This is a genomic window from Streptomyces sp. NPDC041129, from assembly GCF_055592265.1.
Genome location: NZ_JBVIYV010000005.1, coordinates 380,580 through 436,169, shown reverse-complemented (window position 1 = coordinate 436,169; position 55,590 = coordinate 380,580). Strand labels below are relative to the sequence as shown.

Here is a 55,590-nt window from a genome sequence, read left to right as displayed (position 1 = left end):
CTGGTCGGGGGCGGCGTCGAGGACGTAGGCGGCGCCGTCGGCCTGCACCACCATCACCGACACGTTGTGCGCGACGACGTCGTGCAGCTCGCGCGCGATCCGGGCGCGCTCGGCGGCGACCGCGACCTTGGACTGGGCCTCCCGCTCCCGCTCCAGGCGGGCGGCGCGCTCCTCGAGCTGGGCGAAGTAGGCGCGGCGGGTGCGCATGGAGTCGCCGAGCACCCAGGCCAGGGCGAACGGCACCGTCTGGAACACCGCTATCGCGAGCTGGCCCAGCACGCCGGTGTGCTCGGCGGGCCAGCGGACCTGGGCCAGGGCGGCGGCGAACAGGCTGACGGAGAGCGCGAGCCGGGAGGCCCAGCGCGCGCCCATCGTCGCGACCGTGTAGGTGATCACCAGCATGGCGAAGTCGGCGGCGGTCGACTCGATGTCCAGGATCAGCTGGGCCAGCCCGGTCGCGAGGGCCAGCAGGAGCATCGGCTCGGGGAAACGGCGGCGCAGCGCCACGACGACGCACAGCACGGCGGACACCGCCAGCCCCCCGGCGACCGGCATGTGGTGTCCGGGCGCCCTGCTGAGACTCACCACGCTCACACCGGAGAGCCCGAACAGGACGACGGCCCAGAAGCTGTCGACCCATGCCGGGTGCCTGCGGAGGAAGTCATAGAGGCGCTGCACGTAACCCAGAGTAGGGAAATGAAATGAGTGCACGGGTCAACCGGAGGGCCGATCCCCACGGGGCACGCGTACTCCGCAAGGTGGAGGAAGTGATCACCTGTGCGCCTAGTCTGTTTCGGTGACGGACGAGGCGACGGCCCGCAGCGGGCCTGCGGGACGCGGGTGGCGGCAGGCGGCCCAGGAGGCGCTGTACGGGCCGGGCGGCTTCTACCGGCGGCCCGAGGGCCCCGCCGGGCACTTCCGTACCTCGGTGCACGCCTCCCCGCTGTTCGCACGCGCCGTGGCCCGGCTGCTGTGCCGGGTCGACGAGGCGCTCGGCCGGCCGGGCACCCTGGACTTCGTCGACATGGGGGCCGGACGGGGTGAGCTGGTCACCGGCGTGCTCGCGGCGCTGCCGGCCGGGGTGGCCGCCCGCGCGCGCGGGTACGCCGTCGAGCTCGCCGAGCGTCCGGCGGGGCTGGACGAGCGGATCACCTGGCTGAGCGAGCCCCCGGACACGGTCACCGGGCTGCTGTTCGCCAACGAGTGGCTGGACAACGTGCCGGTGGACGTAGCCGAGGTGGACCGGGCGGGAGTGCCCCGGCTGGTCCTCGTCACGGCGGACGGCACGGAGCGGCTCGGGGAACCGGTGTCGGGGGCGGACGCGGACTGGCTGGCCCGGTGGTGGCCGCTGCCCGCCGAGCAGGGGCTGCGCGCGGAGATCGGACGGCCCAGGGACCTCGCCTGGGCTGCCGCGTTGGAGCGGGTCGAGCGGGGGCTCGCGGTGGCCGTGGACTACGCGCACGGCGCCGGCGCGCGCCCGCCGTTCGGGACCCTCACCGGGTTCCGGGAAGGCCGCGAGACGGCGCCCGTGCCGGACGGCTCCTGCGACATCACGGCGCATGTCGCGCTGGACGCGTGCGCGGCGGTACGCGCGGAGGCGTCCCCGCCCGCGCGTCTGCTCACGCAACGCGACGCCCTGCACGCCCTGGGCCTCACCGGCGCACGCCCCCCGCTCACGCTCGCCGCGACGGACCCGGCAGCCTATGTGCGCGCCCTCGCGAGCGCCGGGGAGGCCGCAGAACTCACCGCCGCTGACGGACTCGGCGGCTTCGGCTGGCTGCTCCAGCCGGTCGGCGCCCCGGACCCGCTCGACTGAGCCCCGCCGGCTTCCCGGGCCCTACTTGTCGATGTCCCCCACCACGAAGAACATCGACCCCAGGATCGCCACCATGTCGGCCACCAGCGTCCCCGGCAGCAGTTCGGTCAGCGCCTGGATGTTGTTGTACGACGCCGAGCGCAGCTTCAGCCGGTACGGGGTCTTCTCACCCTTGCTGACCAGGTAGTAGCCGTTGATGCCGAGCGGGTTCTCGGTCCACGCGTACGTGTGCCCCTCGGGCGCCTTCAGCACCTTCGGCAGCCGCTGGTTGACCGGCCCCGGCGGCAGCTCGGCCAGCCGGTCCAGGCAGGCGTCGGCGAGGTCCAGCGCGTTGTGGGTCTGCTCCAGCAGGCACTCGAAGCGGGCCAGGCAGTCGCCCTCGTCCCGGGTGACGACCTTCAGGGTGTCCTGGAGGTCGCCGTACGCCAGATAGGGCTCGTCACGGCGCAGGTCGAAGTCGACGCCGGAGCCGCGCGCGATGGGCCCGCTGACGCCGTAGGCGTGCACCGCCTCCGGCGAGAGTGCGCCCACGCCCCTCGTGCGCCCCCGGAAGATCTCGTTGCCGAGCACCAGGTCGTCGAAGACGTCCATACGGGAGCGCACGGCGGCGACGGCGGCACGCGCGCGTGCCGTCCACCCGGCCGGCAGGTCCTCCTTGAGGCCGCCGACGCGGTTGAACATGTAGTGCATGCGCCCGCCGGAGACCTCCTCCATGACGTTCTGGAGCACCTCGCGCTCCCGGAACGCGTAGAACACCGGCGTGATCCCGCCCAGCTCCAGCGGGTACGACCCGAGGAACATCAGGTGGTTCAGCACCCGGTTCAGCTCGGCGAGCAGCGTGCGCGTCCACACCGCGCGCTCGGGGACCTCCATCCCGAGCATCCGCTCCACGGCGAGGACCACGCCCAGCTCGTTGGAGAACGCCGACAGCCAGTCGTGGCGGTTGGCGAGCATGATGATCTGCCGGTAGTCGCGCGCCTCGAAGAGCTTCTCCGCCCCCCGGTGCATGTAGCCGATCACCGGCTCCGCGCGCTGGATGCGCTCGCCGTCCAGCACCAGCTTGAGCCGCAGCACGCCGTGCGTGGACGGATGCTGGGGGCCGATGTTGAGCACCATGTCGGTGCTCTCGGCGGCGCCGCCGACGCCGACCGTGGTCTCCGTCGCAGTCATGGACCCAGTCTCCCCTACGTACGCTGGCCCCATGGAGACGGGGAGCCCGGCGGAGACCGGGGTGGCGGGGGACGAGCCGGTGTGGCGGGGGCTGCCGCCCGGGCTGCTGCGCATGCGCCGGCTGCTGCTGGCGGTGTGGGCGGGCGTGCTGGCCCTGGCGGCGGGGCTGCTGCCCGGCCTGCTCGCGGGTCCGGCCTGGGGAGCCTTCGCGCTGCTCCCGCTGGCCCTGGCCGCGTGGCTCTGGCGGCTGCTGGGCCGCAACTGGCGCTCATGGCGGTACGCCGAGCGCGCCGACGACCTGCTGATCCGCCGCGGCGTGCTGTGGCGCGAGGAGACCGTGGTGCCGTACGGGCGGATGCAGCTCGTGGAGGTCACCTCCGGTCCCCTGGAGCGGTACTTCGGGCTGGCCAGCGTCCAGCTGCACACCGCGGCCGCGGCGACCGACGCGGTCGTCCCGGGCCTGGACCCGGCCGAGGCGGAACGGCTGCGCGACCGGCTCACCGAGCTGGGCGAGGCCCGGTCGGCGGGGCTGTGACGGCCCAGGCCCCCGGCGGCGAGCCGGACCGCCCGCCGGTCGCCGAGCGGCGGCTGCACCCCGTCACGCCGTTCCGGCGGGCCTGGGCGCCGGTCGCCGTGCTCGCCGGCTGGGCCGTGCACGATCCGAACGCGGCGCAGGAGCAGTTGGCGAGATTGACCGGCACCATGCTGCTCATAGGGCTCAGCGTGCTGGTCCCCGCGGCCGGCCTGTACGGCTTCCTGTCCTGGTGGTTCACGCACTTCGCGGTCACCGGAGGCGAACTGCGCATCCGCACCGGCCTGCTGTTCCGGCGCACCGCGCACATCCGGCTGGAGCGCATCCAGGCGGTCGACGTCACGCGGCCGCTGCTCGCGCGCGTGGCGGGGGTGGCCAAGCTCCGCATCGACGTCGTCGGCGCCGCCAAGAAGGACGAACTCGCCTTCCTGGGCGAGCGGGAGGCGCGTGCCCTGCGCGCGGAACTGCTCGCGCGCGCGGCGGGCTTCGCGCCCGAGACGGCACGCGAGGTCGGCGAGGCACCGGCGCGGGAACTGCTGCGGGTGCCGCCGCGCGCGCTGGTGCTCTCCCTCCTGCTGACGGGCGCCACCTGGGGCTCGCTGGCCGCCGCCCTGGTCGTACCGCCCCTGCTGTGGTTCGCCACGCACAGCGTGTGGACGGTCCTCGCCACCGCCCTGCCGCTGCTGGGCGCCGCCGGCGCGAGCAGCGCGGGCCGGTTCGTCGCCGAGTACGACTGGTCGGTGGGCGAGTCCCCGGACGGGCTGCGCATCGACCACGGGCTGCTCGACCGCGCGCACGAGACGGTCCCGCCGGGCCGGGTCCAGACGGTGCGCATCGTGGAGCCGCTGCTGTGGCGGCGGCCGGGCTGGGTGCGGGTGGAACTGGACGTGGCCGGATCCGACAACTCGGTCCTGGTACCGGTCGCCCCGCGCGCGGTCGCCGAGTCGGTCATAGCGCGCGTGCTGCCCGGCGTGACCGTACCGGCGTCGCCGGCCCGGCCCCCGCGACGGGCCCGCTGGTGCGTACCGGTGTGGTGGCGCGGGCACGGCCTCGCGGTCACGGACGCGGTGTTCGCCGCCCGGCACGGCCTGCTGCGCCGCCGGCTGTCCCTGGTCCCGCACGCCAAGGTGCAGAGCGTACGGCTCACCCAGGGGCCCTGGGGGCGGCTGTGGCGGCTCGCCGACGTGCACGTGGACACCGGGGCCGGCAGGACCGTCACGGCCCGGCTGCGCGACGCGGACGAGGCCGCCCGGCTGCTGCGCGCCCAGGCGGAGCGCTCCCGCACCGGCCGCCGGGACGCCCGCCCGGACCGCTGGATGGCCTGAGCGGGGCGGCCGCCGGGTACGACGGAGCCCGGCTCCCCTCGTGGGACGCCGGGCTTCCGTTCCCGCGGGTTCGCCGTGACGGCTTCAGGAGGCCGCGCTGCGCAGCCCCTGGACGTCGATCTGCTCCGTCTCGTCGTGCGCGGTCAGGTCGATGACCTGGCCGACGCCGCGCGCCCGGTCGTCGGCGGTCTTGAACTCCGCCTCGGCCTCGGCCTTGTGCAGCGCGAGCGCCTCCTGACCGACGACGTCCGCCAGGTCCTCGTTCTGCACGGACTCCAGCGCCTCGGACGAGGTGTGCTTGTGGGTGCCGAAGAAGTCGAACCCGCCCTCGATCGCGGCGCGCCGGGCGGGCGCGGCCGGTACGACGGCCACCGCGGTCGGCACCGTGAAGTGCCCCGCGGGCTGCTGCGCCGCGGACTTGGCGGGCTCGGCCGGTGCCGTCGTGGTGGCGGCCGGGCGCGTGTGCTCCCCGGCCGCCCCGGGCTTCCCCTGCGCCTCGTCCTCCTGGACGGCGCCCTCGCTCCGGGGAGCGCCGGCCGCTTCCGTCACGCCGGCCGCGGCGCCCTCTCCTTCGGCGGCCGCCCCGGGCGGCACGGCTGCGGCGGACCGGGACCCGGCCGCCGGCTCGGCGGCGGGCCTCACGGTCCCGGCGTCGGCGGCAGGCCTGCCGGGAGCGTCGGTGCCGGGCTCGGCGAAGGCGTCGGCGTCGGACTCGGCGGGACCCTTGGCGTCGGGCTCGACGGGGGCCTCGGCGTCGAACCGGGACAGGGCCGTCGCGGCCCGCAGGTAGAGCCGCGAACCCTCGGGCGAGAACACGGCACCGGGCTCCGGCTTCTCCTCGTCGGCCGTCTCCGACGACTCGGCGGTCCCCAGGGCCTCGGGGTCGTCGGGCTCGGCGAGTGTCTCCGGCTCGGCGCTGCGCGCGGGCGGCAGCGCGAGCGCTCCGGACGGCTCGCCCGCCTCGATCTCCAGCAGCCGGCGCCCCTCCAGGGCGCTCGCCCGCTCGGTCTCGGCGGTCGCGTAGCGGCGCAGCAGGGCGGCGTGCTCGTTGCGCAGCCCGGCCAGCTCCGCGCGCTTGGCGCGCAGCCGCCGCTCGAGCTTGGTGCGCAGCTCCCGCGACTCGTCGAGGTCGGTCTCCAGTTCGGCGACCCGTTCCTCGAAGCGCCACTCGTCGCTGGCACGCGCGCGCGTGAGGTCGGCGACCTGCTTGCCCGCATGGGTGTCCCAGCGGCGCATCACGACGGCGCCCGCGACGGCGGTCGCCGCGGCGGCCGCGGCCAGCACGCGCAACACGGTGGCCTCGGAGAACACCCAGGGACCCAGCGCGCAGACGACGGAGACTCCGGCGATCGCCGACGGTGGCAACAGCCGGTGCAGAGGTGGGGAATGGCGGTGGCGTCCACGTGGCATGGCCAGAAACTTACCGCGCGTAGGCGAATCATGGGTCCCCGCTCCGTAAAAACACGGCCACACCGGCAGCTTCGCCGGCCCCGGCGGCACCAGGGTCAGCGGTCGCTGAGCCTTCCGCTGATCCACTGCAGCGTCGGCGGGATCTCCCGCCTCCAGGTGTTGAAGTTGTGCCCGCCGCTGTCCAGGATGATCGACGAGATCCGGGTCCGGTTCGTGGCCTTCACCCGCTCTATGAACCTGAGCGTGTCGCGGTAGTTGTGCTCGCCGACCCGGCTGCTGGTGACGAGCAGTGAGGTGTCGGGCGCGGGGGCGTGCTTGAGGAGCCACCACAGGTCGGCGCGGTCGCGCAGGTTCCGGTCGCCGTGGAAGAGGTCGCCGGTCGTCGGGTCGATCGGCGCCTTGTAGTACGGCGACAGGCCCGCTCCGGCCGCGTACACGTCCGGGTGGTGCATGGCCAGCTTCAGCGCGCAGTAGCCGCCGGTGGAGTCACCGATGACGCCCCAGCTCCCGGGCCGCTTGCCCACCCGGTAGTGGGCCAGCACGGCCTCCGGGAGGTCTTTGGCGAAAAACGTCTCCGTCCGCGGCCCGCCCGGGACGTCCACGCACTCCGTGTCCCGCGGCGGCGCCACGGTCGGCCGCAGCATCACCAGGATCATCGGCTGCATCCGCCCGTCCTTGGCCAGCTCCTGCGCCGTACGCGGATAGTTCAGCTTGTCGACCAGGGCCTGCGCCGTGCCGGGGTAGCCGGTCAGCACGACCGCCGCCGGGAACGTACGCGTGCGGTACCGCGGCTGGAAGTACTCGGGGGGCAGGTAGACGTACGCCGGTGAGGCGATGCGGGACCCGCGGCCCCTGATGTCGACCTTCTGTATCTGCCCGGCCGTCCGCGGCCCGGAACCCGTCACGCCCGGCACCGGGGAGGTGGAGAGCACCTGCAGCGGGCCGCCCGGGCCACCGTCCGGGGAGTGGTCGACGACGACCCCCTGTTCGGTCTCCCGGCCGAACAGGTCCGCCCAGCCCGCGTAGAAGCCGAAGGCCTGGTTGGCGCCGATCCCCAGGGAGGCGAAGAGGGCGAGCTGAGTGGCGAGGAGCAGTCCTACGCGTCCACTGACGGACCGCCAGCTCGGCCGGGCCAGCCGCGGCCACAGCCACACCGTGGCGACGAACAGAGCCACGGCGAGCACGATCGCCAGCACCAGCACCTTGTTGCTCGTGAGACCCATGGGCTGTTTCCGCCTGCGCTTTCCGCCCGTGCGCCGCCCACACATCGTCGCGAAGGCTTGCCCGGGGCTTTCCTCGGCCTTTGACCCGGCTTTCCGGAGGGGAGTGAACCTCTCTCCCCGAGACACCGTCCTAGAGGGCGCAATGTCGCCGGATGCCCGATCGGCACCGGATTCAAGGTCTCTCGCAGAACTACGGGATGCGATGTCTGTCAGGATAGATGGGGAAATGTCGGGCGGGGTTCCGAGCCGATCAAGCCGGGCGCGGCGCATCCTGCGCGGCCCGCGCCCCGAGGCCGTTCCCACGCTGGTCGCCAGGGCGTGTGCCGTCGTGGGCGTTCTGGACATCGCCGCGGGCGTCTTCCCGCGCTTCCGCCACAGCCGTATGCACGCGATGGCCGAGGTGCTGCCCGGCTCCTTCGGGCCCTTCGCCGCGGCCCTCTCACTGAGCGCCGGCGTGCTGTTGCTGCTGCTCGCGCACGGGCTCAGGAGGCGCAAGCGCCGGGCGTGGCGCGCCGCCGTCGCACTCCTCCCGGCAGGCGCGGTGGCCCAGTTCGCCTACCGGCACTCCCTCATCGGCATGCTCATATCGGTGGCGCTGCTGGTGCCGCTGCTGCGCCACCGCGACGAGTTCGCCGCCCTGCCCGACCCCCGCAGCCGCTGGCGCGCGCTCGCCAACTTCGTCCTCATGAGCGCCGGTTCGCTCGCCCTGGGCCTGGTCATCGTCAGCGTCCACCCGGGCCGGACGATCGGCGACCCGAGTCTCGCCGACCGCCTGACCCACGTCCTGTACGGCCTGTTCGGCTTCGAGGGCCCGGTGGACTACGCCGGCAACACCTCGTGGACCGTCGCCTTCTCCCTCGGCGCGCTCGGCTGGCTCACCACGGCCACCACCGTCTACCTGGCCTTCCGTCCCGAGCACCCGGCCGCCCGCCTCACCGAGGAGGACGAGGCCAGGCTCCGCGCGCTGCTGCACCGGCACGGCCGGCGCGACTCCCTCGGCCACTTCGCGCTGCGCCGCGACAAGGCGGTCGTCTTCTCCCCCAGCGGCAAGGCGGCCGTCACCTACCGCGTCGTCTCCGGCGTGATGCTCGCCAGCGGGGACCCGATCGGCGACGTCGAGGCCTGGCCCGGCGCCATCGAGCGCTTCATGGACGAGGCGAGGGCCCACTCCTGGACGCCCGCCGTCATGGGCTGCTCCGAGACCGGCGGCGAGGTCTGGACCCGCGAGACCGGCCTCGACGCCCTGGAGCTGGGCGACGAGGCGGTGGTCGACGTGGCGGATTTCTCGCTGGCCGGACGCGCGATGCGCAATGTGCGCCAGATGGTCAAGCGCATCGAGCGGGCCGGCTACGAGACCCGGGTACGGCGCATCCGTGACCTCGGCGACGCCGAACTGGAGCGCATCCGCCGGGCGGCGGAGGACTGGCGCGGCACCGACACCGAACGCGGCTTCTCCATGGCGCTCGGCCGCATCGGGGACGCCGCCGACGGCGACTGCCTTATCGCCACCGCCCACAAGGCCGAGGAGGAACCCGGGGAGTACGGCGACCTGAAGGCGATCCTGCACTTCGTGCCCTGGGGCGAGGACGGCGTCTCGCTGGACCTCATGCGCCGCGACCGGAGCGCCGATCCCGGCATGAACGAACTGCTGATCGTCGCCGCCCTGCAGGCCGCCCCGAAATTCGGCGTCACGCGGGTCTCACTGAACTTCGCGATGTTCCGCTCCGCCCTCGCGCGCGGGGAGAAGATCGGCGCGGGCCCGGTGCTGCGCGCCTGGCGCGGGCTGCTGGTCTTCCTCTCCCGCTGGTTCCAGATCGAGTCGCTGTACAAGTTCAACGCCAAGTTCCAGCCCCGCTGGGAGCCCCGCTTCGTCGTCTACCGCGCCTCGGCCGACCTGCCCCGCATCGGCTTCGCCGCCATGCAGGCCGAGGGCTTCGTCGACCTCGCCCTGCCGCTGCCGAGGTTCCTGCGCCGGCGCGGCCCGGCCGTCGAGCGTCCCTGCGCGCACGCGGTCGTGGAACGCGACGTCCGGGCGGCCTAGCCGCCCGGGCGGGCGGTCCGGACGTCGCGCGGCGGCGCCCCACCCGGCACGGGCGCCACCGCGCGTTCACGGCACCGCCCTGGGCCTACGCTGAAGGTATGAACAACCTCAGCGGGCGCGGCCATGTGGCAGGCCTTCCGGCATGGGACCGGTGCGCGGTCATGGGAGTCGTGAACGTGACCCCCGACTCCTTTTCCGACGGCGGCCGCTGGTTCGACACGAACGCCGCCGTCAAGCACGGTCTCGAGCTGGTCGCCCAGGGCGCGGACCTGGTCGACGTCGGCGGCGAGTCCACCCGCCCGGGCGCCACCCGTGTCGACGAGGCCGAGGAACTCAGGCGCGTCATCCCCGTCGTCCGCGGCCTCGCCTCCGAGGGCGTCGTCGTCTCCGTCGACACCATGCGCGCGCGTGTCGCCGAACAGTCCCTCGCCGCCGGCGCCGCCCTCGTCAACGACGTCAGCGGCGGCCTTGCCGACCCCGCGATGATCTCCGTGGTCGCCGCCACCGGCGCGCCCTTCGTCGTCATGCACTGGCGCGGTTTCCTCGAGGGCGGCAACGTCCAGGGCGACTACGAGGACGTCGTCGCCGAGGTCGTGGACGAACTGCGCGCACGTGTGGAGGCCGTACTGGCGGGCGGCATCGCCCCCGACCGCATCGTCGTCGACCCCGGTCTCGGCTTTTCCAAGGAGGCCGAGCACGATCTCGCCCTCCTCGCCCACCTCGACAGTCTGCGCGCCCTCGGCCACCCGCTGCTCGTCGCCGCCTCCCGCAAGCGGTTCCTCGGCCGCGTCCTCGCCGGCCCGCAGGGGGCTCCGCCACCGGCCCGGGAACGCGACGCCGCCACGGCCGCCGTCTCCGCGCTCGCCGCACAGGCAGGCGCCTGGGCGGTACGCGTGCACGAGGTGCACGCCAGCGCGGACGCGGTGCGGGTCGCGCGCGCCGTGGAGGGAGCGCGCGCGGAACGGTCCGCGCGCGGCGCGGACGGCGAGCACGGGGCGGAAGGAACCCGGTGAGCGCCCCCCACACCGACGTCGAGCAGGTGGAGGCCGCCAACACCGCCTTCTACGAGGCGATGGAGCGCGGAGACTTCGAGGAGCTGTCCTCCCTCTGGCTCGTGCCCGCCGACCTGGGCGTCGACGAGGAGTACCACGACCCGGCCGACACCGGCGTGGTCTCCTGCGTCCACCCCGGCTGGCCGGTGCTCACCGGCCGCGCCGAGGTCCTGAGGTCGTACGCGCTGATCATGGCGAACACCGACTACATCCAGTTCTTCCTCACCGACGTGCACGTCTCGGTCACCGGGGACACCGCCCTGGTGACCTGCACCGAGAACATCCTCAGCGGCGGCCCGGCCCCCGAGGAGGGGGCCGAGCTCGGCCCCCTCCTCGGCCAGCTCGTCGTCGCCACCAACGTCTTCCGCCGCACCCCCACCGGATGGAAGCTCTGGTCGCACCACGCCTCCCCCGTACTGACCGAGAGCGACGAGGAGGACGAGAACGGCCAAGAAGGGGTGAATGGCGTGAATCCGGACGATGGACCCCTGCTCTGAACGGCCACACGCGCCGGGGGAGCCGAGAAGTGGTTGGAATCACGAACCTGGGGTAGGAGCGGCTACCAGCCCATGACGTGGCCGGGTTCCCCAGGGAGAACACGTGATGAAACCTCCGGGTCCGGCCCGGCCCGTGCCCCGGTGCCCGGGATCTGTCAGTGCCCGCAGGTAGATTCGTCCCAGGCCGGTGTGCCGTCCGCACGTGGCACCGCCCGGTCGTTTCCGACGATTGCAGGAGTGATTCGCGTGGATCGTGTCGCGCTGCGCGGCCTGAGGGCCCGCGGGCACCACGGCGTGTTCCCCAAGGAACGCGAGGAGGGCCAGACCTTCCTCGTCGACCTCGTCCTCGGCCTGGACACCCGGCCGGCCGCCGCCGACGACGACCTGACGAAGACCGTGCACTACGGCATCGTCGCCGAGGAGGTCGTGGCCGTCGTCGAGGGTGAACCGGTGAACCTCATCGAGACCCTCGCCGAGCGGATCGCCCAGACCTGCCTGAAGCACGAAGGGGTCCAGGAGGTCGAGGTCTGCGTCCACAAGCCGGACGCCCCGATCACCGTGCCCTTCGACGACGTGACCGTCACGATCACCCGGAGCCGAGTATGACCCGACCTTTCACCCAGGGTCACAGCGACCCCACCGTCCAGCCGGTGCCCGCCGCGGTCGTCGAGCAGGTCGACGCCGCCGACACCACGCTGAGCAACCCCAAACGGGCCGTGATCTCGATCGGCTCCAACCTCGGCAACCGCCTGGAGACCCTCCAGGGCGCCGTCGACGCCCTCGAGGACACCCCCGGCGTCCGCGTGAAGGCCGTCTCCCCGGTCTACGAGACGGAACCGTGGGGCGTCGAACCGGGCTCGCAGCCCTCCTACTTCAACGCGGTCGTGGTCCTCAAGACCACGCTGCCCCCGTCCTCCCTGCTGGAGCGGGCCCACGCCGTCGAGGAGGCCTTCCACCGGGTCCGCGACGAGCACTGGGGACCACGCACCCTGGACGTCGACATCGTCGCCTACGCCGACGTCACCTCCGACGACCCGCGGCTGACCCTCCCCCACCCACGAGCCCACGAACGCGCCTTCGTGCTCGCGCCCTGGCACGACGTCGACCCGCAGGCACAGCTCCCCGGCCTGGGCCCGGTGGCCGACCTGCTGTCGGACGTCACCCGCCACGGCGTAGAAGCACGCGCGGACCTGGAACTCCGACTGCCCGAGTAGTCGTTAAGGTCAAGACGACCACATTCCGGGACGGTCCGGGGGAGCTGAAGGGACACCGTGAAACAGCTGCGCATCAGGGTGCTGGCCGGCGTGTTCGTCGTGGCCGGAGTCCTGTCCTGGGCGGGCGCCCGCCTCTGGAACTCGATCGGGACCCTGCCCAGTGTCCCCCTGGCCGCCCCCGTCGTCCTCGCCCTGATCGCCGTGGTCCTGCTCGCCACCGCGCTCTCGCTGCGCGCCCGCTTCAAGGCCCAGCGCGAGCGCCGTCCCGGCGCGAAGGGGGTCGACCCCCTGATGGCCGCCCGGGCGGTCGTCTTCGGCCAGGCCAGCGCTCTCGTGGCCGCCCTCGTCGCCGGCATGTACGGCGGCACGGGCGTCTTCCTCCTGGAGCTCCTCGACATCCCGGCCCGCCGCGACCAGGCCATCTACGCCGGCCTCTCGGTCCTGGCCGGCATCGCCGTCATAGCGTCGGCCATGTTCCTCGAACGGGTCTGCAAACTCCCCGAGGACGACGACCAGAACCACACGGGCGCGGAGCCGGTGGCCTGACCGCCGGCCCCGGGGGAAGCCCTCAGGAGTCCTGGGAGTCCTACCGGCCCTTCGGCGGTGTCAGCGCGCCATGATGAGGCTCATCGCCTCGTTCCGCGTCGCCGCGTCCCGGAGCTGGCCGCGCACCGCCGAGGTGAGCGTCTTCGCCCCCGGCTTGCGGATGCCGCGCATCGACATGCACATGTGCTCGCACTCGATGACCACGATGACTCCGCGGGGTTCGAGTATCTCCATGAGGGAGTCCGCGATCTGCGTGGTGAGCCGTTCCTGCACCTGCGGGCGGCGCGCGTAGACGTCCACGAGGCGAGCGAGCTTGGACAGCCCGGTGATCTTGCCGGAAACAGACGGAATGTAGCCGACGTGGGCAACACCCCTGAAGGGGACAAGATGATGTTCACAGGTGCTGTACACCTCGATGTCCTTCACGAGGACCATCTCGTCGTGTCCCAGGTCGAACGTCGTCGTCAGGACGTCCTCGGGCTCCTGCCACAGGCCGGCGAAGATCTCCCGGTACGCCCGCGCCACCCGCGCCGGGGTCTCCCTGAGGCCCTCACGGTCCGGGTCCTCACCGACCGCGATCAGCAGCTCCCGAACGGCGTTCTCGGCGCGCTTCTCGTCGAACTCGCCGACACGGCCCTCGCCGTCCAGCGTCACGGGGTCGGTCATCTGGGTTCCTCGTTCCTGTGCCTGTCACGCGTGCGGCCCACGCGAGCTGTCCGCGGGCATACGAAAATGCCGCACCCCCCAGGCTAGAACCTGGGGGGTGCGGCATTCATTCCGGCCCGTCGGCCGGAACGATCAGCTCTCGGGGCGGTCCTCCGGGGTCTGCTCGGTCACCGGGGCGGTGTCCGAGGCCGTGGACTTGGCCGTGCTGATGGCCGCCGTCGCACCGTTCGCGCCGTTGGTCAGTGCCAGCTCCTTGGGGGAGAGCACCGGCGGGCGGGTGGAGGGGGTGCGGCGGGAGGAGCCGGTCCAGGCGGGCCGCGGCGGGCGCTTGTGGATCGTGGCGAAGACCTCGGCGATCTCCTCCTTGCCCAGGGTCTCCTTCTCGAGGAGGGCCAGGACGAGGTTGTCGAGCACGTCGCGGTTCTCGACCAGGATCTCCCAGGCCTCGTTGTGAGCGGTCTCGATGAGCTTCTTGACCTCTTCGTCCACCAGCGCGGCGACCTCTTCCGAGTAGTCGCGCTGGTGAGCCATCTCACGTCCGAGGAAGGGCTCGCTGTTGTCCCCGCCGAACTTGATCGCGCCGAGCCGCTCGGTCATGCCGTACTGCGTGACCATCGCGCGGGCCAGGTTGGTGGCCTTCTCGATGTCGTTGGCGGCGCCGGTGGTCGGGTCGTGGAAGACCAGTTCCTCCGCCGCGCGGCCGCCCAGCATGTAGGCGAGCTGGTCGAGCATCTCGTTGCGGGTGGTGGAGTACTTGTCCTCGTCCGGGAGCACCATCGTGTAGCCGAGGGCGCGCCCCCGGGACAGGATGGTGATCTTGTGGACCGGGTCGGAGTTCGGTGAGGCCGCCGCGACCAGGGCGTGACCGCCCTCGTGGTACGCGGTGATCTTCTTCTCCTTGTCCGACATGATCCGGGTCCGCTTCTGCGGGCCCGCGACCACCCGGTCGATCGCCTCGTCCAGCGCCTTGTTGTCGATCAGCTTCTGGTCACCGCGGGCGGTGAGCAGGGCTGCCTCGTTCAGCACGTTGGCGAGGTCGGCGCCGGTCATGCCGGGGGTCCGGCGGGCGACGGCGGCCAGGTCGACGTCGGGCGCGACCGGCTTGCCCTTCTGGTGGACCTTGAGGATCTCCATGCGGCCCTGCAGGTCCGGCGGGTCGACGGCGATCTGCCGGTCGAAACGGCCGGGACGCAGGAGGGCCGGGTCGAGGATGTCGGGCCGGTTGGTGGCGGCGATGAGGATGACGCCACCCTTGACGTCGAAGCCGTCCATCTCGACGAGCAGCTGGTTCAGCGTCTGCTCGCGCTCGTCGTGTCCACCGCCGAGGCCGGCGCCGCGGTGGCGGCCGACCGCGTCGATCTCGTCGACGAAGACGATCGCCGGAGCGTTGGCCTTGGCCTGCTCGAACAGGTCGCGGACCCGGGAGGCACCGACACCGACGAACATCTCGACGAAGTCGGAACCGGAGATCGAGTAGAAGGGAACCCCGGCCTCGCCGGCCACGGCGCGGGCGAGCAGGGTCTTGCCGGTACCAGGGCGGCCGTACAGCAGCACGCCCTTGGGGATCTTGGCACCGACGGCCTGGAACTTGGCCGGCTCCTGCAGGAACTCCTTGATCTCGTGGAGTTCCTCGACGGCCTCGTCACATCCGGCGACGTCGGTGAACGTCGTCTTCGGGGTGTCCTTGGTGATGAGCTTGGCCTTGGACTTGCCGAAGTTCATGACCCGGGAGCCGCCGCCCTGCATCTGATTCATCAGGAACAGGAAGACGACCACGATGAGGACGAAGGGCAGCAGGGAGAGCAGGACGCCGAGGAACGGGTTCTGCTTGGACGGCGAGACCGTGTAGCCGTCCGGGATCTGCTTTTCCTGGTACTTGCTCTGCAGCGTGCTGGCGATGGTCACGCCCTGGTCGCCGATGTAGCTCGCCTGGATCTTGGAGCTGCCGTCGACCTTCTGACCATCCTTGAGCTCGACCTTGACGGTCTGCTCGTCACCGGTGGTGAGCTTGGCCGACTGGACCCTGTTGTCGTTGATCGCCGCCACGACCTGGCCGGTGTCCACCGTCTTGTAGCCGCCGGACGAGCCGACGACCTGCATCAACACGACCACGGCAAGGACGGCCAGCACGATCCACATGACCGGCCCACGGAAGTATCGCTTCACGTCCATCCATACGGAGCGGTGTCGCCCCGTCCCTCCTGCCATAGTGAGTTTGATAAGACAGTTCTTCTGACGGTACCCCAGCATTGTTGTCCGAAGCCGCACGGAGCGGCATCGACGGCCGGCAATCCCGTCTCTGCATGCTCCAACGCGGGGAAACCCGCTGGGGTTCCCGGTCGTCCTACAGGGAATGGCCCGGTTGGCTCAGCCGCCGTAGACGTGGGGCGCGAGCGTACCGACGAACGGCAGGTTGCGGTACTTCTCGGCGTAGTCGAGGCCGTAGCCGACGACGAACTCGTTCGGGATGTCGAAGCCGACCCACTCGACGTCGATGGCGACCTTGGCGGCGTCCGGCTTGCGCAGCAGCGTGCACACCTTGAGGGTGGCGGGCTCGCGCGAGCCGAGGTTGTTGATCAGCCAGGACAGGGTCAGGCCGGAGTCGATGATGTCCTCGACGATCAGGACGTGCTTGCCCTTGATGTCGGTGTCGAGGTCCTTGAGGATGCGGACGACACCGGAGGACTGGGTGCCCGCGCCATAGGAGGACACGGCCATCCAGTCCATGGTGACGGGGGTGGACAGCGCCCGGGCGAGGTCCGCCATGACCATCACCGCGCCCTTGAGGACGCCGACGATGAGCAGGTCCTTGCCCGCGTACTCCGCGTCGATCTTCGCGGCCAGCTCGGCCAGCTTCGCGTCGATCTCTTCTTTGGTGATGAGTACCCGCTGAAGGTCGGCACCCATGTCGTTCGCGTCCACCCGCATCACTTTCGGTCGTCCCGCACTTACGGCCAAGCACTCGCGTGCTTCCGGCCGACCCGCCCGCCGGAGGGGGTCCTCCGGGGCCGCGATGTCAGCCCTGCCGAATCACCAGTCTGCCACCCTGGCGCTGGGCGACGACTTTGCCCGGGAGATTGATGACTCCCTGGCCGCGCCATCCGGTGATCAGCCGGTCGACTTCCTCGATGTGGCGGGCGAAGAGGGATCCCGCCGGGGCACCGGCCTCGATGGCGGCGCGGCGCAGGATGCGGCGGCGTACGGCGGGCGGGAGGGCGTAGAGCTTGGCGCACTCCAGGAAACCCGTGGCGTCGCGTACGGAGGCCTCGGCCTGCCTGGCCCAGGTGTCGAGGGCGTCGGCGTCGTCGCGGGAGAGCTGGGCGGTGCGGGCGAGCGCTTCCACGACGCCCTTGCCGAGGGCCTTCTCCAGGGCGGGCAGGCCTTCGTGCCGGAGCCGGGAGCGGGTGTAGGCGGGGTCGGCGTTGTGCGGGTCGTCCCAGACCGACAGCGACTGGGCCATGCAGGCCTTGCGGGCGGTCTGCCGGTCCAGGGTCAGGAAAGGGCGCCGGTAACGGCCGCCGGCCCCCGAGACCGCGGCCATTCCGGACAGGGAGCGGATGCCGGAGCCGCGGGCGAGGCCGAGCAGGACGGTTTCGGCCTGGTCGTCGCGGGTGTGGCCGAGCAGGACGGCGGTGGCGCCGTGGCGTTCGGCCGCCGCGTCCAGGGCGGCGTAACGGGCGTCGCGGGCGGCGGCCTCGGGTCCGCCCTCGCGGCCGACGGTCACGGCGATGGACTCGACGGGGTCGAGGCCGAGGCCGCGCAGCTTGAGCACGACCTCGTCGGCGCGCAGTCCGGAGCCGGGCTGGAGGCCGTGGTCGACGGTGATGCCGCCGGCGCGGATGCCGAGTTTGGGGGCTTCGAAGGCGAGGGCGGAGGCGAGCGCCATGGAGTCGGCGCCGCCGGAGCACGCGACGAGCACGAGCGGGGAGGGGGGCCGCTCGGCCGGACCCCGCCCGGCGGCGGTCCGGATGTGCCCGGTGCTTCGTCCGATGGTGCTGGTGTGGTCGGTCAGGATGTCGTGGAGGACGCGGCGGACCGCCAGGCGTATCGCCGCGACCGATGGATGGGGACCCATGTCCGGTTCCCTTCATGAAGTTTTCGGGGGGTGAGCCCGAGGATCGGTCACTCAGAGTGTGTCGATGGTGACAGAAGCGGGCCGTTCCCCGAGCATTGCACGCCTACCCATGGCTCACGGTCCCTCGGACGGGTGATTGGAGGGGCGTTCGCCTGCCGTCGGCCGGATTCGTCTCACGGCGTCGCGGCGTGGTTCACGACTCGGCCTTGCGGTGCACCCGTGCGACCCAGTCCGCCGGTTTGGCGATCTCCGACTTGGTGGGCAGGGTGTTGGGCGAGGTCCAGACGCGGTTGAAGCCGTCCATGCCGACCTGGTCGACGACGGCGCGCACGAAGCGTTCGCCGTCGCGGTACTGCCTGAGTTTGGCGTCCAGGCCGAGCAGCTTGCGCAGGGCGAGGTCGAGCCGGGAGGCGCCCTTGGCGCGGCGCTGCTGGAACTTCTCGCGGATCTCGGCGACGCTCGGCACGACCTGGGGGCCGACTCCGTCCATGACGAAGTCGGCGTGGCCCTCGAGCAGGGACATCACGGCGGTGAGGCGGCCGAGGATCTCGCGCTGGGCGGGGGTCTGCACCAGTTCCACGAAGGAGCGCCCGCCGTCGTCCTCCTCGCCCTCGGGGCGGCCGCCGGCGAGGGACTGGGCGGCTTCCCGGACGCGTTCCAGGACGGTCATCGGGTCGACGTCGGTCTCCGCCAAGAACGACTGGATCTCGCCCTCGAGGTGGTCCCGGAGCCAGGGCACGGCGGTGAACTGGGTGCGGTGCGTCTCCTCGTGCAGGCAGACCCAGAGCCGGAAGTCGTGGGGCTGGACGTCGAGTTCGCGTTCCACGTGGACGATGTTGGGCGCGACCAGGAGCAGCCGGCCGCCGCCGTTCTCCCCGGCGGGCAGGTCGCGGGAGGCGGGGGCGAAGGTCTCGTACTGGCCGAGGACGCGGGAGGCGAGGAAGGACAGCAGCATGCCGAGTTCGACGCCGGTGACCTTGCCGCCGACGGCGCCGAGGACGGCGCTGCCCGGGTTGCCGCCGCGCCGTTCCTGCATCTTGTCCAGCAGGGGCTTGAGGAGTTCCCGGAAGCCGGCGACGTTGGCCCGGACCCAGCCGGGGCGGTCGACGACCAGGACCGGGGTGTCGTGGGTCTCCTCGGTGCCCAGCCGGGTGAAGCCCCGGACGTGTTCCTCCGAGGCCTTGGCGTGCCGGCGCAGTTCCGCGACGACGTCCCTGGCCTCGTCGCGGCTGACTTCGGGGCCCGGTCGTACGAGCCGTGTCGCGGTCGCCACCGCGAGGTTCCAGTCGACCATCCCGGGAGATGCGGTGCCACCGAAGCTCGTCATGCGTCAACGGTACGTGAGCGGTCCCCTTTCGGGCAGGCCGTGCGGGGCGTTCCGGGTCGCCCGCGGAAGGGGGCGGCCCCGTCCGGCGGCGGCTATCCGCAGCCGCAGCCCGCGAGGGCCGTGGCCGTCTCGTCCAGGGCCGACTGGGCCTCCTGGGCGCTGGCGGTGCCGGAGGCCATGAAGGCGAAGGCGAGCAGGTGGCCGTCGCGGTCGACGGCCGTGCCGGCCAGGGTGTTGACGCCGGTGAGCGTGCCGGTCTTGGCCCGTACGACGCCGGCCGCGCCGTCGGTGTAGCGGTCGGTCAGGGTGCCGGTGAAGCCGGCGACGGGGAGTCCGGTGAGGACGGGCCGCAGGCCGGGGCGGGCGGGGTCACCGGCCTTCACCAGGAGGGCGGTGAGGAGGTTCGCCGTCAGCCTGTCGTCGCGGTCGAGGCCGCTGCCGTCGTGGAACGAGGCGCCGGTCAGGGGCAGTCCGAGCTTGCGCAGCTGCACGGCGATGGCCTTGGCGCCGCCGGTGAAGCTGCCCGCCTCGCCGCTCGCGAGGGCGGTCTGGCGGGCCAGGGTCTCGGCGATGTCGTTGTCGCTGTTGGTCAGCATGCGCTCGACGAGGGTGGCCAGGGTGGGTGAGGAGACGGTGGCGAGGGTCTCGGCGCGGCCGGTGGCCTTGGAGGGGCCGGGGGGCGTGGTCTCGACGCCGGCGTCGTGGAGGAAACCGGCGAACTTGCGGGCGGCGTCCGCCGCCGGGTCGGTCACGCGGGCCGCGGGGCCGCTGGTGGACGCGTCGGTGCGGCCCTCGTCGGCGGTCAGGGCGCTCACCGGGGCGAGGTTGTCGTTGACGCCGATGGGGTGGAGGGCCGGGCCGGAGAAGAGCGTGGTGTCGTAGGACAGCGTGATCTTGTGGATGCCGCGCTTGGCGAGGGTGGCGGCGGTGTCCGCGGCGAGGGTGCGCAGGCTCGCCCAGTCCCCGGCGTCGCGGCGCGCGGTGAGGGTGGGGTCGCCGCCGCCGGCCAGGACCAGTTCCCCGGTGTCGGGTTCGAGCGCGGCGCGGGTGGTGAAGCGGTGGTCGGAGCCGAGGGCGGACAGCGCGGCGACCGCGGTGGCGATCTTGGTGGTGGAGGCGGGGGTGAGGGCCTGGTCGGCTCCGGCGGCGTAGAGCCGCGTGCCGGTGGTGACGTCGACGACGGCCGCGCCGCGGTCGGAGCCGAGCGCCGGGGCGTCCAGGAGGGGTCCGAGGACGTCCGTGAGGGCCTGCCGGCCGGGCGGGGCCTTCTTGGTGCTGACGGTTCCGGTGGTGCCGCCCAGCCCCGCGAGGACGGCCGCGGCGCTCGGCGCGGCCTGGGGGGTCCGAGCGCTCGTGCCGGATCCGCCGTGATCTGCGCCACCTGATCGCTCCAGGGCGGCCGCCCGGTCCCGCTCGGCCGTACGCTGACCGTTGGCGTCCCAGGGACCGGTGGCGGTCACCACCGCGGCGGCCAGTGCCAGCCCGGCGGTGGCGGCGCCCGCGGTGTACTGCCAGGTCCTGACGGTCCGCCGGCGGGGGAGGTGCGCGAGTTCGGGGCGCACGGCCTTCGTCAGCCGCGCGATCCGGGGTTTCGCGGCCGTCGCGGCACGCGCGAGGCGCGGTCGTACGGCGTTCGCGATCCGCCGCACCTGCGGTCCCGCGGCTCGCCAAGGCCTCTGCTCTGGCACGACCACCAGCCCCTTTCGCGATCACACACCTGCGTGAGGGACACTTAATCACCAGAACTATGTGTTGATCATGGAGGAGCCACCGGTGGAGTTCGACGTCACGATCGAGATCCCGAAGGGTTCGCGCAACAAGTACGAGGTGGACCACGAGACCGGTCGGATCCGCCTGGACCGTCGTCTCTTCACCTCGACCGCGTACCCGACCGACTACGGCTTCGTCGAGAACACCCTCGGCGAGGACGGCGACCCGCTGGACGCGCTGGTCATTCTTGACGAGCCGACCTTCCCGGGCTGCCTGATCAAGTGCCGCGCGATCGGCATGTTCCGGATGACGGACGAGGCGGGCGGCGACGACAAGCTGCTGTGCGTGCCGGCCACCGACCCGCGCGTGGAGCACCTGCGCGACATCCACCACGTGTCGGAGTTCGACCGCCTGGAGATCCAGCACTTCTTCGAGGTGTACAAGGACCTGGAGCCCGGCAAGTCGGTCGAGGGTGCCAACTGGGTGGGCCGCACGGACGCCGAGGTGGAGATCGAGCGGTCGTACAAGCGCTTCAAGGAGCAGGGCGGCCACTGACCGGCCGGTTTGCCCGACGCGGGCCGCGGCACCCTGGTGGGGTGGCGCGGCCCGTTTGCGTACGCGTGCGCATACTGAGGCCTACGGAAGGTGTCGTTCAGGAAGCGGTGCGAGGTGACGGAGGCGGAGGACCGCAAGCCCCGGTCGGACGAGGCGCGGACCACGTACGACCCGGAGATCACGTCCGAGTTCGCCCTTCCCGAGGGACTGGCGGTCCCCAGGGGCGGGGGCGAGTCGGAGACCACGTCCGAGTTCGCGGTGCCCGAGGGGCTGCAGGCGCCGCAGCCGGCGAGCCCCGATCCGGAGGGGTCGGCGTTCAGTCTGCCGCGCAGCTACAGCGCAACGGACTCGCTGGTGGCGTTCACCCCGGCGACGGGTGTGCCGACGGTCAGCCTGATCAAGGACGCGCCGTGGCAGGACCGGATGCGCACGATGCTGCGCATGCCGGTGACCGAGCGGCCGGCGCCCGAGCCCGTGCAGCGGGTCGAGGACGAGGGCCCGGCCGTTCCGCGTGTGCTGGACCTGACCCTGCGTATCGGGGAGCTGCTGCTGGCCGGCGGTGAGGGCGCGGAGGACGTGGAGGCCGCGATGTTCGCGGTGTGCCGGTCCTACGGTCTGGACCGCTGCGAGCCGAACGTCACCTTCACACTGCTGTCGATCTCCCACCAGCCCTCGCTGGTGGACGACCCGGTGACGGCCTCGCGCACGGTCCGGCGGCGGGGCACCGACTACACCCGTCTCGCGGCCGTGTTCCACCTGGTGGACGACCTGACCGACCCGGAGACCCATGTCTCCCTCGAGGAGGCCTACCGGCGGCTGGCCGAGATCCGCCGCAACCGGCACCCGTACCCCGGCTGGGCGCTGACCCTGGCCAGCGGGCTGCTGGCCGGTGCGGCCTCGGTGCTGGTCGGCGGTGACCTGATCGTGTTCATCGCCGCGGCGCTCGGCGCGATGCTGGGCGACCGGCTGGCCTGGCTGTGCGCGGGGCGCGGGCTGCCGGAGTTCTACCAGTTCACGGTGGCCGCGATGCCGCCGGCGGCGATCGGGGTGGCGTTCTCGCTGGCGCACGTCGATGTGAAGGCGTCCGCGGTGGTCACCGGTGGTCTGTTCGCGCTGCTGCCCGGGCGGGCGCTGGTGGCGGGGGTGCAGGACGGTCTGACGGGCTTCTACATCACCGCGTCGGCGCGCCTGCTGGAGGTCATGTACTTCTTCGTCGGCATCGTCGCCGGCGTGCTGGTCGTCCTGTACTTCGGGGTGAAGGTGGGCGGCACGCTGGACCCCGACGCGGCGCTGGGCGGCATTCCCGAGCGGCCGCTGGTGCAGATCGCCGCGTCCATGGTGCTGTCGCTGACGTTCGCCGTGCTGCTGCAGCAGGAGCGCTCCACCGTGCTGGCGGTCACGCTCAACGGGGGTGTGGCCTGGTCGGTGTACGGCGCGATGCACTACGCGGGCGGGATCTCACCGGTGGCCTCGACGGCGGTGGCGGCGGGTCTCGTGGGGCTGTTCGGGCAGTTGCTGTCCCGGTTCCGGTTCGCGTCGGCGCTGCCGTACACGACCGCGGCCATCGGGCCCCTGCTGCCGGGTTCGGCCACCTACTTCGGGCTGCTGAACATGGCGCAGAACGAGGTCGACAAGGGGCTGGTGTCGCTGGCCAAGGCGGCGTCCCTGGCCATGGCGATCGCGATCGGGGTCAACCTCGGGTCGGAGATCTCCCGGCTCACCCTGCGGGTCGGCTCCGCCGGCAAGCGGCGGGCGGCGAAGCGGACCCGCGGTTTCTGACGGCCTCAGCGGGTGCGGTGGTCGCCCTGGTTGCCGTAGGGGTACTGGTTCTGGTCGTAGCCGTTCTGGTCGTAGCCGTTCTGACCGTAGCCGTTCTGCTCGTACCCGTTCTCGTCGTACCGGGGCTCGTTCCGGCCGTACCCCTGCCCGTGCTGTCCGTACCGCGGCTGCTGGTGCTGCCCCTGGCCGTAGTACTGGTCGGCGTCGTGGCCGCCCTGGTTCCAGTGCTGCTCCTGACGCGGCTGCCGCTGGTAGGGCTCCTCCGGCTCGATGCGGCGCAGGCGGGTGGTCGCGTCATCCATGACCGGCTGCCGCTGGAACTGCGGCACCGGGTGCTGCTGTGCGGGGGGCGCCTCGGCCGCCTCCCGCTGCGCGGCCTTCTTGTTCTTGCTCCGCGCGCGCAGGTACTCGATCGCGATCGGGATCACCGACACGAGGACGATCAGGATGAGGATCGCCTCGATGTTGTCCCTGACGAGCGCGTGCTGACCCAGCCAGGAGCCCAGCAGGGTGACGCCCGCGCCCCACAGGACGCCCCCGATGACGTTGAAGGTCAGGAACGAGCGGTACCGCATGCCGCTGACGCCGGCGACGATCGGCGTGAACGTGCGCACGATGGGCACGAAGCGGGCCAGGACCAGGGACTTCGGGCCGTACTTCTCGAAGAACTCGTGCGCCTTGGCCACGTTCTCCTGCTTGAACAGCCGTGAGTCCGGACGGTTGAACAGGGAGGGTCCGACCTTCTTGCCGAACATGTAGCCCGCCTGGTCGCCGAGGACCGCGGCGAGGCAGATCAGGGCGATCGCGGCCCACAACGGGAAGTCCAGCTTGTCCGTGGTGATCAGCAGACCGCAGGTGAACAGGAGCGAGTCACCCGGCAGGAAGAAGCCGATGAGCAGGCCGGACTCGGCGAAGACGATGAGCAGCAGACCCCAGATGCTGTAGGTGTCCAGCAGGTACTGGGGGTCCAGCCAGCTCGGGCCGAGGGCGAGTGTCGTCACGGGTCCGGGCTCCTGAGGGGGTGAGGCGGCTACGGCGTCCATGGGGGGCCGCACAAAGCTACCAACGTGAGGTGACCGCCCCAGGTTCCACCGGTGCCTCCAGGATGCACTGTGGTGCGACCGGGAGAAAGCTGTGACTCATGGGACTCGATGACTACGGCGGCGGCCAGGGGCCCCAGCCGGACGTGCTGGTCGTGACCACGAACGACGTGCCCGGATACCAGGTGCAGCAGGTGCTCGGCGAGGTCTTCGGGCTGACCGTGCGCTCGCGGCACATCGGCAGCCAGATCGGTGCCGGGCTGAAGTCGATGATCGGCGGCGAGCTGAGGGGGCTCACGAAGACCCTGGTGCAGACCCGCAACCAGGCCATGGAGCGGTTGGTGGAACAGGCACGCGCGCGTGGCGCCAACGCGGTGCTGATGTTCCGCTTCGACGTCACCGAGGCGGCGGACGTGGGCACCGAGGTGTGCGCGTACGGCACGGCGGTCGTGCTGGCCCGGGAGTAGCCCTCCCGGGCCGCGGGATCACGCGGTGTGGCGGTCGGCGTTGGCTGCGATCGCCTCGCTGAGGTGCTCGGCGAGTCCGGGCCGGGTGGAGTCGTAGAACGCCTTGAAGCGCTCGTCGGCGACGTACATCGCGCCCAGGCAGCGGTGCATGGGGTGCGGGCACTCGTAGAACCACTTGCCGATGTGGCGGCGGTGCTCCTCGGCCAGGTCCATGGCCGCCTCGTCGGCCGGCCGGCCGCCGGCTGCCATCAGGGCGACGTAGCGCCCGGTCCAGTCGTCGGTCTCGGCCTGCATGCGCCGCCAGTCGTCCTTGGTGTAGCGGGCGGCCCGGCGCTGCGACTCGGCGTAGGCCTCGGTGCCGCCCCAGCGCCGCTCGGTCTCCTCGGCGTACCGCTCGGGGTCGTTGTCCCCGAAGACCTCGAACCGCTCCTCGGGGGTGAGGTTGATGCCCATCGTGCGTGCCTCCATGGCGTGCTCCACGGCCGCGGCCATCTTCTGCAGCTTCTCGATCCGGGCGGTCAGCAGTTCGTGCTGGCGGCGCAGGTGCGCGCGCGGGTCCGCGTCCGGGTCGTCGAGCAGGGCCGCGACCTCGTCGAGCGGGAAGCCGAGTTCGCGGTGGAACAGGATCTGCTGGAGCCGGTCGAGGTCGGCGTCGTTGTAGCGCCGGTGGCCGGCGTGGGTGCGCTCGCTGGGTACGAGCAGGCCGATCTCGTCGTAGTGGTGCAGGGTGCGCACCGTGATTCCGGCGAACCCCGCGACCTGTCCCACGGAGTAGCTCACTTTCCGCTCCTTGTCGTCGGTACGGCACCACGCTGAGGCCTCACGCCACGTGAGGTGCAAGCCGGATGCGCTCCGGATGTTCGCGGCGTCGTGTCCGCTTATCGTGACGACGTGACCCAGGGCACAGGGCAGCAGGCTCGCTCGACCCGGCCGGCGAGCCCGGCGCGGGCCCTGCTGCCGCTGATCCTGCCCGCCGTCGCCGTCGGCGTGGCCGCGAGCCTCGTCTACGTCGGCCTGAGCCTGTCGGCGGAGCAACTGCAGCACGTGCTGTGGGGGCCGCTGCCGGAGGCGCTCGGCGTGGGCCCCTACTCGGTGCTGTGGATGTTCGTCATGCTGGTGGCCACCGGCCTCGCCGTCGGGCTGGTCGTGTGGAAGGTACCGGGCCATGCCGGGCCGGATCCGGCGACCACCGGTCTGGACGCCCCGGTGCTGCCGCCCATCGTGCTGCCGGGTCTGGTGTTGGCTACGGGGCTGATGCTGGCGGGCGGGCCGAGCCTGGGCCCGGAGAACCCGATCATCGCCGTGAACGTCGGCCTGGCGGCCTGGCTCGGCGGGCGTTTCCTGGCCCGGATGCCGGGCGCCCTGTGGCCGATGCTGGCGGAGGCGGCGACGATCGGCGCGCTGTTCGGCACCCCCGTGGCAGCGGCCCTGGTCATCTCCGAGGCGCTGGCCGGGCGGCCCGTCCGGGGGCTGCTGTGGGACAACCTGTTCGCGCCGCTGACCGCGGCGGCGGTCGGCGCGCTGACCACCTCGCTGCTGTACCGCCCGGCCTTCGACCTGGGCCTGCCGCCCCTGGGCCGCCCGCGCTGGACGGATCTGCTGGCGGCCCTGGTGCTCGCCCCGGTGGCCGCCCTGCTCGGCATGTGCGCCGTGCGCGCCTTCCCCTACGTCCACGCGGCCTTCCAGCGGTTGCGGCACCCGATGCTGATGCTTCCGGCGGGCGGTGTCGTGCTCGGCGCCCTGGCCGCCCTCGGCGGCCGGCTGACCCTGTTCAAGGGGCTGTCGGAGATCGGCGTGCTGGCGCGTGACCCGGCGGGCTGGTCGGCGGGGCAGTTCGCCACCATGGCCGTGGTGAAGCTGGCGGCGCTGCTGGTCGCTGCCTCCTGCGGCTTCCGGGGCGGCCGGATCTTCCCCGCCGTCTTCGTCGGCTCCGCGCTCGGTCTGTGCGCCCACGCGCTCGTCCCTGGCGTACCCGCCGCGCTGGGCGTGTCCGCGTGTGTGCTGGGCATGCTGCTGGCGATCACCCGGCAGGGCTGGGTGAGCCTGTTCACGGCCGCCGTCCTGGTGGCCTCCCCCGCCATCATCGCCCTGCTCTGCATCGCCTCACTGCCGGCCTGGCTGCTGGTGACCGGGCGGCCGCAGATGCAGCTGCGCGGTGACGGCACCCCCGTCCGCTGACCACGTCCCCCGTCTGGAGGCACGTCATGGCCCTGCACAAAGGTCCGGAGAAGCACGAAGAGCGCCTGATGTCGGTCAACCCGTTCTACGGAGAGGCCAATCCGGTCGGCGGGATGGCGGAGGCCCCGCCCACCCACCGGCTCCCCGACACTCCGCTGCCGCCGTCCACGGCGTACCAGCTGGTGCACGACGAGTTGATGCTGGACGGCAACTCGCGGCTGAACCTGGCCACCTTCGTCACCACCTGGATGGAGCCGCAGGCCGGGGTGCTGATGGGTGAGTGCCGGGACAAGAACATGATCGACAAGGACGAGTACCCGCGCACGGCCGAGCTGGAGCGGCGGTGTGTGGCGATGCTCGCCGACCTGTGGAACGCACCGGACCCGTCGGCCGCCGTGGGCTGTTCGACCACGGGCTCCAGCGAGGCCTGCATGCTGGCCGGGATGGCGCTCAAGCGCCGCTGGGCGCAGCGCAACGCCGACCGCTACCCGGGAGCACGCCCGAACCTGGTCATGGGCGTCAACGTCCAGGTCTGCTGGGAGAAGTTCTGCAACTTCTGGGAGGTGGAGGCCCGGCTGGTGCCGATGGAGGGCGACCGGTACCACCTGGACCCGCGGGCGGCGGCCGAGCTGTGCGACGAGAACACCATCGGTGTCGTCGGCATCCTCGGCTCCACCTTCGACGGGTCCTACGAGCCGATCGCGGAACTGTGCGCGGCCCTGGACGCCCTCCAGGAGCGCACCGGACTGGACATCCCGGTGCACGTGGACGGCGCCTCCGGCGCGATGATCGCGCCGTTCCTCGACGAGGACCTCGTGTGGGACTTCCGGCTGCCGCGCGTGGCGTCGATCAACACGTCCGGGCACAAGTACGGCCTGGTCTACCCGGGCGTCGGCTGGGCCCTGTGGCGGGACAAGGAGGCACTGCCCGAGGAGCTGGTCTTCCGGGTGAACTACCTGGGCGGGGACATGCCGACGTTCGCCCTGAACTTCTCCCGCCCCGGCGCCCAGGTCGTCGCGCAGTACTACTCCTTCCTGCGGCTGGGCCGCGCGGGCTACCGGGCGGTGCAGCAGGCCACGCGGGACGTGGCGCGCGCGCTGGCCGGGAAGATCGAGGCGCTCGGCGACTTCCGGCTGCTGACTCGCGGGGACGAACTGCCGGTGTTCGCCTTCACCACCCATGACGGCCTGCCCTACGACGTCTTCGACGTCTCCCGGCGGATGCGCGAGCACGGCTGGCTGCTGCCCGCCTACACCTTCCCGCCGGACCGCGAGGACCTGGCGGTGCTGCGGGTCGTGTGCCGCAACGGCTTCTCCCACGACCTGGCCGACCTGTTCGTGGACGACCTGGCACGCCTGCTGCCCGAACTGCGCCAGCAGCCGCATCCCCTCACCAAGGACCGGGACGCGGCCACCAGCTTCCATCACTAGGGCCACTCGTCCGGACCAGAGGGGTCAGCGGTCGTCCCCCGGGTGCCGCTCCCCCGTCGCGTACGGGTTCTCCTGGCCCTCGGTGAGGACGCCCATGAACGGCTCGCCCTCCCCCGCGAAGGTGTACGCGCCGGCCTCCAGACGGGCGATGAGCCCCTGGGTCCAGGCGGCGTCGGAGTCGGCCGTGTGCACCCAGAGGTTCATGATCTCGCCGATGTGGCCGAGCTGTCCGGGGCCGTCCTCGGGGATGTAGTGCCCGGTGACGGCGGACCGCCACTGACGGATGCGCCGGATCCGCTCCCGGAGCAGGTCCAGCGCCTCGGCCCGCTCCAGCTCGACCAGGAAGCCGATGGCGGCGGACTGGATGTCCATCTTCTGGTCGTAGGAGACCAGGGACTCGCGCAGCAGCCGGAAGAACTCCGTCTCGCCCGGGTCCGTGATCTCGTACTCGGTGCGCGGCGGACCGCCCGCGGTGGACGGCGCGATCTCGTGCGCCCGCAGCAGCCCCTGCTTCGCCATCTGCTTCAGGGCGTGGTAGATCGAGCCCGGCTTGGCGTTGGACCACTCGTGCGCGCCCCAGTACTCCAGGTCGCCCCGGACCTGGTAGCCGTGGGCCCGCCCGTGCTGGCGGACCGCGCCCAGCACGAGAAGACGGATCGCTGACATGCCGTCCAGGTTATGGCCGCGGCTCAGCCCCGCTGTTCCAGGGCCACCAGCTCGAAGGCGGTCCTGCCGTCCAGGGACTCCCGGATGATGTCGGCGTGGCCGGCGTGGCGGGCGGTCTCACGGATCAGGTGCAGACACAGCCAGCGCAGCGAGACACGGCCCTCCGGCGGGAACCAGGGGTCGGGCGGCAGCGGGAAGGTGTCGTCCAGACTGGGCGCGGAGCGGATGTACTTCTCCGTCTCGCCGGCGACCTGCTCCCAGTACGCGAGCTGCCCGGCCACCGTCTCGTCGTCGGTGAGCCGGAAGCACTCGTGCCAGTTCGACTGGTCGCGGTGGACCGCCGGCGGCTCCTGCCGGGCCCGGGCCAGCCAGCTCTGCTCGACCTCGGCGACATGCTTGAGCAGACCGCCGAGGGACAGCTCGCTGGCGCTCGGACTGGAGCGCGCCTGCTCCTCGGTCAGTCCCAGCAGCGCCCTGCGGATGCCGCCCCGCTGCTCCTCCAGGAACGCGAGCAGCGCCCCGCGCTCGTCGCCCCGCGCCTCCGCCGCCACGTGCGTGACCATGACCGGCCGCCCTTCCTCGGGTCCTCTTGCCTGACACAGACGAAGCTACGGGCCCTTGCGGTCAGCTTCTGTCCGCAAGGGCCCGGCACGCGCGGGATGATTTCGGGCGCCCCCTAGAAGGGGAAGCCGCTGCGGCCGTGCTGCACCGAGATCCACTTGATCGTGGTGAAGGCCTCGACGGTCGTCTCGCCGTTCAGCCGACCGAGGCCGGAGTGCTTCTCGCCGCCGAACGGCACCAGCGGCTCGTCGTGCACGGTGCCGTCGTTCACGTGGAACATGCCGGTGTCGATCCGCTTGGCGAACGCGACACCGCGCTCGATGTCGCCCGTGTGGACGGCGCCGCTGAGGCCGTAGGGGGTGTCGTTGACGATCCGGACCGCCTCCTCCTCGCCGTCGAAGGGGACGAGGAAGACGACCGGGCCGAAGATCTCCTGCTGGAGCAGGGCGGAGCCGGCGGGCACGTCGGTGAGCACGCTGGGCTCGACCAGGTTGCCGGTGGTGGTGCCGTGCACGAGGGCGGTGGCGCCCTCGGCGAGCGCCTGTTCCACGGCGCCCGATACGGCGCTCGCCTGCTGGGAGTTGATCACCGGGCCGATGACGGTCTGCGGGTCGCGCGGGTCACCGACCTTCAGCGTCCGGACCTTGGCGACGAACTTCCCGGTGAACTCCTCGGCCACCGAGCGGTCCACGAGGACCCGGTTCGCCGCCATGCAGACCTGGCCCTGGTGCACGTAGCGGCTGAAGACGGCCGCGTCCACCGCGTAGTCGATGTCTGCGTCGTCCAGGACCACCAGCGCGCTGTTGCCGCCCAGTTCGAGCACCGAGCGCTTGAAGTGGGAGGCGCAGACGGTGGCGACGTGCCGGCCGACCTTGTCGGAGCCGGTGAAGGAGATGACCTTGGGGATCGGGTGCTCGATGAAGGCGTCGCCGATCTCGGCTATGTCGGTGACGACGACGTTGAGCAGGCCGCCCGGCAGACCCGCGTCCTCGAAGATCTTCGCGACCAGGGTGCCGCCCGCGATCGGGGTGTTCTGGTGCGGCTTGAGCACCACGCCGTTGCCGAGCGCGAGGGCCGGGGCCACGGACTTGATCGACAGCAGGAACGGGAAGTTGAACGGGCTGATCACGCCCACCACACCCACCGGCACCCGGTAGACGCGGTTCTCCTTGCCGTCGGCCGGGGAGGGCAGGATCCTGCCCTCCGGGCGCAGCGCCAGGTTGACCGCCTCGCGCAGGAACTCCTTGGCGAGGTGCAGCTCGAAGCCGGCCTTCAACCGCGTGCCGCCCAGCTCCGCGACGATCAGGTCGGCTATCTCCTGCTCGCGGTCCTCGATCAGCCGCAGCGCCCGCTCGAACACCGTGCGGCGGGCGTACGGGTTGGTCGCGGCCCACTGCTTCTGGGCGCGGGCGGCACTGCGGTAGGCCTGGTCGACCTCGTCGACCGTCGCCACGGTGATCGAGGCCAGCTTCTCGTCGTCGTACGGGTTGAAGTCGATGACGTCCCAGGAACCGGTGCCCGGGCGCCACTCACCGTCGATGTACTGCTGGGCCAGGTCGCTGAAGTAGGACGGCATGTGATCCCTCAATCGGTAGCAGACACAGGAGCCACGTCACGGTCTGATCACACGTCATCGTACTTGTGTTTCAAGAGAGTTGAAGGAGACCCCGGAGAAGATCCCGGCTCTCGTCCGGGCCCGGACTGTCCTGCTGGAGCTCCTTGAGCGCCTGCTCGTACTGGGCGACGTCCTCACGCTTGTCCAGGTACAGGGCGCTGGTCAGTTGCTCCAGGTAGACCACGTCGGACAGGTCCGCGTCGGGGAAGCTGAGGATGGTGAAGGCGCCGCTCTCGCCGGAGTGGCCGCCGAAGCCGAACGGCATCACCTGGAGCCTGACATTGGGGCGCTCGGAGATGTCGATCAGGTGTTGGAGCTGGCCGCGCATCACACCGCGGTCGCCGTACGGGCGGCGCAGGGCGGCCTCGTCCAGGACGATGTGGAACTCGGGGGCGTTGTCCGCGAGCAGGTGCTTCTGCCGCTCCAGGCGCAGCGCGACCCGCCGCTCCACGTCGGCCGGGCTCGCGCCCTTCATGCCGCGCCGGACCACCGCGCGGGCGTACTCCTCGGTCTGCAGCAGGCCGTGCACGAACTGCACCTCGTACACCCGGATCAGCGAGGCCGCGCCCTCCAGGCCCACATAGGTGGGGAACCAGCTCGGCAGCACGTCGGTGTAACTGTGCCACCACCCCGCCACGTTGGCCTCCCGGGCGAGGGAGAGCAGGGACTCGCGCTCCGCCTCGTCACTGATGCCGTACAGCGTCAGCAGATCCTCGACGTCCCTGGTCTTGAAGCTCACCCGGCCCAGCTCCATCCGGCTGATCTTCGACTCGGACGCGCGGATCGAGTAACCCGCCGCCTCGCGCGTGATCCCCCGTGCTTCACGCAGCCGCCTGAGTTGCGAGCCGAGCAGCATGCGCCGCACCACCGATCCGGGCTCTCCCGCGCTCACGTTCGCCAGCCTCCCCAACCGTCTTCAGGGGCCGCAGTCTGCCACTAAAACACTTCGAGCAGTACTCGTCCGGTTACGGAAACGGAAAGAGGTCAGCCGTTTTCCGCAGGCAGAGGTACGGACCTCTGACATTCGCATGGTCCAATGTGGCAGAAAAAATGGCCAAGAAGCGGTACGGGCAGGATCATTTCGGTCACGTGCACGTGCATCTGCCCTTGCATCTGCCTGTCCCATCCGAAACCATGGTGCCGCGCCACCGCTGCATCGCTACGACCGCGAATTCCCGGGAGTGCCTCGCATGGGGACGAATGGATCGACCATGCTCAAGCCGTTACGGCAGGGCCTTCCGCCGTTGGACCCCGCAGCCGTCTCCGATGCCGCCTCCTGCGCCCTGCCGGCCCGTTACGAGGCGGTGGGCGAGGCCCGGCGCTTCACCCGGCGCACCCTGGACCAGTGGGACGTGGGCGACCGCTTCGACGACATATGTCTCGTCGTCTCCGAACTCGTCACCAACGCCCTGCGGCACGGCCTGCCCATCCCTCACCAGCGCCCGTCCGGTGAAGCCCGGCGGTCCGCACCCTCCCCGGCCGACGCCGGCCGCTCCCCGCAACCGCCCGCCGTGCGCCTGCACCTGCTGCGCTGGACCGAGCGGCTGGTGTGCGCGGTGCGCGACCCGAGCGACGAGACGCCGGCGCCGCGCGATTCGGACGACTTCTCGGCCGAGTCCGGCCGGGGGCTGTTCCTGGTCGACTCCTTCGCCGACGGCTGGGGGTGGCACCCGCTCGCGGGCACCCTCAGCGGCAAGGTCGTCTGGGCGCTGTTCCGGCTCCGGCCGGCCGACTGATATGACGCGGGGCCGAGTCACGCCCGGTATCTACGCGCGTACACCGGGTCGTCGGCGAGCCGTGGGGCGTTGAGTCGTTTCAGCCGACTATGAGGTGGTCGAACTCGCCGTCCTTGATACCGAGGAGCATCGCCTCGATCTCCGCGCGCGTGTAGACGAGCGCGGGCCCGTCCGGGAAACGCGAGTTGCGCACCGCCACATCACCGCCGGGCAGGCGCGCGAACTCCACGCAGGAACCCTGCGAGTTGCTGTGCCTGCTCTTCTGCCAGGCCACTCCGTCCAGCTGCGTGGCAGCCATGCCGTTGTACACGTCGTACCCCCCGTACACGCCGTCAACGTCGCGGTCCACAGGTCGCTCCCCGGTGGTGCACTTGGCTGATGTGGCCATGGATGTCTTGCTCAACTGATCCGGATCATAGCTGCGTTCATGTGCAGATGCATGAGCAGATGCACGTGCACGGGGTGTGTTGCCGCGATTACAGCTTTGACGTCCGCTTTACCGAAGCCGTTCCAGCGTCTGTCCGAGAGACGGCAGCACATGCCCTCTCCAGCCCCCGTTCATGATCTTCCGCGCCTTCATCTGCACCGGGTCGTCCGGATCGAATCCCTCGTGCACTAGGAACAGACGCGTGCCGCGCCCTTCCTGTTCCAGGGTCCATGTGATGGTCCAGTCCGTGGGACCGGCGGGATCCGCGTCGGCCCAGCGGAGGGACAGCATCCGCTCGGGGACGTAGGCGAGGACCCGCACTTCGACCACACCGGAGAAGCGGGCGTTGGGGCGCGGGACCGAGGTCATCCGGTACCGGTGCCCGATCTCGAGCCGGAAGTCCTCGGCGCCGGGCATCTGCCAGCGGGCGAGCAGGGCGGGCTCGGTCAGGGCGCGCCAGACCTTGGCGGGCGGATGCGGAAAGAACTGGTCGACACGGACGGTGGTGAGGTCGTCGGCGTCACCGGGGGGTGCGGTGCTCATGGGTGTTCATCGTCGGGCATGCGGTCGAGCAGATCACCGAGGCCCTTCAGGCGGTCGCGCCAGAACCGCTCGTACGGATGGAGCCAGTCCTGCACCTCGGCGAGCGGGGCCGCCTCGAGGCGGTAGATGCGCTGCCGCCCGGAGCGCTGCTCGGAGACGAGGCCGGCGTCCCGGAGCACCCTGAGGTGCTCGGAGAGGCTCGGACGGCGCATGTCGAAGTGCTCGGCCAGGGCCTGCACGGCCTGCGGACCGCGCTCGCGCAGCAGTCGCAGCACCTCGCGGCGCGTGGCGTTGGCGAGCGCGGCGAAGACACGGTCCTCGGCGGCGGTACCCGTCCCGGTCATGGGGCGGTCCGGTTCACGGTGCGGTCCGGTTCATGGGGCGTCAGAAGCCTTCCTTCTCCGTCAGCAGCATCAGGCCGTTGCCGTCGGGGTCCGCGAAGGAGGCCATGCGCCCCCAGGGGAGTTCGTCCGGCCCCTGCACCGGGGTTCCGGCAGCGGCGAGCCTGGCGCAGTCCGCGTCGACGTCGGTCGTGACCAACATGATCCCTTGCGCGGAGCCGGGCGTGAAACCGCCCATCCCCGGCCCGGAGAGCGTGAAGACGGTCTGCGCGCCCTCGGGGGCCACCTGGAGCCAGCGGCCCTGGGGCATCCGGCGGTCGGCGGTGACCTCCATGCCGAGGACGTCGCGGTAGAAGCCCAGGGCGCGCTCCTGGTCGGAGACGGGGAGGGTGACGAAGGAGACGTGCGTGATGGTCATGCGGCGAGCATAGGTAGGCATTTCCCTACGCGTCAACCGTAGGAGATTGCCTACCCGTACCGAGTGAGCAGGCATACGGAGATTTCCGCACGGCGTCCGGAAGTGTTCGGGGTAACGGCTGGTAACTTGCTGCGGACCCCTCCGGTTCGGGGGGGGTGCCGTCCCGAGCGGGACGACGGTCCCGGGGCGGCCGGTTCGCTACGGCTGGGGAGCTTGACGTGATGACGGCGACTGCAAGGGTGCGGACGGCGGCCGCGGCGGCGGGGGTGGTGGGCGCGCTGGCGCTGACCGCATGCGGCGGGGGCGGCGCCAAGGACGACTCCTCACCGGCCCCGGCGCCGACGGCCGGCTCGGAGTCCGGCAGTGGCTCGACGGGTACGGTCACGGGCGCTTCGGACGAGCTCCAGGGCAGTTGGGTCACCACCTCCAAGGGGACGATCGTGGCCCTGGTGATCACCGGCGAGAAGGCCGGGCTCTTCGCGACGGGCGGAGCCACGTGCGCCGGCACCGCCGGCACCGAGTCGGGCATGCGGATGATCCATCTGAACTGCACCGACGGCAGCAAGGCCCGGATCAGCGGCATGGTCGACTCGGCGAGCAAGGACGCCCTGAAGGTGACCTGGGCCGGCAAGCTCGGCGAGGAGACCTACACCAAGGCCGAGGGCGGCAAGCTGCCCTCCGGCATGCCGACCAACCTGAAGCGGTGAATTCGGTGGGGCGCGTGAGCGGGCCCCCGGCGCAGGCGCCATGATGCGAGGAGACCGTCACGACCTCGATGGGACCTGCTCATGCGCGCCATTCCGCTCACCGTCACCGCCCTCGCCGCCGCCCTCCTGCTGACCGCCTGCGACGACGGCGGAGGAGGCGAGAACGGCAAGAGCGGCTCCGCCTGCGAGATCGGCGGGGTGTCGGTGCAGATCGGCTCGGCGAGCGTGGCCCCGGCCGCCGGTGACACCGGCGAGGTGCCCGTCAGCATCACCAACCAGAGCACGCCCTGCACCCTGGACCACTTCCCCGGCGCCGCGCTGAGCACCGGCGGCGGCGAGGTGAAGCTGCCCGCGCAGGAGGGGGCGAAGGCACAGAAGCTGAAGCTCGCCAAGGGCGACTCGGCGACCTTCACCATCACCTACGTCCGCGGCGGAGCGGGCGGCAAGGCCGGCCTGGCCGCGAAGTCGGTGAAGATCGGCTTGCCCGGCACGGACACCGCCCGGAGCTTCCCGTGGTCCTACGGGCCCGTCGCGACCAAGGGCTCCACCGACACCCCGGACGCCTCCGTCAGCGCCTTCCAGCAGGTCGGGGACTGACGTCCTCGTGGTGCGGCGGGCCTGGTGACGAGGGGTCAGCCGAGCCGGGGGCGGGCCCTGACCTGGGCCTGGTCCGCCGCCCGCGCGCCCTCCGTCCAGCCCGCCGCGTCGCTCACCCCGCGCAGCCGGGTCGTGATGGTCTCGGGAAACATGTGCTCGAGACGGTCGGTGACGGCTATCTCCCGGGTGGCGAGGACCGGCAGCAGATCCTGGGTCACCTGGGTTCCGGCCACGGCCGCGAGGCGGTCGCCGACGCGGTGCGCGTAGGCCGCGAGGAACGACTGCCGGAACGTCTTGGTGCGCTTGCGGCCGCCGGCGCGCTGCGCCGCCTCGGCCTTGGTCATCGCGTGGGTGGCCTGCACGAGCAGCGAGGTGTGGAGCAGTTCGACCGCCTCCAGGTCCGCCTCGAAGCCGACGACCGTGGAGAAGCCCAGCATCTCGTTCCACACGGCGCGGCAGTGGTTGGCGGTGGCCACCGCGTCCAGCAGCACCGCCTTGGCCTGCTCGTACGGCGGCTCCACGCCGATGCGGCAGGCGCCGGGCGCGTCCGGCGCGGGGGCCCCTGCGGCCAGCAGCGCCACGTCGACGCTGTGCCGGGCCATCAGCTCCTGCGCCTTGGCCGACAGCGCCTCCGCCTCCTCGGGGTAGCCGGTGGCCTCGGCCTTGGCGAGCAGCGCACGGATGCGGGTGAGCGTGCGGGAGGCACCGGGCCCCGGATCACGGCGCGGCTCCTCCAGGACCTCCAGGGCGGGCAGGCGCAGCAGGAGGCGGTACAGCTCCAGCACCGCGGTGGCGTGCGAGAAGCGGTCGCCCGCTCGTGCGGTGGACCCCGGGAGGGCCTCCAGCTGGGCGGCCCAGCGGCGCCCGCGGGGGCGGTCCTGCCCGGACTGCGCCCGGATCAGCTCCGAAACGAGGGCCAGGTGGACCTCGTCCAGCTCGCGCCGCACGAGCCGTACGACATCGGCGGGCTGCCAGCCGCGCCGCCAGGCCGACGCCACGAACTCCTCGCCCCGGCGCGCGAGTTCGGTGTCCGCCGCAGGGTCGGCGGCGAGCAGGGAGGCACCCGTGTCGAGTCCGGCGTCGTTGTCTTCGTACAGGGCGGCGCGGAAGGCCCGCTCGACGGTGCTGGCAGTGCTGGTCACCCGTCGATCGTGCCATGCGCCACGAACAGCGGGCAGAAGCCGTCCACACCCTGTGGACAACCGGGGGCCGGCGGCCGGGCAAGTGTCAACCAACGGTTGACGCCACGAAGTGCGCAACCTACGGTTGACACATGGCGACCAACCCGAACATCACGGCATCCGTACGCCTCGACGACCTGATCGCGGCTATCAAGACGGTTCATCCCGAACCCCTCGACCAGCTCCAGGACGCGGTGCTCGCCGCCGATCACCTCGGTGACGTGGCCGACCACCTGATCGGTCACTTCGTGGACCAGGCCCGCCGGTCGGGCGCTTCCTGGACCGACATCGGCAGGAGCATGGGCGTGACCCGGCAGGCGGCACAGAAGCGGTTCGTGCCCAAGGAGTCGGCCGACCTCGACCTCAGCCAGGGCTTCAGCCGCTACACCCCCCGCGCGCGGAACGTGGTCATGTCCGCGCACAACGAGGCGGTGGCCGCCCACCACTCCGAGGGCCGCCCCGAGCACCTGGTCCTCGGCCTGCTGGCCGAACCGGAGGGCCTGGCCGCGAAGGCGATCACCACACAGGGCGTCCCGCTGGACGCGGTGCGCCAGGCCGCGACCGCGGCGCTCCCGCCGGCCGCGGAGGACGCCCCCGACCTCGTCCCCTACGGTCCCGAGGCCAAGAAGGTCCTGGAACTCACCTTCCGCGAGGCCCTCCGGCTCGGCCACAACTACATCGGCACCGAGCACCTCCTGCTGGCCCTGCTGGAGCACGAGAACGGCACGGGCGTCCTCAGCGGCCTCGGCATCACCAAGGCGGCGACCGAGGAGTTCGTCGGCAAGGTGCTGGCGACGCTGCTGGAGCACAAGAAGGCGGCGGCGGACGCGGCGGAGGCGGCGACGGACTGACCGGCCCGGGGAACACGCGGCTCTGCCCACGAACCCGCCGGTCGCTGCCATCACCCTGTGAAACCGCAGGTCAAGGGCTTTGTCAGTGCCGCCTGCCAGACTCCTGTCCATGTCCGGCCGGTGGGCTCTCGCGGCGGCCGAGGACGGTGGCGTGGACGTCGCCCCCCTCGGCCCCGACGGGCTGCCCGCCGGTCCGGTGCGGCGGGAGAGCGATCTCGCCGGGGCGGTGCGGAGCCGTCCGGAGGTGACGCGCTGGGTGTGGCGGTCGACCGCCGACGTCTACCCGCGTCTGCTCGCCACGGGGGTGCGAGTGGAGCGGTGCTACGACATCGAGGACGCCGAGACACTCCTGCTGGGCCACGAGGGCCGGTACGGCGAGCCGCGCTCGGCCGCCGCCGCCCTGGCCCGCCTCCGCGGCGGCCCCGTACCGCCCGATCCACCGCAGCGGCAGGCCGAACCGGGCGCCCAGTCCCCGCTGTTCGAGCCGGCCGGCAACCGTCTGCCCCTCACCGACCTGCTCGCCGTCTACGCCGAGCAGCAGCGGCGGCACGAGCGGACCGCCCACCCCGACCGCATGCGGCTGCTGACCGCCGCCGAGTCGGCGGGGATGCTGGTGGCCGCCGAGATGAACCGCTCCGGCCTGCCCTGGAGCGCCGAGGTCCACCGCGAGCTGCTGCGCGACCTGCTGGGCGAGCGGTACGCGGGCGGCGGCGAGCCGCGGCGCCTGGCCGAGCTGGCGGACGAGGTGTCGGCCGCCTTCGGCCGCCGGGTGCGGCCCGACCTGCCCGCCGACGTGGTCAAGGCCTTCGCCGGGGCCGGGATCAAGGTCCGGTCCACCCGCCGCCGGGAGCTCGCCTCCGTCGGCCACCCGGCGGTGGAGCCACTGCTGGAGTACAAGAAGCTGTACCGCATCTGGGTGGCGCACGGCTGGTCCTGGCTGCAGGACTGGGTGCGCGACGGACGCTTCCGGCCCGAGTTCCTGGCCGGCGGCACGGTCACCGGGCGCTGGGTGACCAACGGCGGCGGGGCGCTGCAGATCCCGAAGGTGATCCGGCGGGCCGTGGTCGCCGACCCCGGCTGGCGGCTGGTCGTGGCCGACGCCGACCAGATGGAGCCGCGCGTCCTTGCGGCCATCTCCCGCGACCCCGGCCTGATGGAGGTGGCCGGGCGCGAGAGCGACCTGTACCAGTCCGTCTCGGACCGCGCCTTCTCCGGCGACCGGAACCAGGCCAAGCTCGCCGTGCTGGGCGCGGTCTACGGCCAGACCTCCGGCGACGGCCTGAAGAACCTCGCCGCCCTCCGACGCCGCTTCCCCAAGGCCGTGGCCTACGTCGACGAGGCCGCACGGGCCGGCGAGGAGGGCCGGCTCGTCCGCACCTGGCTGGGGCGTACCTGCCCGCCCGTCGCAGGCCCGGGCGAGGACGCGGCCGAGGAGGCGGGCATCCCGGTCGGCGACGACGACACCGACAACCAGGCGGACGCACCGGGCTGGGGCCCACATCACGCCTCGGGCAACGCCCGCGCGCGCGGCCGCTTCGCCCGGAACTTCGTCGTGCAGGGCAGCGCCGCCGACTGGGCCCTGCTGCTGCTGGCGGGGCTGCGGCGGGCCTGCGCGGGCCTCGAGGCCGAGCTGGTCTTCTTCCAGCACGACGAGGTGATCGTGCACTGTCCCGCCGACGAAGCCGGCACGGTCGTCGAGGCGATCCAGGAGGCCTCGTGCCTCGCCGGACGGCTGACCTTCGGTGAGACACCGGTGCGCTTCCCGTTCACGACCGCCGTGGTCGAGTGCTACGCCGACGCCAAGTGAGGGCCGGTCAGCACACCGGGGTGCCCGCCACCAGCTCCCGCAGCTCCTCAAGGACCGCCTGCTCGTCGGTGCCGTCCAGCGCCGCGAGGGCCGCGCGCCAGACGTCGCGCGCCTCCGTCCGCCGGCCCTGCTCGCGCAGCAGCAGCCCGTGCTGGTGGCGGGCCAGGCCGCCCATGTAGCGGTCGGCTCGGGCGTCGGCCCGGCGCAGCAGCTCCGCGCACTCCCGGGTGGCCCGCTCGGTCTCGCCGAGCCGCCGCAGCGCGCGGACCAGGCCGAGCCGGGTCTGCGACTCGCCGTGCCAGTCGCCGTGACCGCCGAGGATGCGCAGGCTCTCCTCGAAGTGCCGTGCGGCCGCCGCCGGTTCCCCGAGGGTGAGGTGGGCGTACCCGATGTTGCAGTGGGCCGAGTGCCGCACGAGGACCGCGCCGATCGCGTCCCCGATCGCCAGCGAGCGCCGGTGCCGCTCGATCGCCGCGCGCGGGTCGGTGTGCTCGTAGAGGTTGCCGAGATGGCTGTGGGTGACGGCCTCCCCGTAGGGGTCGTCGAGCTGCCGGGAGTAGGCGAGGCTCTGCCGCAGTGCCTCCTCGGACTCCGCGAACCGGCCGAGCCCCTCCAGCAGCAGCCCGCGATTGTTCAGGCTGCGCCGGATCCAGGAGACCCTGCCGAGCCGCCGCCAGATCGCGAGGGCCTCCTCGGTGAGGGCGAGGGCGTCGTTCTGCCGGCCGGTCAGGAAGTGCAGCCCGGCGAGGTCGCCCAACGCGTACGCCTCCGCCGCCGCGTCCCCGAGCCCGCGCGCCGCGCCGAGCGCGGCCCGCCCCAGCACCTCCATCTCGGCCACCCGGCCGCGCCGCAGCACATAGGGGAAGAACAGCCGGACCAGCACGGAGAGACCGGCGGCCCGGTGTCCGTCGGCCGTGCCGGCGTTGCGCTCCACCAGCGCGACGACGTTCTCCAGTTCCATGTCGCCCCAGGCGAAGGCCTGATCGGCGGACTCGAAGACCGGCAGGGCCGCCACGTCCGCCGCGTGTCCCGGCGGCTGCGCCGAGGTGGGCCGGCGGCGGTCGTCCTGGTCGAGGCCGGGCTCCACGACGGCGGTCAGCACACGCTCGGCGGCCGCCGCGTACCAGCGCAGCGCGGTGAGGTCCCGGTCGGCGCCGGTGGCCGGCCCGGCACTCGCGCCGGCCAGTTCACGGGCGAAGTCACGGACCAGGTCGTGCGGGGCGTAGCGGCCGTACTCCGTCTCCTCCAGCAGGGCCACGTCGACCAGCCGGTCCAGGGCGGCCTCGGCGCGGCGCTCGTCGGTACCGGTGAGGCGGGCGACGAGCAGGGCGCCGTAGGTCGGCAGGTCGAGTTCCCCGATGCGGCGCAGCACGAGGGCCGCGTCCCGGTCGGCCTCGCGTTCGGCGGCCGCGAGTGCGTCATGGGCCACCGCGAGGGACCGGCGGACACTCAGGTCGTCGTACTCGAGGTGGGGCAGCCTGCTCCCGGAGGCGGCCAGTTGACCGGCCAGCACGTCCGGGGCGAGGGCGCGACGGGCGGCCAGCCGGGCGGCGACCACCCGCAGCGCGAGGGGGAGCCTCCCGGTCAGCTCGATCAGGGCGTGACCGGCGTCGAGCTCCTCGCGTCCGCTCACGGCCCGCAGCAGCGCGGCGCTGTCCTCCCCGGTCAGCGGGCCGAGCGGGAAGCGCCGGGCGCCGTCGAGGGCGGTCAGCGGCGACCGGCTGGTGACGACCACCGCGCAGCCGGGCCCGGCCGGCAGCAGGGGCCGCACCTGGGCCGCGCTCGCCGCGTCGTCGAGCATCAGCAGGACGCGGGAAGGGGCGAGCAGGGAGCGGAGCAAGGCGGCTGCGGCGTCCGGGTGTTCGGGGATGCTCCGGGGTTCGGCACCGAGGTCGCGCAGCAGCGCGGCGAGCGCCTGGGCCGGGGTGAGCGGGGTCATGCCGGGTGTGGCGCCGTGCAGGTTGACGTAGAGCTGGCCATCGGGGAAACGATCCCGCAGCGTGTGGGCCACGTGCAGCGCGAGCGCGCTCTTGCCGACGCCCGCCATACCGCTGATCACGGCCAGACGGCCGCCCCGGGCGGCGAGAGCCTGCCGCAGGTCGTGGCATTCGGCGGCCCGGCCAGTGAAGTGAGGTGGTGAGGGCGGGAGTTGGGCCGGGACAGGGGCCTGGAGCGAAGGTGACGCCGGGTCCCCGGACGGATGCGGGGCCGCGTCCGCCCCGCACGCGTCCCGCACGCCGGCGGTGCCGCTGACGCCCCCGGCGTCGAGCACCTGTGACCCCTGCGGGGCGGAGGCACCACGGGTGCGTACCGGTGTGCCACGGAGGACAGGGACGGCCCGCCCCCCTCCGGCCGGTGCGCGAGCACCGCGGGCCGCCGGGCCGCTGTCGGCCGGGGCGTAGCCGTGCGGAGGAGTGCTTCCCGGTTCGCCCGTCTCTCCCCGTGCCGGTGCCGGGAACTCCCGCAGGACCTCCAGATGGGCCTCGCGGACCGCCGGACCGGGCTCGACGCCGAGCTCCTCGATCAGGCGGGCGCGCAGGTCGCGGTGGACGGCGAGTGCCTCGGCCTGCCGGCCGGTGCGGTGCAGGGCGAGCATGAGCCGGCGGTGGTAGGCCTCGCGCAGCGGATGCTCGGCGACGAGCGCCGCCAGCTCCGGCACGATGTCGGCCAACCGCGTCCCACCGAGCGCGAGTTCGGCGTCGTACCGCCACTCCAGCAGAAGCAGCCGGGCCTCCTCCAGGCGCTGCACGAGGGCGTGGCCGCCGAGGTCGGCGGAGAGTCCGCCGAGCGGAGCGCCGCGCCAGAGCGCGAGTGCGGAGGTCGCGGCACACACGACGCTCCGCCAGTCCTCCCGGGCGTGGGCGGCACGTGCCGCGGTGACCCCGGCGTCGAACACGTGCACGTCGAGCTCGCCCTGGTCGACGCGCAGCAGATAGCCGGGCGCCACGGTTCTGAGCCGCTCGGGGTCGTCCAGGAGCCGGCGCAGCCGGGTGACGTGGTTGTGCAGCGACGCCCGCGCGGAGACGGGGGGCGCCCCGCCCCACAGGGCGTCCTTCAGCGACTCGGTCGAGACGACCCGGCCCGCCTCCAGCAGCAGCGCGGCGAGCAGCGCCCGCATCTTGGGGCTGCCGATGGCGCGCGGCTGGGTGTCGGCGCCGCCATCGGGGGCAGTGTCGTAGGTGCCGGGATCACCGTGGGGTTCGCCGTGCGGTTCGGCGCAGGGGTTGTACGAAATCCCGTACGGCTGTCGGTCGTACAGGGCGGGCGGCCCCAGCAGTCCGAACCGCAGCTCGTACCGCCGCTTCACGCTGCCCACTGCCTTCCCGCGGTCCTGCTTCCGGCCTGCCGATCGGCGGCTTGCGGACGAACCGTTGGCCACATGTTAGCGATCTGTTGGCAAGCCCTGATCTGATCATTCCATCGGATCCGGTCCGACGGCGCGCGCGTCGCACGCGTAACTCGGGGGAGTGTCGCCGCAGGCCTGGTCCGGGGACGCAGAAGGACCCCGGTCGGCGGAGGTGACCGACCGGGGTCCCGTCCCGCCCGCCGCCCAGCGGGGACCCCTCAGCCGCAGTGCACGTTGCCGGCGTCCCGTCCGACCCACAGGACCCCGACGCCCCCGTGGATGCCGACTGGTCAGGATCGCGAGGCGAGCACAATCCGGCACCTCACGCCCCGGAACGGCCCGCTGACCACCGGCAACGACTGGAACACGATGGCCGTCTCCCCCTCCACAACTGCCACTACTCGGCGGTAATGTCGCCGCCGTCGGAAAGCACCGGACCGGCGGGTGAGTGCGAAGGGGCCCTCATGGCGACGGACATGCCTGCGGACACCGCGGCCGCCGACCAGCGCTGGCAGCGCATGTGGAGTCATCGCGAGCAGTTGCTCAAGGTGGCCCGGCGGCGATCCATGAGCCAGGAGGACGCCGAGGACGCCGTACACGAGGCGATGCTGCGAGCCGCGGAACGTCCTGACCTCGACGACGAGCGGCTCGGTGCCTGGCTGACGACGGTGACGATGCGGCTGTGCGTCGACCGGCACCGGCAGGTCAACCGCGAGGCCGAGGTCGGCAGTCGCCCCACACTCGTCGCGCCGGGCCCGGTACCCGTCGAGGAGGCGGTGTGCGACCGGGCCGAGGCGAGGTGGCTCGCCGTGCGAAGCGGGGAGTTGCCCGCCCGGCAGGCGGAGGCGCTCCGGCTGAAGTCCGAGGACCTGGACGTGAGCCAGGTCGCCGTGCGGATGGGGCTCAGCTACCGGACCGTCGAGTCGCTGCTGGCCCGGGCCCGGCGGACGCTGCGCGCCTCGCTGGCCGGGACACTCGGGCTGGTGCTGTGGCTGACCGGGCGCGGGCGGCTGCGTGGGGGCGGCAATGCCCAGGCGGTCGCGGTCACCTCGACGGCGGCGACCCTGGCGATGGCGGGGTTCGTGCTGCCGTACACGCTTGACACGGGCGGAAGCGGGAACGGTCCGGCGCCGCGGCCGGCCGTGTCAGGCGCCGCGCGGGTCCCGGGCAGCGGGGCCACGGAACGGGAGCACGCCCCCAGGACGCCCGCCCCCTCACCCCCGGCGCCCGGAGCCCGGGGCCGGACGCCCGTACCCGCCGGGGGAGCGTCCCTGCCGCTGCCGGTGGCCGTGCCTTCGCTGCCCGACGTGTCCGCGTCCCCGCTCCCGAAGCTGGCTGCGCCGCGAGTCCCGCGGGTACCCGGGGCGCCCAAGGTGCCGGACCTGCCGACCGCCGTGCCGGACCCGCCGACGAGGTCGGTCGCCCCGTCGCTTCCCCCGGCCTCGGCCGTACCGGCCGTTCCGCTCTCCGTCCCCGCCCCGAGGACGCCGTCGCGCACGCCGTCGCCGACGCTGCCGTAGCGCCCGTACACGCGTCCGTAAAAAAATTTCTCGTCCGCCGCGACGGACGCCCCTCGCCTCCCCGTAGAGCAGATGTCGGAGCTGCTTCACGGGCGAAGGGTGATACCGGATGGGTGTCGAGATCTGTGTGGAAGGGCTGACCAAGTCCTTCGGCCACCAGGTCATCTGGCAGGACGTCTCGCTGACGCTGCCCGCCGGGGAGGTGTCGGTGATGCTCGGCCCCTCGGGGACGGGCAAGTCGGTGTTCCTCAAGACGCTCGTGGGGCTTCTGAAGCCGGAGCGGGGCTCGGTGAAGGTCGCGGGCCGGGACATCACCCGCCTGCGCGAGCGCGACCTGTACGAGGTACGGAAGCTGTTCGGCGTGCTGTTCCAGGACGGCGCGCTGTTCGGCTCGATGAACCTCTACGACAACATCGCCTTCCCGCTGCGCGAGCACACCCGCAGGTCCGAGAGCGAGATCAGGCGGATCGTCCTCGAGAAGATGGACATGGTCGGGCTGATCGGCGCCGAGGAGAAGCTGCCCGGCGAGATCTCCGGAGGTATGCGCAAGCGGGCCGGACTCGCCCGTGCCCTGGTCCTCGACCCGGAGATCATTCTGTTCGACGAGCCGGACTCGGGCCTGGACCCGGTCCGCGTGGCCTACCTCAACCAGCTCATCGTCGACCTCAACGCGCAGATCGACGCGACCTTCCTGATCGTCACCCACGACATCGCCTCCGCCCGCCAGGTCCCGGACAACATCGGGCTGCTGTTCCGGCGCGAGCTGGTGATGTTCGGGCCCCGCGAGCACCTGCTGGCCAGTGACGAGCCCGTCGTGCGGCAGTTCCTGAACGGCCGGATGCAGGGGCCGATCGGCATGGCGGAGGAGAAGGACGCGGCCCAGGTCGAGCAGGAGCTGGCCCAGATCGACGAGGACGGCCCGGGCGACGCGCTCACTCCCCGGCTGCTCCCCGGCCCCGGCATCACCCGCCCGCCCCGCTGGGAGGCGATCGCGAGACGCGAGGAAGAGCTGCACGGGACGGGGGTGACGAGCCCATGAGGCTCTCCCCTGCGGGTGCGCTCCGGCACTCGGGCAGCCTCTTCGCGATGGCGCTGGACGTGGTCCGGTCTCTCCCCCGACGGCCCTTCCAGGCGAGGGAGTTCATCCAGCAGGCGTGGTTCGTCGCGAGCGTCACGATCCTGCCGACGGCTCTCGTCTCGATCCCCTTCGGTGCGGTCATCGCGCTGCAGATCGGCAGCCTCACCAGGCAGTTGGGCGCACAGTCCTTCTCCGGTGCCGCGTCCGTGCTCGCCGTGCTGCGGGAGGCCTCGCCGATCGTCACCGCCCTGCTGATCGCGGGCGCGGGCGGCACGGCGATCTGCGCGGACCTCGGGGCGCGCAAGATCCGGGACGAGATCGACGCGATGCAGGTGCTCGGCATCGACCCGATCCACCGGCTCGTCGTACCGCGGGTGCTGGCGTCGATGGTCGTGGCCGTGCTGCTCAACGGCCTCGTCTCGGTGGTCGGTGTCGCGGGCGGCTACTTCTTCAACGTCGTCCTCCAGCACGGCACGCCCGGCGCCTACCTGGCGTCCTTCACCACCCTCGCCCAGCTCTCCGACCTGTGGGCGGCGGAGATCAAGGCGCTGGTGTTCGGGGCCATCGCGGCGATCGTCGCCTCGTACAAGGGGCTGACGGCACAGGGCGGCCCGAAGGGCGTGGGCGACGCCGTCAACCAGTCCGTGGTGATCACCTTCATGTTGCTGTTCGTGACCAACTTCGTGATGACCGCCGTGTACTTCCAGGTCGTCCCGCAGAGGGGTTAGCCGATGAGACCGCGAGAACTTCTCGATCGCCCCTTGCGCTCACTCGAAGAGCTGGGCACGCAGCTGTCCTTCTACGGACGCTCCCTGGCCTGGACGGGCCGCACCCTGCGCCGCTACAAGAAGGAGGTCCTGCGGCTGCTCGCCGAGGTGAGCTTCGGGCGCGGCGCGCTCGCCGTCGTCGGCGGCACGGTCGGCGTGATCGCCTTCCTGTCCTTCTTCACCGGAACCGAGGTCGGCCTCCAGGGCTACGCGGCCCTCAACCAGCTCGGCACCTCCAACTTCGTGGCGTTCCTGTCGGCGTACTTCAACACCCGGGAGATCGCCCCGCTGGTGGCCGGACTCGCCCTGTCCGCGACGGTCGGCGCCGGGTTCACCGCGCAGCTCGGTGCGATGCGGATCAGTGAGGAGACCGACGCGCTGGAGGTGATGGGCGTCCCGTCGCTGCCGTTCCTGGTGACGACGCGGATGATCGCCGGCTTTGTCGCGGTGATCCCGCTGTACGTGATCGGGCTGCTGTCCTCGTACCTGGCGGCCCGCACCATCACCACCGGCTACTACGGGCAGTCGACCGGCACGTACGACCACTACTTCCACCAGTACCTGCCGCCGGTCGACGTGTTCTGGTCCTTCGGCAAGGTGATCGTCTTCGCCCTGCTGATCATCCTGGTGCACTGCTACTACGGCTACCACGCGAGCGGCGGGCCGGCCGGTGTCGGCGTCGCGGTGGGACGGGCGGTGCGGACCTCCATCGTCGCCGTCAACGTCCTCGACTTCTTCCTGAGCCTCGCGATCTGGGGCGCCAACACGACCGTACGGATAGCGGGGTGAGAGCGGTGCGCACGCACAGAACGAGACTCAGGGTGTACGGCATCGCGTTCCTCGCCGTGCTCGCGCTGCTGCTGTCCCTCGCGGTCGCCGTCTACCGGCAGGCGTTCACCTCCGTCGTGCCCATCACCCTGGAGGCCGGCACCCTCGGCAACCAGCTCGACCCACGCGCCGACGTCAAGCTGCGCGGGCTGCTGGTCGGCGAGGTGCGCGAGGTGCACGCCGACGGCACGAAGGCGACCCTCGACATCGCGCTCAAGCCGCAATACGTGTCGTACATCCCCGCGGACGTGCACGCCCGGCTGCTGCCCAAGACGCTGTTCGGCGAGAAGTACGTCGACCTGGTCGCCCCCGCCGGCGCCGCGCACCCGCCGGCCCGGCCCATCCGTGCGGGCGACGTCATCACCCAGGACCGCACGAAGGCCGGCATCGAGGTGCAGCAGCTGATGAACGACCTGCTGCCGCTGCTGCGTACGGTCCGGCCGGGTGAACTCAACGCCACGCTCTCGGCGTTCGCCACCGCGCTGGAGGGCCGCGGCGACCGGATCGGCGACAACCTCACCCGGGTCGAGGGCTATCTGCGCCGCCTCAACCCGCACATGCCCTCCCTCAAGGAGGACATCACGCGGTTCGCGGACGTCGCCGAGGTGTACGGCGACGCCGCGCCCGACCTGATGCGGATCCTGCGCAACACGGTCACCACCAGCCGAACGATCGTCGAAAAGAAGGACCAGTTGGCATCGGCTCTGCGCGCGACCGCCTCCGTGGCGGGCACGGCGAACGACTTCCTGTCCCAGAACGGCGACCGCCTGATCACCCTGGGCCGGGTCTCCCGCCCCACGCTGGAGCTGTTCGCCCGCTACTCCCCCGAGTACCCGTGCCTGTTCCGGGGCCTGGTCCGGCAGGAGGAGGCGTCGCAGGACGCGTTCCGGGGCGGCGAGATGCGTATCACCCTCGAGGTCGTCCGGCCGCAGGGGGCGTACCGGCCCGGCGAGGAGCCGGTGTACGGCGAGCGGTCCGGCCCGAACTGCCGCGGCCTGCCGCATCCGCAGGTGCCCGGGCCGAAGCCCCGTCTCGACGACGGTACGTCGGCCGGAGGCACCGGCGGAGCGCTCCCCGGAGGTGCCGGCGCCTCCGCCACCAGAACCGAGCAGCGAGCCGTCGGTTCGCTCGTGGCCCCGGTCATGGGCGTCCCCGCGGACCAGGTGCCACCCGTGGCGACCCTGCTGTTCGGGCCGCTCGCACGCGGGACGGCGGTGAGTGTCGCATGAGCGGGTCAGGAGCCCGGCAGACCGCCGCCCCGCTGGTCAAGTTCAGCCTCTTCGCGCTCGTCACGATCGCGGCGACGGCGCTGCTCGCGGCCACCATCGTGAACGTCTCCTTCACCCCCAAGGACACCTATCACGCGGTGTTCACCGACGTCACCGGGCTGGAGACCGGCGACGACATCCGGGTGGCCGGGGTGCGGGTGGGAGAGGTCGAGGGCATCCGGATCAAGGACCGGACCCTGGCGGAGGTCACGTTCACCGTCGGCGCGGACCGGCCCCTGCTCGCCGGGACCCACGCGGTCGTCCGCTACCGCAACCTGGTCGGGCAGCGGTACATCGCGCTCACCGAGGGCACGGGCGACGTCAACGCCCGGCTGCGGCCGGGCGGCACCATCCCGCGGTCCCGGACCCAGCCGGCGCTGGACCTCAACGCCCTGCTGAACGGCTTCAAGCCGCTGTTCGCCGCGCTCAGTCCGAACGACGTCAACCAGTTCGCCACCGAGATCGTCCGGACCCTGCAGGGCGAGGGCGGCACGGTGAACAGCCTGCTCGCGCACACGGCCTCGCTCACCAGCACCCTCGCCGACCGCGACAAGCTGATCGGGTCGGTGATCGACAACCTCAACACGGTCCTGGAGACGCTCGACAAGCGCGGCTCCCGCTTCTCCGGGCTGCTCACGCAGCTGCGCCGGGTGGTCTCGGGGCTGTCCGCCGACCGCAGGCCCATCGGGGAGTCGCTGGTCAGCATCGGCGACCTCACGGACGTCACGTCGGGGCTGCTGAAGGACGCGCGTCCACCGCTGAAGAACGACATCGCCGGGCTCGGCGATCTCACCGGAACGCTGAACAAGAACGAGAACACCGTGGAGGGCGTCCTGAAGCGGCTGCCGAACAAGCTCGAGAAACTGACGGGCACCGCCTCGTACGGCTCGTGGTTCAACTTCTACCTCTGCGACTTCGACGGCCGGATCGTGCTGCCGAAGACCAAGCAGGTGATCACCCCGGAAATGCACGTGGCGCGGGCGAGGTGTGGCGGATGAGCATGCGCATCGGGCGGCGCGCCGCCCGCCGCCCCGAGCCCCTGGTGAAGGTCCGGGTCCTGCCGCCGAAGCTGCCGAGACCCCCCAGGCTCCTGCCCAGGCGCGCACCCCGCCCCGAACCCCTCGTGAAGGTCCGGGTCCTGCCGCCGAAGCTGCCGAGACCCCCCAGGCTCCTGCCCAGGCGCGCACCCCGCCCCGAGCCGCTGATCAGGGTCAGGGTGCTGCCGCCCAAGCTGCCCAGGATCCGGCTCGGGCGACCACGCCTGAAGCCCTTCCGTGAGCGCAATCCGGTCGTCCTGGGCGCCGTCGGCCTCACCGTGCTCGCTCTGCTCACCGTCGCCGCCTTCAACGCCGACAGCCTGCCGCTGATCGGCGGCGGCGACACCTACAGCGCGGCCTTCTCCGAGGCCGGCGGGCTCAAGCCGGGCGACGAGGTACGGATCGCCGGGGTCAAGGTCGGCAAGGTCGACGGCGTCGACCTGGACGGCGACCACGTCAGGGTGACCTTCAAAGTGAAGGGCCGCCCGGCGTTCGGTACCGACACGGGTGCGTCGATCCGCGTCAAGACAATCCTCGGCGCGAAGTACCTGGCCCTGTACCCGAAGGGGCCCGGCCGGCTGAAGCCGGGCAGCGAGATCCCGCTCCGGCGGACCGTGTCGGCGTACGACGTCGTCCAGGCCTTCAGCGACCTGACGACCACCACCGAGGAGGTCGACACGGACCGGCTCGCGAAGGCACTGGACACGATCTCCGTCACCTTCCAGGACTCCCCCGGGGAGGTGCGGGCGTCGATCAAGGGGCTGTCGCGGATCTCCCGGACCGTAGCCGCCCGTGACAAGGCGCTGCGCGGACTCCTCGACCACGCGAACGGAGTCACCAAGGTGCTGGCCGGTCACACGAAGGACTTCTCCGCGCTGGTGAAGGACGGTGACGCCCTGTTCAAGGAGATCGGCAAGCGGCGTGCGGCGATCCACAAGCTGCTCAAGAGCTCCGCGCTGCTGGGCATCGAGCTGTCCGGCCTGGTCGACGACAACAGCAAGGAGATCGGGCCCGCGCTGAAGAACCTCGACATCTTCGTGACGATGCTCGAACGCAACCAGGCGAGCCTCGACCGCAGCGTCCGGCTGCTCGCCCCCTACGTGCGGCTCTTCACCAACACCCTCGGCAACGGCCGCTGGTTCGACTCCTACATCCAGAACCTGGTCGCCGCCCCGGTCACGCCACGGACGGGAGGCACCCGATGACCCGCAGACTCCTGGCCCTCTTCACCGCGCTCGCGATCCTCATCGGCCTCGCCGTCCTCCTCTGGCCGGGCCCCGGCCCCGTCCGCGTCACGGCGTACTTCCCGCGCACCGTCGGCATCTACCCCGGCTCCGACGTCCGCGTCCTCGGCGTCCGTATCGGCGAGGTCAGGAAGATCACGCCGGAGGGCGGCCGGGTGAGGGTGGAGCTGGAATACGACCGGGGCCGCAGGATCCCCGCCGACGCGCAGGCCGCCATCGTCAACTCCTCCGTGGTCAGCGACCGTTACGTGCAGCTGCTGCCGGTGTACCGCAAGGGCGCCGTGCTGCGGGACGGAGACGTCATCCCCGAGTCCCGTACGGCCGTCCCCGTCGAGCTGGACCGGATCTTCGACAGCCTGCACACCACCGCCGAGGCACTCGGCCCGAACGGCGCCGGCAAGAAGGGCTCACTGTCCCGGCTGCTCGGAGTGAGCGCGGACAACCTCCAGGGGCAGGGCGAGAACCTTCACCGGACGGTGGAGGACCTGTCCCAGGCGGTCACCACGCTGTCCGGCGGACGTGGCGACCTGTTCGGGACCGTGCGGAACCTGCAGGTGTTCACGGCCGCGCTGGCGGCGGACGACACCAGCGTGCGGTCGTTCAACACCGACCTCGCCGTCGTTTCCGGGCAGCTCGCCGGGGAGCGCAAGGATCTCGCGGCCGCGCTGAAGTACCTGGCCGCCGCACTCGGCGACGTGTCCGGCTTCGTGAAGGGCAACAAGAAGGCGCTGGCCTCGGACGTGAAGGGCCTGGCCAAGGTCACCAAGGTCCTCGTCACCCAACGGAAAGCTCTGGAGGAGCTGTTGACCGTCGCCCCCACGGGTCTGTCGAACCTGCAGAACGCCTACAACCCCGCCGCCGGCACCCTCGACACCCGCAACAACGCGCAGCTTCCGCAGGATCCGTCATCCCTTCTCTGCTCGATCCTGAAGACCACCGGCAAGGACCACGACGACTGCGCCGGACTGAAGAAGCTCTTCGACACCCTCCCCAAGGTCCCGCCGGCTCCCGCTTCGACGGGCACGGTCGACAAAACCCTCGGCGGAATCCTGGGGGCACCGGCATGAGCGCGCGGCGCAAGGTGCGGGTGGCCGCCTGGACGGCGGTCGGCTCGCTGCTGCTGACCGGCTGCGAGTTCAACGGCTGGTACGACGTCCCGCTGCCCGGCGGCGCCGCCTCGGACGGTCGCGCCTACCACGTCACCGTCGAGTTCCGGGACGTCCTGGACCTGGTGCCGCAGTCGGCGGTCAAGGTCGACGACGTCACCGTCGGCACGGTCGAGAAGGTGGAACTGGACGGCTGGCACGCACGCGTGCGGCTCAGGGTCGCCGACTCGGTGAAGCTGCCCGGCAACGCGGTCGCCGATCTGAGGCAGACCAGCATGCTCGGCGAGAAGTACGTCGCCCTCTCCGCACCGGCCGGCACGCGGCCCGCCGGACGGCTCCGCGACGGCGACCGCATCCCGCTGTCCCGCAGCGGCCGCAACCCGGAGGTCGAGGAGGTGCTGTCGGCCCTGTCCGCGCTGCTCAACGGAGGCGGGGTGGCCCAGCTGAAGACGATCACCGTCGAGTTGAACAAGGCCCTCGGCGGCCGCGAGGACCGGGTCAGGTCCCTGCTGAAGCAGCTCGACACGTTCCTCGGCGGCCTCGACGACCAGCGGGCGGAGATCGTGCGCGCGCTGAAGGGCGTCGACCGGCTCGCGAAGCGGCTGAAGAGGGAGAAGAAGACGATCGCCCTGGCCGTCGACACCATGCCGCCCGCCCTGAAGGCCCTCGCCGACCAGCGCAAGGACCTGACGAGGATGCTCACCGCCCTGTCCGGGCTCGGCAGGACCGCCACCAGGGTGGTGAACGCCTCCCACGACGACACCGTCGCGAACCTGAAGAAGCTCCAGCCCATCCTGCGGGAGCTGAACAAGGCGGGCGACGACCTGCCCGGCTCCCTCGAGATCCTCACCACGTACCCGTTCCCGCGCAACGCGACGGACGCCGTCAAGGGCGACTACGTCAACCTGAAGATCACCGCCGACCTCGACCTGGCGGACCTCTACGGCAAGGTCACCGGCAAGCCCGGCAAGGACGGGAAGTCCCCGGCCCCCGGGAAACCGCGTCTCCCCGGTGTCCCCACTCCCACCCCTCTTCCGTCCCTCCCCTCCATCCCGCCCCTGCCGTCGACCCCGTCCCTGCCGTCCACCCCGTCCCTGCCCTCCGCACCTCCGACGCACTCCGGCGGCGGCACCCTGCTGTGCCCGCCGGTGTGCAGCGCCGCCTACGGAACCGGGGGCGGCTCGCGTCGCCTCCCGCCGGGGGTCGATCCCGGCCTCGCCGAGCTGTTGCTGAAGGGGATGCTGCTGTGATCACACGTACGGTCAAGGCCCAGCTGCTCGCCTTCGCGGCCGTCACCGCCCTCGGGGTGTCGTACGTCGGCGCCCGGTACACGGGCCTGGTGGACGACGTCCTGCACCGCGGGTACACCGTGCGCGCCGACTTCGCCGAGTCGGGGGGCATCTTCTCCGGCGCCGAGGTCACCTACCGGGGAGTGCCGGTGGGCCGCGTGGGCGATCTGCGGCTGACCGGGTCCGGGGTCTCGGTGGCGCTCAAGATCGAGGACGGCGCCCCGCGGATCCCGGCCGACACGCTCGCGGTGGTGGCCGACCGTTCGGCGGTGGGCGAGCAGTACGTCGACCTCCAGCCGCGGCGGTCGGGCGGGCCGTACCTCATGGACGGCACCCCGATCCCGCGCAGCCGCACCCGGACCCCGCTGCCCGTCACCGCCCTGGTCCTCAGCCTCGACCGGCTGGTCGACTCCGTCGGCAAGGACGACCTTCGGGTCACCGTCGACGAGCTGGGCAAGGCGTTCGCCGGCACCGGACCGAACCTGAGCCGGCTGGTGGACTCCGGCGACGCGCTGGTGGAGTCGGCGTCGCAGTCGCTCCCCCAGACGGTCTCGCTCATCGAGGACTCGCGGAAGGTGCTCAAGACACAGGCCGACCAGGGCTCGGCCATCAAGTCGTTCTCCCGTGATCTGGCCGCCCTCACCGAGCAGTTGAAGTCGAGCGACGGCGATCTGCGCCGGCTGATCGGCAACACGGCGCCCGCCGCGCGGGAGGTCGACTCCCTGCTGAGGTCCACGCGGCCGAACGTGCCCGTCCTGCTGGCCAACCTCGTCAGCGGCGGCCAGATCACCGTGGCGCGGCTGCCCGGCGTCGAACAGGCCCTGGTCACGCTCCCGCTCAATGTCGCGGGCAGCTACACGGTCATCCCCGGCGACGGCACCACCCACTTCGGGCTGACCGTGAACGCCGACGACCCTCCCGCGTGCACCCAGGGCTACGGCACCCAGCGGCGCGATCCCGCCGACACCGGCACGCGCCCGGCGAACACCGACGCGCGCTGCACGGTACCGCGCGGCAGCAAGACCTCCGTGCGCGGAGCGCAGAACGCGCCCGGCGCGACGACCGGTCGGTACGGCGCCGACCAGGCCGCGTTCGTGGCCCCGTACGACCCGGAGACCGGCACCGTGACCGGCCCGGACGGAACGTCCGTCGAGATCGGCTCGACGGGTGGGGAACAGACCGTGTTCGGAAAGGAGTCGTGGCAATGGCTGCTCGTGGGACCGATGGTGCGAGAGGCGGACGCATGAGGCTGCTGTCGGCGGGGCTCGTCGCCGCGACCGTGCTGACGGCCGTGCCGGGTGTCTGGCTGGGCCTGAAGCTGTCCGACCAGCGCGCGGCGGAACAGCGCCGTCAGGACATCCTGGCGGCGGCCCGCCAGTCGGCGCTGAGCTTCACCTCGCTCGACTACCGGCACTACGACCGGGACAGCGGCAATGTGCTGAAGGGCGCCACCGGCCAGTTCAAGAAGGAGTTCGCCGCGCAGACCGCGCAGCTGACGAAGCTGGTCGCGCAGAACAAGTCGGTGTCCGAGGGGCAGGTTTTGGAAGCGGGCATCGTGCGGTCCGACGCACGCTCGGCCCGGGTCCTGGTCGTGGCCGACAGCAAGGTGAGCAACACCGCCGCGCCCGGGGGCCAGCCGCGCACCTACCGGCTCCAGCTCGACCTCTCGCGTGTGTCCGGCCGGTGGCTGACCTCCGACGTCGCGTTCGTGGGCTGACCGATCCGTGAGTCCGTCGATGAGGAGAGACACCGTGGCGAACCCGACCGCCCGCACCCGCGGCACCGGCTCACCGGCCCGCCGCACCATGACCGCGGCCGCCCGCGCGGCAGCCAAGCGCGCCGGGCGGCCGGCACGCCCCGAGCGCGGTACCCACCAGGAAGAGCGCGCTCCCGCCGGGCGCAACCTGCTCGTCGAGCCCCCGGCGAACGGCTGGGAGGACCCGCCGGAGCCCGAGTCGTTCGAGTCGCCCGAGTCGCCCCAAGGGAAGCCAGAAGACGGCGCATCCCCGCGGAAGGCCGGACCGAGCGTGCTCACCGCGGTGCTGGGCGTCATCCTGGTGGCGGCCCTGGCCGCGGCCGCCGTACTCGGGTGGCAGTACCGGCAGGAACGACAGGCGGAGCAGGCCCGCGCCGAGGCCCTCGCGGCCGCGCGGAAGGCGGCGCCGGTCGTGCTGTCGTACGACTACCGGCACCTGGACCGGGACTTCTCCCGGGCCCGCGCCCTGCTGACCGGGCACTTCCGCGACCAGTACGGCAGGACCACGAAGGCCGTGGTCGCGCCGACCGCGACGAAGTACCACGGCGTGGTGAAGGCGACCGTGGCCACACCCGCCGACGGCGGCGCCCCGGCGGTGTCCGTCGTGTCGGCCGCACCGGACCGGGCCGTCGTCCTGCTCTTCGTCGACCAGGTGACCCGGAGCACCCAGGTCCCCAAGCCCCGGCTGGACCTGAACCGGGTGCGTATGACGCTCACCCGCACCTCCGACGGCTGGAAGGTGAGCGGCGTCGACGCCCTCTGACCAGGCCGCGGAAGTGCCCTCGCGCTGTCGCGCGGGGGCACTTCCGCACGCCCCCCCGGTGCGGCGTCCGGGATCGCCAGGGACA

53 protein-coding genes (1 of these 53 cut by a window edge) are annotated in these 55,590 nt (G+C 72.1%); 31 read left to right on the top strand and 22 right to left on the bottom strand.

Features of this window, described 5'->3' with window-relative positions; translation table 11 throughout:
* Positions 1-678: the 5' portion of a sensor histidine kinase gene (locus ACZ6B1_RS19915; RefSeq protein WP_468780057.1), read on the bottom strand. 528 nt of this gene lie to the left of the window's left edge; only the first 678 of its 1,206 coding nucleotides appear in the window; it begins with the start codon at positions 676-678; its stop codon lies beyond the left edge, outside the window.
* A gap of 118 nt (positions 679-796) precedes the next feature.
* Here ACZ6B1_RS19915 and ACZ6B1_RS19910 point away from each other — a divergent pair, with 118 nt between their 5' ends.
* A complete protein-coding gene (locus tag ACZ6B1_RS19910) occupies positions 797-1,816 on the top strand; it encodes an SAM-dependent methyltransferase (protein WP_468780055.1) in 1,020 nt (339 codons plus the stop codon).
* A gap of 21 nt (positions 1,817-1,837) precedes the next feature.
* Here ACZ6B1_RS19910 and ACZ6B1_RS19905 read toward each other — a convergent pair whose 3' ends face one another.
* On the bottom strand, positions 1,838-2,986 hold the full coding sequence (locus tag ACZ6B1_RS19905) for an NADH-quinone oxidoreductase subunit D (protein WP_468780053.1): 1,149 nt from the start codon (positions 2,984-2,986) through the stop codon (positions 1,838-1,840).
* A 31-nt stretch (positions 2,987-3,017) separates the two neighbouring features.
* Between ACZ6B1_RS19905 and ACZ6B1_RS19900 the strand changes: the two genes are divergently transcribed.
* Positions 3,018-3,521 (top strand): PH domain-containing protein, encoded by a 504-nt coding sequence (locus ACZ6B1_RS19900; RefSeq protein ID WP_468780051.1) that lies wholly within the window; start codon positions 3,018-3,020, stop codon positions 3,519-3,521.
* Positions 3,518-4,843, top strand: coding sequence for a PH domain-containing protein (locus ACZ6B1_RS19895; RefSeq protein ID WP_468780049.1), 1,326 nt, complete (start codon positions 3,518-3,520; stop codon positions 4,841-4,843). Before ACZ6B1_RS19900 ends, ACZ6B1_RS19895 begins: the two co-directional genes overlap by 4 nt.
* An 84-nt stretch (positions 4,844-4,927) precedes the next feature.
* Here the strand turns inward: ACZ6B1_RS19895 and ACZ6B1_RS19890 are convergent, their stop codons facing one another.
* Together ACZ6B1_RS19890 and ACZ6B1_RS19885 are read right to left on the bottom strand one after the other, a co-directional pair.
* Positions 4,928-6,253, bottom strand: coding sequence for a hypothetical protein (locus ACZ6B1_RS19890; RefSeq protein WP_468780047.1), 1,326 nt, complete (start codon positions 6,251-6,253; stop codon positions 4,928-4,930).
* 95 nt (positions 6,254-6,348) lie between these two features.
* Positions 6,349-7,476, bottom strand: a complete 1,128-nt coding sequence (locus ACZ6B1_RS19885) for an alpha/beta hydrolase (protein WP_468780045.1) — start codon at positions 7,474-7,476, stop codon at positions 6,349-6,351.
* 226 nt (positions 7,477-7,702) lie between these two features.
* Between ACZ6B1_RS19885 and ACZ6B1_RS19880 the strand changes: the two genes are divergently transcribed.
* The 6 genes from ACZ6B1_RS19880 to ACZ6B1_RS19855 all read left to right on the top strand — a co-directional run bounded on the left by ACZ6B1_RS19880 (position 7,703) and on the right by ACZ6B1_RS19855 (position 12,826).
* Complete coding sequence (locus tag ACZ6B1_RS19880) at positions 7,703-9,517, top strand: phosphatidylglycerol lysyltransferase domain-containing protein (protein ID WP_468780043.1); 1,815 nt, start codon at positions 7,703-7,705, stop codon at positions 9,515-9,517.
* Positions 9,518-9,615: 98 nt separating this feature from the next.
* On the top strand, positions 9,616-10,530 hold the full coding sequence (gene folP, locus ACZ6B1_RS19875) for a dihydropteroate synthase (protein ID WP_468780041.1): 915 nt from the start codon (positions 9,616-9,618) through the stop codon (positions 10,528-10,530).
* Positions 10,527-11,066 (top strand): nuclear transport factor 2 family protein, encoded by a 540-nt coding sequence (locus ACZ6B1_RS19870; RefSeq protein WP_468780039.1) that lies wholly within the window; start codon positions 10,527-10,529, stop codon positions 11,064-11,066. Before folP ends, ACZ6B1_RS19870 begins: the two co-directional genes overlap by 4 nt.
* Before the next feature lie 246 nt (positions 11,067-11,312).
* Entirely contained in the window at positions 11,313-11,672 is a 360-nt protein-coding gene (folB, locus tag ACZ6B1_RS19865) for a dihydroneopterin aldolase (protein ID WP_381808755.1), read from the top strand.
* Positions 11,669-12,280, top strand: coding sequence for a 2-amino-4-hydroxy-6-hydroxymethyldihydropteridine diphosphokinase (gene folK / locus ACZ6B1_RS19860; protein WP_468780037.1), 612 nt, complete (start codon positions 11,669-11,671; stop codon positions 12,278-12,280). The genes folB and folK overlap by 4 nt, the downstream gene beginning before the upstream one ends.
* A 57-nt stretch (positions 12,281-12,337) precedes the next feature.
* Positions 12,338-12,826 (top strand): DUF3180 domain-containing protein, encoded by a 489-nt coding sequence (locus ACZ6B1_RS19855; RefSeq protein WP_468780035.1) that lies wholly within the window; start codon positions 12,338-12,340, stop codon positions 12,824-12,826.
* 60 nt (positions 12,827-12,886) lie between these two features.
* On the opposite strand, the gene folE is transcribed toward ACZ6B1_RS19855, so the two are convergent.
* The 6 genes from folE to dacB form a co-directional block, all read right to left on the bottom strand.
* Positions 12,887-13,492, bottom strand: coding sequence for a GTP cyclohydrolase I FolE (gene folE, locus ACZ6B1_RS19850; RefSeq protein WP_468780033.1), 606 nt, complete (start codon positions 13,490-13,492; stop codon positions 12,887-12,889).
* A gap of 132 nt (positions 13,493-13,624) precedes the next feature.
* Entirely contained in the window at positions 13,625-15,664 is a 2,040-nt protein-coding gene (gene ftsH / locus ACZ6B1_RS19845; RefSeq protein ID WP_365121166.1) for an ATP-dependent zinc metalloprotease FtsH, read from the bottom strand.
* A gap of 195 nt (positions 15,665-15,859) precedes the next feature.
* Positions 15,860-16,420 (bottom strand): hypoxanthine phosphoribosyltransferase, encoded by a 561-nt coding sequence (gene hpt / locus ACZ6B1_RS19840; protein WP_199211431.1) that lies wholly within the window; start codon positions 16,418-16,420, stop codon positions 15,860-15,862.
* Between the two features lie 88 nt (positions 16,421-16,508).
* On the bottom strand, positions 16,509-17,567 hold the full coding sequence (tilS, locus tag ACZ6B1_RS19835) for a tRNA lysidine(34) synthetase TilS (RefSeq protein ID WP_468780031.1): 1,059 nt from the start codon (positions 17,565-17,567) through the stop codon (positions 16,509-16,511).
* A gap of 193 nt (positions 17,568-17,760) precedes the next feature.
* Positions 17,761-18,894 carry a zinc-dependent metalloprotease gene (locus ACZ6B1_RS19830; protein ID WP_468780029.1) on the bottom strand — a complete coding sequence of 378 codons (1,134 nt, stop codon included), beginning with the start codon at positions 18,892-18,894 and terminating at the stop codon, positions 17,761-17,763.
* 92 nt (positions 18,895-18,986) lie between these two features.
* Positions 18,987-20,588 (bottom strand): D-alanyl-D-alanine carboxypeptidase/D-alanyl-D-alanine endopeptidase, encoded by a 1,602-nt coding sequence (dacB, locus tag ACZ6B1_RS19825; protein ID WP_468780027.1) that lies wholly within the window; start codon positions 20,586-20,588, stop codon positions 18,987-18,989.
* Positions 20,589-20,667: 79 nt separating this feature from the next.
* Between dacB and ACZ6B1_RS19820 the strand changes: the two genes are divergently transcribed.
* Positions 20,668-21,159, top strand: a complete 492-nt coding sequence (locus ACZ6B1_RS19820; RefSeq protein ID WP_046730908.1) for an inorganic diphosphatase — start codon at positions 20,668-20,670, stop codon at positions 21,157-21,159.
* A gap of 114 nt (positions 21,160-21,273) precedes the next feature.
* Positions 21,274-22,938, top strand: a complete 1,665-nt coding sequence (locus ACZ6B1_RS19815) for a threonine/serine exporter family protein (protein ID WP_468780025.1) — start codon at positions 21,274-21,276, stop codon at positions 22,936-22,938.
* 5 nt (positions 22,939-22,943) lie between these two features.
* On the opposite strand, the gene ACZ6B1_RS19810 is transcribed toward ACZ6B1_RS19815, so the two are convergent.
* Positions 22,944-23,939: a DedA family protein gene (locus ACZ6B1_RS19810; RefSeq protein ID WP_468780023.1), complete on the bottom strand. Its 996-nt coding sequence runs from the start codon at positions 23,937-23,939 to the stop codon at positions 22,944-22,946.
* A gap of 140 nt (positions 23,940-24,079) precedes the next feature.
* Between ACZ6B1_RS19810 and ACZ6B1_RS19805 the strand changes: the two genes are divergently transcribed.
* On the top strand, positions 24,080-24,445 hold the full coding sequence (locus tag ACZ6B1_RS19805; protein WP_468780021.1) for a YbjQ family protein: 366 nt from the start codon (positions 24,080-24,082) through the stop codon (positions 24,443-24,445).
* Between the two features lie 18 nt (positions 24,446-24,463).
* On the opposite strand, the gene ACZ6B1_RS19800 is transcribed toward ACZ6B1_RS19805, so the two are convergent.
* Positions 24,464-25,225 carry a MerR family transcriptional regulator gene (locus tag ACZ6B1_RS19800; protein ID WP_468780019.1) on the bottom strand — a complete coding sequence of 254 codons (762 nt, stop codon included), beginning with the start codon at positions 25,223-25,225 and terminating at the stop codon, positions 24,464-24,466.
* Between the two features lie 111 nt (positions 25,226-25,336).
* Between ACZ6B1_RS19800 and ACZ6B1_RS19795 the strand changes: the two genes are divergently transcribed.
* Together ACZ6B1_RS19795 and ACZ6B1_RS19790 are read left to right on the top strand one after the other, a co-directional pair.
* Positions 25,337-26,623 carry an ion channel protein gene (locus ACZ6B1_RS19795; protein ID WP_468780017.1) on the top strand — a complete coding sequence of 429 codons (1,287 nt, stop codon included), beginning with the start codon at positions 25,337-25,339 and terminating at the stop codon, positions 26,621-26,623.
* A 26-nt stretch (positions 26,624-26,649) separates the two neighbouring features.
* The gene (locus tag ACZ6B1_RS19790) at positions 26,650-28,053 is read left to right on the top strand and encodes a glutamate decarboxylase (RefSeq protein ID WP_468780015.1); all 1,404 of its coding nucleotides are present in this window, start codon (positions 26,650-26,652) and stop codon (positions 28,051-28,053) included.
* Between the two features lie 24 nt (positions 28,054-28,077).
* On the opposite strand, the gene ACZ6B1_RS19785 is transcribed toward ACZ6B1_RS19790, so the two are convergent.
* The 4 genes from ACZ6B1_RS19785 to ACZ6B1_RS19770 all read right to left on the bottom strand — a co-directional run bounded on the left by ACZ6B1_RS19785 (position 28,078) and on the right by ACZ6B1_RS19770 (position 31,751).
* Entirely contained in the window at positions 28,078-28,719 is a 642-nt protein-coding gene (locus tag ACZ6B1_RS19785; protein ID WP_468780013.1) for a PadR family transcriptional regulator, read from the bottom strand.
* Positions 28,720-28,742: 23 nt separating this feature from the next.
* Positions 28,743-29,282 carry a DinB family protein gene (locus ACZ6B1_RS19780; RefSeq protein WP_468780011.1) on the bottom strand — a complete coding sequence of 180 codons (540 nt, stop codon included), beginning with the start codon at positions 29,280-29,282 and terminating at the stop codon, positions 28,743-28,745.
* Between the two features lie 113 nt (positions 29,283-29,395).
* A complete protein-coding gene (locus ACZ6B1_RS19775; RefSeq protein WP_468780009.1) occupies positions 29,396-30,856 on the bottom strand; it encodes an aldehyde dehydrogenase family protein in 1,461 nt (486 codons plus the stop codon).
* A 70-nt stretch (positions 30,857-30,926) separates the two neighbouring features.
* Positions 30,927-31,751 carry a helix-turn-helix domain-containing protein gene (locus ACZ6B1_RS19770; protein WP_468780147.1) on the bottom strand — a complete coding sequence of 275 codons (825 nt, stop codon included), beginning with the start codon at positions 31,749-31,751 and terminating at the stop codon, positions 30,927-30,929.
* A gap of 334 nt (positions 31,752-32,085) precedes the next feature.
* Here ACZ6B1_RS19770 and ACZ6B1_RS19765 point away from each other — a divergent pair, with 334 nt between their 5' ends.
* Positions 32,086-32,631, top strand: a complete 546-nt coding sequence (locus ACZ6B1_RS19765) for an ATP-binding protein (RefSeq protein WP_468780006.1) — start codon at positions 32,086-32,088, stop codon at positions 32,629-32,631.
* 79 nt (positions 32,632-32,710) lie between these two features.
* Here ACZ6B1_RS19765 and ACZ6B1_RS19760 read toward each other — a convergent pair whose 3' ends face one another.
* From ACZ6B1_RS19760 to ACZ6B1_RS19745, 4 genes are all read right to left on the bottom strand, one after another.
* Complete coding sequence (locus ACZ6B1_RS19760) at positions 32,711-32,980, bottom strand: DUF397 domain-containing protein (RefSeq protein ID WP_468780004.1); 270 nt, start codon at positions 32,978-32,980, stop codon at positions 32,711-32,713.
* Positions 32,981-33,127: 147 nt separating this feature from the next.
* Positions 33,128-33,601 carry an SRPBCC family protein gene (locus ACZ6B1_RS19755; protein WP_468780002.1) on the bottom strand — a complete coding sequence of 158 codons (474 nt, stop codon included), beginning with the start codon at positions 33,599-33,601 and terminating at the stop codon, positions 33,128-33,130.
* On the bottom strand, positions 33,598-33,945 hold the full coding sequence (locus ACZ6B1_RS19750; RefSeq protein WP_468780000.1) for an ArsR/SmtB family transcription factor: 348 nt from the start codon (positions 33,943-33,945) through the stop codon (positions 33,598-33,600). The genes ACZ6B1_RS19755 and ACZ6B1_RS19750 overlap by 4 nt, the downstream gene beginning before the upstream one ends.
* Positions 33,946-33,985: 40 nt before the next feature.
* The gene (locus ACZ6B1_RS19745; RefSeq protein ID WP_468779998.1) at positions 33,986-34,360 is read right to left on the bottom strand and encodes a VOC family protein; all 375 of its coding nucleotides are present in this window, start codon (positions 34,358-34,360) and stop codon (positions 33,986-33,988) included.
* A gap of 221 nt (positions 34,361-34,581) precedes the next feature.
* On the opposite strand from ACZ6B1_RS19745, the gene ACZ6B1_RS19740 reads away from it, so the two are divergent.
* Both ACZ6B1_RS19740 and ACZ6B1_RS19735 read left to right on the top strand, forming a co-directional pair.
* The gene (locus ACZ6B1_RS19740) at positions 34,582-35,067 is read left to right on the top strand and encodes a hypothetical protein (protein WP_468779996.1); all 486 of its coding nucleotides are present in this window, start codon (positions 34,582-34,584) and stop codon (positions 35,065-35,067) included.
* Between the two features lie 81 nt (positions 35,068-35,148).
* Entirely contained in the window at positions 35,149-35,664 is a 516-nt protein-coding gene (locus ACZ6B1_RS19735; protein WP_468779994.1) for a DUF4232 domain-containing protein, read from the top strand.
* A gap of 35 nt (positions 35,665-35,699) precedes the next feature.
* Here ACZ6B1_RS19735 and ACZ6B1_RS19730 read toward each other — a convergent pair whose 3' ends face one another.
* A complete protein-coding gene (locus tag ACZ6B1_RS19730) occupies positions 35,700-36,806 on the bottom strand; it encodes a DUF2786 domain-containing protein (protein WP_468779993.1) in 1,107 nt (368 codons plus the stop codon).
* 131 nt (positions 36,807-36,937) lie between these two features.
* Here ACZ6B1_RS19730 and ACZ6B1_RS19725 point away from each other — a divergent pair, with 131 nt between their 5' ends.
* Together ACZ6B1_RS19725 and ACZ6B1_RS19720 are read left to right on the top strand one after the other, a co-directional pair.
* The gene (locus ACZ6B1_RS19725) at positions 36,938-37,696 is read left to right on the top strand and encodes a Clp protease N-terminal domain-containing protein (protein WP_468779991.1); all 759 of its coding nucleotides are present in this window, start codon (positions 36,938-36,940) and stop codon (positions 37,694-37,696) included.
* Positions 37,697-37,805: 109 nt separating this feature from the next.
* Entirely contained in the window at positions 37,806-39,503 is a 1,698-nt protein-coding gene (locus tag ACZ6B1_RS19720; RefSeq protein ID WP_468779989.1) for a bifunctional 3'-5' exonuclease/DNA polymerase, read from the top strand.
* Positions 39,504-39,510: 7 nt separating this feature from the next.
* Here ACZ6B1_RS19720 and ACZ6B1_RS19715 read toward each other — a convergent pair whose 3' ends face one another.
* Positions 39,511-42,819 (bottom strand): AfsR/SARP family transcriptional regulator, encoded by a 3,309-nt coding sequence (locus ACZ6B1_RS19715; RefSeq protein WP_468779987.1) that lies wholly within the window; start codon positions 42,817-42,819, stop codon positions 39,511-39,513.
* 494 nt (positions 42,820-43,313) lie between these two features.
* On the opposite strand from ACZ6B1_RS19715, the gene ACZ6B1_RS19710 reads away from it, so the two are divergent.
* The 12 genes from ACZ6B1_RS19710 (at position 43,314) to ACZ6B1_RS19655 (ending at position 55,505) form a co-directional block, all read left to right on the top strand.
* On the top strand, positions 43,314-44,369 hold the full coding sequence (locus tag ACZ6B1_RS19710; protein ID WP_468779985.1) for an RNA polymerase sigma factor: 1,056 nt from the start codon (positions 43,314-43,316) through the stop codon (positions 44,367-44,369).
* A 109-nt stretch (positions 44,370-44,478) separates the two neighbouring features.
* Positions 44,479-45,408: an ABC transporter ATP-binding protein gene (locus ACZ6B1_RS19705; RefSeq protein ID WP_468779983.1), complete on the top strand. Its 930-nt coding sequence runs from the start codon at positions 44,479-44,481 to the stop codon at positions 45,406-45,408.
* Complete coding sequence (locus ACZ6B1_RS19700; protein ID WP_362037013.1) at positions 45,405-46,175, top strand: MlaE family ABC transporter permease; 771 nt, start codon at positions 45,405-45,407, stop codon at positions 46,173-46,175. Before ACZ6B1_RS19705 ends, ACZ6B1_RS19700 begins: the two co-directional genes overlap by 4 nt.
* Positions 46,176-46,178: 3 nt before the next feature.
* On the top strand, positions 46,179-47,003 hold the full coding sequence (locus ACZ6B1_RS19695; protein WP_468779981.1) for an MlaE family ABC transporter permease: 825 nt from the start codon (positions 46,179-46,181) through the stop codon (positions 47,001-47,003).
* Positions 47,004-47,008: 5 nt separating this feature from the next.
* Positions 47,009-48,271 carry an MCE family protein gene (locus ACZ6B1_RS19690; protein WP_468779979.1) on the top strand — a complete coding sequence of 421 codons (1,263 nt, stop codon included), beginning with the start codon at positions 47,009-47,011 and terminating at the stop codon, positions 48,269-48,271.
* Positions 48,268-49,308, top strand: coding sequence for an MCE family protein (locus ACZ6B1_RS19685; protein ID WP_468779977.1), 1,041 nt, complete (start codon positions 48,268-48,270; stop codon positions 49,306-49,308). The genes ACZ6B1_RS19690 and ACZ6B1_RS19685 overlap by 4 nt, the downstream gene beginning before the upstream one ends.
* 221 nt (positions 49,309-49,529) lie before the next feature.
* On the top strand, positions 49,530-50,552 hold the full coding sequence (locus ACZ6B1_RS19680) for an MCE family protein (RefSeq protein WP_468780145.1): 1,023 nt from the start codon (positions 49,530-49,532) through the stop codon (positions 50,550-50,552).
* Complete coding sequence (locus tag ACZ6B1_RS19675) at positions 50,549-51,658, top strand: MCE family protein (protein WP_468779975.1); 1,110 nt, start codon at positions 50,549-50,551, stop codon at positions 51,656-51,658. The genes ACZ6B1_RS19680 and ACZ6B1_RS19675 overlap by 4 nt, the downstream gene beginning before the upstream one ends.
* On the top strand, positions 51,655-52,947 hold the full coding sequence (locus ACZ6B1_RS19670; RefSeq protein WP_468779973.1) for an MCE family protein: 1,293 nt from the start codon (positions 51,655-51,657) through the stop codon (positions 52,945-52,947). Before ACZ6B1_RS19675 ends, ACZ6B1_RS19670 begins: the two co-directional genes overlap by 4 nt.
* Positions 52,944-54,233, top strand: coding sequence for an MCE family protein (locus ACZ6B1_RS19665; RefSeq protein WP_468779971.1), 1,290 nt, complete (start codon positions 52,944-52,946; stop codon positions 54,231-54,233). The genes ACZ6B1_RS19670 and ACZ6B1_RS19665 overlap by 4 nt, the downstream gene beginning before the upstream one ends.
* Positions 54,230-54,703 carry a hypothetical protein gene (locus ACZ6B1_RS19660; RefSeq protein WP_468779969.1) on the top strand — a complete coding sequence of 158 codons (474 nt, stop codon included), beginning with the start codon at positions 54,230-54,232 and terminating at the stop codon, positions 54,701-54,703. Before ACZ6B1_RS19665 ends, ACZ6B1_RS19660 begins: the two co-directional genes overlap by 4 nt.
* A gap of 34 nt (positions 54,704-54,737) precedes the next feature.
* Positions 54,738-55,505, top strand: a complete 768-nt coding sequence (locus ACZ6B1_RS19655) for a hypothetical protein (RefSeq protein WP_468779967.1) — start codon at positions 54,738-54,740, stop codon at positions 55,503-55,505.
* Positions 55,506-55,590: the final 85 nt, after the last annotated feature.

Bases quoted from the DNA above. Each gene is read 5' to 3' on its own strand.
- ACZ6B1_RS19905 (WP_468780053.1), bottom strand. From the start codon at position 2,986: ATGACTGCGACGGAGACCACGGTCGGCGTCGGCGGCGCCGCCGAGAGC.
- ACZ6B1_RS19900 (WP_468780051.1), top strand. From the start codon at position 3,018: ATGGAGACGGGGAGCCCGGCGGAGACCGGGGTGGCGGGGGACGAGCCG.
- ACZ6B1_RS19890 (WP_468780047.1), bottom strand. From the start codon at position 6,253: ATGCCACGTGGACGCCACCGCCATTCCCCACCTCTGCACCGGCTGTTG.
- ACZ6B1_RS19885 (WP_468780045.1), bottom strand. From the start codon at position 7,476: ATGGGTCTCACGAGCAACAAGGTGCTGGTGCTGGCGATCGTGCTCGCC.
- ACZ6B1_RS19880 (WP_468780043.1), top strand. From the start codon at position 7,703: ATGTCGGGCGGGGTTCCGAGCCGATCAAGCCGGGCGCGGCGCATCCTG.
- folP (WP_468780041.1), top strand. From the start codon at position 9,616: ATGAACAACCTCAGCGGGCGCGGCCATGTGGCAGGCCTTCCGGCATGG.
- folK (WP_468780037.1), top strand. From the start codon at position 11,669: ATGACCCGACCTTTCACCCAGGGTCACAGCGACCCCACCGTCCAGCCG.
- folE (WP_468780033.1), bottom strand. From the start codon at position 13,492: ATGACCGACCCCGTGACGCTGGACGGCGAGGGCCGTGTCGGCGAGTTC.
- ftsH (WP_365121166.1), bottom strand. From the start codon at position 15,664: ATGGACGTGAAGCGATACTTCCGTGGGCCGGTCATGTGGATCGTGCTG.
- hpt (WP_199211431.1), bottom strand. From the start codon at position 16,420: ATGCGGGTGGACGCGAACGACATGGGTGCCGACCTTCAGCGGGTACTC.
- tilS (WP_468780031.1), bottom strand. From the start codon at position 17,567: ATGGGTCCCCATCCATCGGTCGCGGCGATACGCCTGGCGGTCCGCCGC.
- ACZ6B1_RS19830 (WP_468780029.1), bottom strand. From the start codon at position 18,894: ATGACGAGCTTCGGTGGCACCGCATCTCCCGGGATGGTCGACTGGAAC.
- ACZ6B1_RS19805 (WP_468780021.1), top strand. From the start codon at position 24,080: ATGGGACTCGATGACTACGGCGGCGGCCAGGGGCCCCAGCCGGACGTG.
- ACZ6B1_RS19790 (WP_468780015.1), top strand. From the start codon at position 26,650: ATGGCCCTGCACAAAGGTCCGGAGAAGCACGAAGAGCGCCTGATGTCG.
- ACZ6B1_RS19785 (WP_468780013.1), bottom strand. From the start codon at position 28,719: ATGTCAGCGATCCGTCTTCTCGTGCTGGGCGCGGTCCGCCAGCACGGG.
- ACZ6B1_RS19780 (WP_468780011.1), bottom strand. From the start codon at position 29,282: ATGGTCACGCACGTGGCGGCGGAGGCGCGGGGCGACGAGCGCGGGGCG.
- ACZ6B1_RS19775 (WP_468780009.1), bottom strand. From the start codon at position 30,856: ATGCCGTCCTACTTCAGCGACCTGGCCCAGCAGTACATCGACGGTGAG.
- ACZ6B1_RS19770 (WP_468780147.1), bottom strand. From the start codon at position 31,751: ATGCTGCTCGGCTCGCAACTCAGGCGGCTGCGTGAAGCACGGGGGATC.
- ACZ6B1_RS19765 (WP_468780006.1), top strand. From the start codon at position 32,086: ATGGGGACGAATGGATCGACCATGCTCAAGCCGTTACGGCAGGGCCTT.
- ACZ6B1_RS19755 (WP_468780002.1), bottom strand. From the start codon at position 33,601: ATGAGCACCGCACCCCCCGGTGACGCCGACGACCTCACCACCGTCCGT.
- ACZ6B1_RS19750 (WP_468780000.1), bottom strand. From the start codon at position 33,945: ATGACCGGGACGGGTACCGCCGCCGAGGACCGTGTCTTCGCCGCGCTC.
- ACZ6B1_RS19745 (WP_468779998.1), bottom strand. From the start codon at position 34,360: ATGACCATCACGCACGTCTCCTTCGTCACCCTCCCCGTCTCCGACCAG.
- ACZ6B1_RS19740 (WP_468779996.1), top strand. From the start codon at position 34,582: ATGACGGCGACTGCAAGGGTGCGGACGGCGGCCGCGGCGGCGGGGGTG.
- ACZ6B1_RS19735 (WP_468779994.1), top strand. From the start codon at position 35,149: ATGCGCGCCATTCCGCTCACCGTCACCGCCCTCGCCGCCGCCCTCCTG.
- ACZ6B1_RS19725 (WP_468779991.1), top strand. From the start codon at position 36,938: ATGGCGACCAACCCGAACATCACGGCATCCGTACGCCTCGACGACCTG.
- ACZ6B1_RS19720 (WP_468779989.1), top strand. From the start codon at position 37,806: ATGTCCGGCCGGTGGGCTCTCGCGGCGGCCGAGGACGGTGGCGTGGAC.
- ACZ6B1_RS19710 (WP_468779985.1), top strand. From the start codon at position 43,314: ATGGCGACGGACATGCCTGCGGACACCGCGGCCGCCGACCAGCGCTGG.
- ACZ6B1_RS19705 (WP_468779983.1), top strand. From the start codon at position 44,479: ATGGGTGTCGAGATCTGTGTGGAAGGGCTGACCAAGTCCTTCGGCCAC.
- ACZ6B1_RS19700 (WP_362037013.1), top strand. From the start codon at position 45,405: ATGAGGCTCTCCCCTGCGGGTGCGCTCCGGCACTCGGGCAGCCTCTTC.
- ACZ6B1_RS19695 (WP_468779981.1), top strand. From the start codon at position 46,179: ATGAGACCGCGAGAACTTCTCGATCGCCCCTTGCGCTCACTCGAAGAG.
- ACZ6B1_RS19685 (WP_468779977.1), top strand. From the start codon at position 48,268: ATGAGCGGGTCAGGAGCCCGGCAGACCGCCGCCCCGCTGGTCAAGTTC.
- ACZ6B1_RS19675 (WP_468779975.1), top strand. From the start codon at position 50,549: ATGACCCGCAGACTCCTGGCCCTCTTCACCGCGCTCGCGATCCTCATC.
- ACZ6B1_RS19670 (WP_468779973.1), top strand. From the start codon at position 51,655: ATGAGCGCGCGGCGCAAGGTGCGGGTGGCCGCCTGGACGGCGGTCGGC.
- ACZ6B1_RS19660 (WP_468779969.1), top strand. From the start codon at position 54,230: ATGAGGCTGCTGTCGGCGGGGCTCGTCGCCGCGACCGTGCTGACGGCC.